The organism is Micromonospora sp. B006, from assembly GCF_003408515.1.
Taxonomy (GTDB): domain Bacteria; phylum Actinomycetota; class Actinomycetes; order Mycobacteriales; family Micromonosporaceae; genus Micromonospora; species Micromonospora echinospora_A.
Genome location: NZ_CP030865.1, coordinates 1 through 55,270 on the forward strand (window position 1 = coordinate 1; position 55,270 = coordinate 55,270).

The window sequence follows — 55,270 nt, forward strand, 5'->3', positions numbered from 1 at the left end:
TTCACTGATGTTGCCAAGGTCGTCAGGGTGTCGCCGGTTGATGGCGTGGGGTCCGCGCTGTTAGCGTGCCCGATTGCGGTCGACGTCGGGGGTCCGGGGTTTGTCGCCGATCGGCAAGACCGGACACGCTGTTGAATCGTTCGGCACGGTGAACCCGCTTCAGCGCCTCCGCGAATCGAGGGGGGCAGGTCCGACCCGCGTCCGGTGGGCGGTCACAATCGGTCGGTACACAGGCTGTGGATAACTTGTGGATGACGACCGGTCAGCCGTCCGGGCGGGCGTGAGGAGCAGGCGAGGGGGTGGCACGACGGTGACCGGAGCGACCGACCTGGCCGCGGTGTGGACGGCGACCACCGACGAACTCGCCGACGAGATCATCTCCGCGCAGCAACGGGCGTACCTCCGGCTCACCCGGCTGCGGGCGATCGTCGAGGACACCGCGTTGCTCTCCGTTCCGGACGCCTTCACCCGGGACGTGATCGAGTCGCGGCTGCGCCCGGCCATCACCGAGGCGCTGAGCCGCCGGCTCGGACGGCCGATACAGGTGGCCGTCACCGTACGGGTCACCGAGGACTCCGGAGCACGCCCGGCCGGCACTGTCTACCGCAGCAGCCCGGAACCGCTCCCCGAGCACGACGGCGCGGCCCCGCTGCCCGGCTTCGACCAGCCCGGCCCGCCCACTGCCAACCCGCCCTTCCCGTCGCCTCGCCCGGAGCCCGGCTATGCCGAGTCCGGGTACGCCGAGTCCGGCTACCCCGAGCCTGGGTACGCCGACTCCGGCTACGCGGATCCCCGCACGGAGCAGCAGGCGGACGAACCGGCGCCGCGGCAGCGAACCGCGGACGGCGGCCGCCCTCATCTGATCCCGTCCGGGCGGGACGCGCAGGACACGCTCTTCAGCGCCGCGTTCGCCGAGCCGCTGCGCGCCGCGCCCGAGCGCCGCGCCTTCGACGAGCGCCGGGTCGAGCCCTCCGCCCCTGACTCCGGGGGGTACGAGCCCCGCTACCGGGAGAGCCCCGGCCCCGCCGATCCCGCGCCGATGCGCGGCCTGCCCCGCGACGGCGCCACTGACAGCGGCCCCGGTCGTGGTGGCCCCGGCCGTGGCGGTGCCGACCACCACCGCCCGGGCGGCCAGGCCGACCGCCGGCTGCCGGGCGGTACGGAGAGCGGCGGCAACCGGCTCAACCCGAAGTACATGTTCGAGACGTTCGTCATCGGCTCGTCCAACCGGTTCGCGCACGCGGCGAGCGTGGCGGTGGCCGAGTCGCCAGCCAAGGCGTACAACCCGCTGTTCATCTACGGCAGCTCGGGACTGGGCAAGACCCACCTGCTGCACGCCATCGGGCACTACGCGACGACGCTCGGCAACGCCCGCTCGGTCCGGTACGTCTCGACCGAGGAATTCACGAACGACTTCATCAACTCGCTGCGCGACGACAAGACGAGCGCGTTCCAGCGCCGCTACCGGGACGTGGACATCCTCCTGATCGACGACATCCAGTTCCTGGAGAACCGGGAACGGACGCAGGAGGAGTTCTTCCACACCTTCAACACGCTGCACAACGCCAACAAGCAGATCGTCATCACCTCGGACCGCTCGCCGAAGCAGCTCGCGACGCTCGAGGACCGGCTGCGTACGCGCTTCGAGTGGGGCCTGCTCGCCGACATCCAGCCGCCGGACCTGGAGACGCGGATCGCGATCCTGCAGAAGAAGGCGGCCCAGGAGCGGCTGTACGCGCCGCCGGACGTGCTGGAGTTCATCGCGTCCCGGGTGTCGAACTCGATCCGCGAACTGGAGGGGGCGCTGATCCGCGTCACTGCCTTCGCCAGCCTCACCCGCTCCTCGGTCGAGCTGTCGCTGGCCGAGGAGGTGCTGCGGGACTTCATCCCGGACGGCGCCGGGCCGGAGATCACCGCGGACCAGATCATGGTGTCCACCGCCGACTACTTCGGGGTGAGCCTGGAGGACCTGCGCGGCCACTCCCGGTCCCGGGTGCTCGTCAACGCCCGCCAGGTGGCCATGTACCTGTGCCGTGAGCTGACCGACCTGTCGCTGCCCCGCATCGGGCAGGCGTTCGGCGGCCGGGACCACACCACCGTGATGCACGCGGACCGCAAGATCCGCCAGCAGATGGCGGAGCGGCGCTCGCTCTACAACCAGATCGCCGAGCTGACCAACCGCATCAAGCAGACCACCTGACCCCTGCTCCCGCGCTGCCCTCCCCGTCCGCCGCCCCCGCGGCCCCGGTGGCCCCGGCGGTGATCAAGGAGTTTGTGTCGGGGAGACACGTCATTCCTGCCGCAAACCCCTTGGTCAACAAGGCGGGCTGCCGCGCGGATGTGGCCGGCCTCGGGACGGGGCGGTGCGCGCTGGGCGGTGGATCCGTTATGGCTTCTGCCATAGATGCTCCCTCGCTTCGTCCTACTGCCGGGCAGGAGTCAAACAACCCAAGCACCTCGCCCAGCGTTTACGCGGACATCACCGCAGATCTTGGAAGCTTTAGGCCCTCATAGGGGCCCTCTCCTTCCAAGATCTCTCAGAAGCCATGGCCTGGCCTTCCCCCGAGCCGCCCTGGCCCCCACCGCCTGCTCCGGCCCTCTCGCCCTCCGCCCTCATACCTCCCGCCGCCGAACTTCCCGTCGATCATGAGGTTAACGGCGACAAGCCGGACGCCAACTGCCGCCAACTTCATGGTCAACACGCGCAGGGCGGGGAGCGGGGCGATGTGCACCCGCTCCAGGTGGTGCAGCAGCGACGGACCCTCGTACCACGGCACGCGAGCGGGCGCGGGCGCGAGCCCTGGAAGGGCGAGCCGGCTGTCGCGAGCGAGGGCGGGGAGTCGGGCGGCGCGCAGCGACAGCACCAACGGCGGGTAGAGCGCGGTCCGGTAGAAGCGGCTGCCGCCGCGGAAGGGTCGCTCTCGACGTGATGAAGGTGACCACAGGACGACGACAGGCAGGCTGACGGCAAGCCGACAGCACCGATTCGTTGACCCTCGACCCGGTGAAGGGCCCAGGATCGGTGCTGTGTTCGTCCACAGCTCGTACCCGTTGTCCACAGCCCCTGTGTCACAGGCGGTGGACAAACACCGTCCGCACCCGGCCGGTTACCCACAGACTGTGGACAACTCCTGGGGACGACGCTGTGGACGCCTGGGGATGACGATCACGTTGTCCCCAGACGACGGGCCGCCTGTGGGCGGGCTGTTGAAGGTTCTGGGGATGACGACGTCCGACGCTGTCGGCGCTGTCCACAGCGCTGGGGAGAAAACCGGTGGATTACCGGTGGACAACCGGTGGACAGCCGTGGAAAACCCGGCGGCTGGCGAGGGCTGTGGACCGGGACACGAGTTGTACCCCTGGTTCTCCACAGCAAAAACACCGGTGGATAACGTGTCTGACCTGCGCCTTCGCGAGTTCTCCACAGTTTGCACAGGTGCGATGAAGACGATGAGTTATCTCTTCTAAACAACAAAAACCAATCATCACCGTTGGACTTCCTGTGGATCGGGCCGGAGCGCTGCCGTCGGCAGTCACCCCGGCACCTGGATCCACGGGGTCGGGCGCACAGCCGATGCCCACGCGCCCTAAGGTGCGATGGGTACCCGCACGGTCGGGCGGGACGGGTGGCAGCGGTCGGCATGAGAGAGTTGTCGCTGACGTCGACGCGGAGGCATTGATGAAGTTCCGAGTGGAGCGCGACGCGCTCGCCGAGGCGGTCGCGTGGACCGCCAAGAGCCTGCCCAACCGGCCCTCCGTACCGGTGCTGGCCGGGGTGATGCTCCGGGTGACCGACGGCAACCTCCAGGTCTCCGGCTTCGACTACGAGGTCTCCAGCCAGGTGACCGTCGAGGTGCAGGGTGACGCGGACGGCGCGGCCCTGGTCTCCGGCCGGCTGCTCGCCGAAATCACCAAGGCTCTGCCGGCCAAGCCGGTGGACATCGCCGCCGTCGGCGCCCACCTCGAACTGGTCTGCGGCAGCGCCCGCTTCACGCTGCCCACCATGCCGGTGGAGGACTACCCCACGCTGCCGGACATGCCGGAGAGCGCGGGCACCGTGGACGCCGCCGCCTTCGCCGCCGCCGTGGCCCAGGTGGCGGTTGCCGCCGGCCGCGACGAGACGCTGCCGATGATGACCGGTGTACGCATCGAGCTGACCGGCAGCACGCTGGCCATGCTGGCGACCGACCGCTACCGCCTCGCGCTGCGCGAGATGGAGTGGAACCCCGACGACCCGGAGATCAGCCTCAACGCGCTGGTGCCGGCCCGCACGCTGCACGACACCGCCAAGGCGCTCGGCCCGCTCGGCGGCCACGTCACCATGGCGCTCTCCTCCGGCGGCGCCGGCGAGGGCATGATCGGCTTCTCCGGCGGCACTCGCCGGACCACCAGCCGCCTGCTCGACGGCGCCAACTACCCGCCGGTGCGCTCGCTGTTCCCGGCCGACCACAACGCCGAGGCCCGCATCGCCGTCGCCACGCTCATCGAGGTGGTCAAGCGGGTCGCTCTCGTCGCCGAGCGCACCACTCCCGTCCTGCTCAGCTTCAGCGCCGACGGCCTCGTGGTGGAGGCAGGCGGCACCGAGGAGGCGCGCGCCAGCGAGGCGATGGAGGCCACCTTCACCGGTGAGCCGCTCACCATCGGCTTCAACCCGCAGTACCTCATCGACGGCCTGGCAAACCTGGGCGCCCAGCACGCCCTGCTCCGGTTCGTCGACGCGTTCAAGCCCGCGGTCATTTCCCCGGCCGGCGAGGATGGCGAGGTCATCCCGGGGTACCGGTACCTCATCATGCCGATCCGCGTGTCCCGCTGATCGCAGGCAGCACGACCCTGACGTACGGAGGTAGGAGCAGATGCAGCTCGGCCTGGTAGGACTCGGCCGGATGGGCGGCAACATGCGGGAGCGGCTGCGCGCCGCCGGGCACGAGGTGGTCGGCTTCGACCACAACCCGGACATCAGCGACGCCGCGAGCCTGACCCAGCTGGCCGAGAAGCTCCAGTCGCCCCGCGCGGTGTGGGTCATGGTTCCCGCCGGCGTCACCGACGCCACCATCGACGAGCTCGCCGAGGTGCTCGGCGAGGGCGACATCATCATCGACGGCGGCAACTCCCGGTTCAGCGACGACGCGCCGCGCGCCGAGCGGCTCAACGAGCAGGGCATCGGCTACATCGACGTCGGCGTCTCCGGCGGCGTCTGGGGCCGGCAGAACGGGTACGGGCTGATGGTCGGCGGCGCGCAGGAGCACGTCGAGCGCCTGATGCCGATCTTCGAAGCGCTCAAGCCCGCTGGCGAGTTCGGCTTCGTGCACGCCGGCCCGGTCGGCGCCGGCCACTACGCCAAGATGGTGCACAACGGCATCGAGTACGGCCTGATGCACGCCTATGCCGAGGGCTACGAGCTGCTGACCGCCTCCGAGCTGGTCACGAACGTCCCCGGCGTGTTCAAGTCGTGGCGCGAGGGCACCGTGGTCCGGTCCTGGCTGCTCGACCTGCTGGACCGGGCGCTGGACGAGGACCCGGAGCTGGCCGAGCTGAGCGGCTACACCGAGGACACCGGCGAGGGCCGCTGGACGGTCGACGAGGCGGTACGGCTCGCCGTGCCGCTCAACGTCATCACCGCGTCGCTGTTCGCCCGGTTCGCCTCCCGGCAGGACGACTCGCCCGCCATGAAGGCCGTCGCCGCGCTGCGCCAGCAGTTCGGCGGCCACGCCGTCCACAAGCGCTGACCGGTATCCACAGCCTGTGTACGTCCGCCGGCTCGAACTGGTCGACTTCCGCTCCTACGAGCGCGTCGGCGTCGACCTGGAGCCGGGTCCGAACGTGCTCGTCGGCGCCAACGGCGTCGGCAAGACGAACCTGGTCGAGGCGCTCGGTTACGTGGCGACCCTGGACTCGCACCGGGTCGCCACCGACGCCCCGCTGGTCCGGGTGGGCGCCTCCTCTGCGGTGATCCGCTGCGCCGTGGTGCACGAGGGCCGGGAACTGCTCGTCGAGCTGGAGATCGTCCCGGGCAAGGCCAACCGGGCACGCCTCGGCCGGTCTCCGGCCCGGCGCGCCCGGGACGTCCTCGGCGCGCTGCGCCTGGTGCTGTTCGCGCCGGAGGACCTGGAACTGGTCCGCGGCGACCCCTCGGAACGTCGCCGTTACCTGGACGACCTGCTGGTCACCCGTCAGCCCCGCTACGCCGGGGTACGCGCCGACTACGAGCGGGTGGTCAAGCAACGCAACGCGCTGCTGCGTACCTCGTACCTGGCTCGCAAGACCGGTGGTTCGCGCGGCGGCGACCTGTCGACGTTGGCCGTGTGGGACGCGCATCTGGCCCAGCACGGGGCGGAACTGCTCGCCGGGCGCCTGGAGCTGGTGGCGGCGCTCACCCCGCACGTCGCGAAGGCGTACGACGCGGTGGCCGCCGGCCGCGGCGCGGCTGGCGTCGCGTACCGGCCCTCGGTCGAGCTGCCCGAGCCCGGTTCCGACCGGGCGGCGCTGGCGGAGGCGTTGGCGGCCGCGCTGACCGCGAACCGCGCCGCCGAGATCGAGCGCGGCACGACGCTCGTCGGCCCGCACCGCGACGACCTGGCGCTGACGCTCGGCCCGCTGCCCGCCAAGGGGTACGCGAGCCACGGCGAGTCGTGGTCCTACGCGCTGGCGCTGCGGCTGGCCGGGTACGACCTGTTGCGCGCCGACGGGATCGAGCCGGTGCTGGTGCTCGACGACGTCTTCGCCGAGCTGGACACCGGCCGGCGGGAACGGCTGGCCGAGCTGGTGGGCGGCGCGAACCAGCTGCTCGTCACCTGCGCGGTGGACGACGACGTGCCGGCGACCCTGCGCGGCACCCGGTACGCGGTGGGCGACGGGACGGTGCGACGTGTCTGATGACGAGGTGCAGCTCCCGCCCGCGCGGCTCGGGCCGGGACGCGACGCGCGTACCCCGGGAAAGCCCGCGGACGGTGAGCCGGGCGCGAACGTGCCGGATGGCGCGGCCGGGCCGGAACTGGCCCGGGCGGTGCTGGACGCGGCGAAGGCCCGGCGTCAGGCGGCGGCTCCCCGGCGGCGCGGCGCGGTACGCGGCGACGGCGAGAAGCGGCTGCGCGGCTACTCCGGTCCGGGGCCGGACCCGCGCGACCCGCAGCCGCTCGGCGCGGTGCTGGACAAGCTGGTCAAGGCGCGGGGCTGGCAGCAGCCGGCGGCCGAGGCGACGGTGTTCGGCGCGTGGGAGAAGGTGGTCGGCGCGGAGGTCGCCCAGCACAGCCGCCCGGTGAAGCTGGAGGACGGCGAGCTGACCGTGGAGGCCCGCTCGACGGCCTGGGCGACGCAGTTGCGCCTGCTGGCGGGCTCGCTGTTGAAGCAGATCGCCCGCGAGGTCGGCCACAACGTGGTGCGCAAGTTGCACATCCACGGCCCGGCCGCGCCGTCGTGGGCGCGCGGCCCCCGGCGGGTACGCGGGCGCGGGCCCCGCGACACCTACGGCTGACCGTCGCCTCCCGAGCGCCGGGCCTCCCGCCGGGCGCGCTTGAGCTCACGCTGCTCGCGGCTCCACTGCTTGCGGCGCTCCAGGTCCTGCTTCCACGCCTCGCGGGCCAGCCGGGAGCCGCCCTGCACCGCGCCCTGGACCTGGGAGGGGCCGGCGAGGTTGCGGAACACCCAGCCCAACAGGCGGCCGCCCTTGCCGGAGGCGTCGCCCACCTGCTCGTCGTCGCTCATCCGCCGCCCTCTCCCTGCTTGGTGTACAAACAATTGGTACACCAATCGTTGCTACGCTCGCAACGACGACGAGGAGGACGAGGGTGAGCGACCCGATCGAGGAGGACCCCCTGGCGTTGGAGCAGCAGGTCTGCTTCGCGCTCTCCGTCGCCGCCCGCGGCGTGGTCGCCGTCTACCGTCCGCTGCTGGAGCCGATGGGGCTCACCCACCCGCAGTACCTGGTCATGCTGGCGCTCTGGCAGCACGCGCCGCTGTCGGTCCGGGACCTGAGCCGGCTGCTCCAGCTCGACCCGGGCACGCTGTCACCGCTGCTGAAGCGGCTGGAGGCGGCCGGCTACGTGCGGCGGGAACGGGACGCCGCCGACGAGCGCAGCCTGGCCGTCACGCTCACCGCCGCCGGACAGGCGCTCCGGGCACAGGCCGAGCGGATTCCGCCGGCCATCGTGCAGCGGCTCGGCCTGCCGCTGGCCGACCTGCGGCACCTGCACACGGCGCTGACCGAGGTGATCGCAGCGGCCAACCGGGCCGCCGCTGTCGGCGCGGCGCCCGATCAGGCGTCAGGGCCCGGTCAGGCGTCGGCGTCCGGTCAGGCGTCGGCGTAGACCGCGAAGCCGCGCTCCGCGCAGCGCCGGTAGAAGGCCGCGAGCACGCTCAGCTCGGCGCAGGTGAAGTTCCACTGCGGCGGGTCGCCGCTCTCGTCGCGCAGCCGGTCCAGCCGGCTGTCCAGCCAGCGGAGCTGCTGCTCGGCGAGCCGTCCGTCGCCCAGCAGCGCGCGCAGCACCTCGCTGACCGACTCGAACGTGACCGGCTCGCCGTACGGCCGGTGCCGGGCGATGAACTTCTCCACGCCCTCGGCGATCCAGGAGCAGCCGTCCGGGTCGATCACCGGGTCCTCGTCCTCGGCCGAGTTCTCCGTGGCGTAGAGCACATTTTCCAGCCCGAGGATCAGGTCGACCAGTTCGGTGTACGCGGTCGCCCGTACCGTGCCGGTCTTGGCGATCAACTCGGCGAGCGCGGCGGTCGGCGCGGAGATCCGGGGCATGTCCACGATCTCGCCGAAGTCCACGAACTCGGCCGGCGCGACCGGGTCGTAGAAGCGGCCGGTCCGCGGCCAGTGCACCGCGACGTTGTCCAGCCCCATCGGGCGTCACCTCTCACCAAGCGTTTTCGGGCCTTCTCCGACGATCGTCCCGGTTCCGGGCGCAAAAGATCAAGACCGCAACGGCAGCGCCGCAAAAGCTACGGCACGCCGGGCCCGGCCGCGACCCCCGGTCGGGGCAGCGGCCGATCACCGGTCGGATGACGGTCGTGGCTCACGGTGGCCGGTGGCGCGGCAGTGCCCCGTTGGCGTGTAGGGGGAGTCGCGGGAGGCGCGGTTCGTCCGGCTACGGCATTCTCAGCCGCCTCGGAGAGGGTGCCGAGTGGCGGTTTGGTCGGCTCCGCACAGTAAGATTGGGAGCGAGACGAAAGACCCGAGACGGAGCGACGGGCAGGGGCCTCCGGGCCCTCGATCATAGTCCCGCCTCGGGTCCGAGCCGATCGCGATCCGCGGGCAACCGCGGCGCCCGGCGTACACGATCCGTGCCTGGCGACCCCAGGGGCGGTCCGTGCGCGCCGACGTCGCGTCCTGTCCGCCGAACCCGCGCCCCGCGCCCACGCGCGGCCGGTGCGAGAAAGTGGCCGAGCGTGGCAGCGGAGGACAACAAGAAGTACGGTGCCGAGTCCATCACCGTTCTCGAGGGCCTGGAGGCGGTCCGGAAGCGGCCCGGTATGTACATCGGGTCCACCGGCGAGCGCGGTCTGCACCACCTGGTGTGGGAGGTCGTCGACAACGCGGTGGACGAGGCGCTGGCCGGGCACTGCGACACCATCGACGTGGTGCTGCTGGCCGACGGCGGCGTCCGGGTGACCGACAACGGCCGTGGCTTCCCGGTCGACCTGCACCCCAAGCTGAAGAAGCCGGGTGTCGAGGTCGCCCTGACCGTGCTGCACGCGGGCGGCAAGTTCGACGGCAAGGCGTACGCGGTCTCCGGCGGCCTGCACGGCGTGGGCGTCTCCGTGGTCAACGCGCTCTCCACCAGGATGGCCGTGGAGATCCACAAGGACGGCTTCGTCTGGCGGCAGCGCTACGACCACTCCAAGCCGACCCCGCTGGAGAAGGGTGAGACGACCGACCGGACCGGTTCGGCGGTCTCCTTCTGGCCCGACCCCGACGTGTTCGAGACCGTCGACTTCGACTTCCAGACGATCTACCGCCGCCTGCAGGAGATGGCCTTCCTCACCCGGGGGCTCACCATCCACCTGCTCGACGAGCGGGTGCCGGAGGACGAGGAGGGCAAGACCCGCGAGGTCACCTTCCGGTACGACGGCGGCATCGCCGACTTCGTCCGGCACCTCAACGCCTCGAAGAACCCGATCCACAAGACGGTGGTCGAGTTCGGCGCCGAGGAGACGGGCATGTCGGTCGAGATCGCCATGCAGTGGAACGAGTCGTACGGCGAGTCGGTCTACACGTTCGCCAACAACATCAACACCCACGAGGGCGGCACCCACGAGGAGGGCTTCCGGGCCGCGCTGACGAGCGTCGTCAACCGCTACGGCGCCGAGAAGAAGCTGCTCAAGGGCGACGAGCGGCTCTCCGGCGAGGACATCCGCGAGGGCCTGGCCGCGATCATCTCGGTCAAGCTCACCGACCCGCAGTTCGAGGGCCAAACCAAGACCAAGCTGGGCAACACCCCGGTCAAGGGCTTCGTGCAGCGCGTCTGCAACGAGTCGCTGGTCGACTGGTTCGACCGCAACCCGGCCGAGGCGAAGATCATCATCCAGAAGGCCTCCCAGGCGGCCCGGGCCCGCATCGCCGCCCAGCAGGCGCGCAAGCTCGCCCGGCGCAAGTCGCTGCTGGAGTCCGGCTCGATGCCCGGCAAGCTGGCCGACTGCCAGTCCACCGACCCGCGCGAGTCCGAGGTCTTCATCGTCGAGGGCGACTCGGCCGGCGGCTCGGCCAAGCAGGGCCGCGACCCGCGTACGCAGGCGATCCTGCCGATCCGCGGCAAGATCCTCAACGTGGAGAAGGCCCGCATCGACCGGGTGCTGAAGAACAACGAGGTGCAGGCGCTGATCACCGCGCTCGGCACCGGCATCCACGACGACTTCGACATCGAGAAGCTGCGCTATCACAAGATCGTGCTGATGGCCGACGCCGACGTCGACGGCCAGCACATCCAGACGCTGCTGCTCACGCTGCTGTTCCGGTTCATGCGGCCGCTCGTGGAGCTGGGGCACGTCTACCTGGCCGCCCCGCCGCTCTACAAGATCAAGTGGAACAAGAAGGGCGACGACGCCCAGTACGCGTACTCGGACCGGGAGCGCGACGGGCTGATCGCCCTGCGCCAGCAGAAGAAGCCCAACGCCCGCCCGGACGACATCCAGCGGTTCAAGGGTCTCGGTGAGATGAACTACCCCGAGCTGTGGGAGACCACGATGAACCCGGGGACGCGCACGCTGCGGCGGGTCACGCTCGACGACGCCGCAACCGCGGACGAGCTGTTCAGCGTCCTGATGGGTGAGGACGTCGAGGCACGCCGGTCGTTCATCCAGCGCAACGCCAAGGACGTGCGGTTCCTGGACATCTGACGGACGCGCCGGGCCGGCCGGAGATCCACCGGCCGGCCCGGGAGTCCACAGAGTTATCCACAGCCTGAACGCTTTCCACAGCCGTTATCCACAGCGAGACCACGACTGAAGAGTCTGATAAGGGTTAACAGTGACCGATACTCCCGAGTCCACCCCGAACGAGCCGGAGACCCCGGAGACACTGGCCGCGGTCGTCCAGCACGACCGGATCGAGCCGGTCGGCCTCGAGGTCGAGATGCAGCGCTCGTACCTCGACTACGCGATGAGCGTCATCGTCGGGCGGGCCCTGCCGGACGTCCGGGACGGGCTCAAGCCGGTCCACCGCAAGATCCTCTACGCCATGTTCGACTCCGGCTACCGGCCGGACCGCGGGTACGTGAAGTGCTCCCGCGTCGTCGGTGACGTGATGGGCCAGTTCCACCCGCACGGCGACTCCGCCATCTACGACGCGCTGGTCCGGATGGCGCAGCCGTGGTCGCTGCGCTACCCGCTGGTCGACGGCAACGGCAACTTCGGCTCGCCCGGCAACGATCCGGCTGCCGCCATGAGGTACTGCGTCACGGCAGATGTCCGGGTTCGTACCGTTGACGGCACCGTCCGGATCGGCGACATCGTGCCGGACGCCGCGCCGAGCAGCGAGACCGACGTCGACCTCAAGGTCCGCGACCGCAACGGCGACCTGGTCCGCGCCTCCAGGTTCTTCCACTCCGGTGAGCACCCGACGCTGCGGTTGCGCACCCGCGAGGGGTACGAACTGACGGGCACCCACAACCACCCGGTGCTCTGCCTGGTGAACGTGGCCGGCGTGCCGACTCTGCTCTGGAAGCTGCTCGCCGAGATCGCCCCGGGCGACCGGGTGGTCCTCCAGCGCACGGTGCCGGACGAGATCGGCTACCCGATGCTGGAGCACGTCGAGGCGGCCGTGCTCGCCGGGGCGTTCGTCTCCGAGGGCTGGGTGTCGGAGAACCGGGCGGGCTTCAACAACGTGGACCGGGAGTTCTTCGTCCGGGTCCTCACCGCCTACGACCTCGCGGTCGGCGGCCCTCGGTACGTCGCCGAGCGGGTCGTCGCCTCCGGCAGCACGCTGCACGAGCTCGACGTACAGGATCTCACCGCGCTCCGGGCGAGCGTGCTCGGCGAAATGGTGGGGGCGCGGAGCGCCGACAAGTTCGTGCCGGAGTTCGTCTGGCGCGGACCGGCCGCGGTCAAGCGGGCCTTCCTCCAGGCGCTGTTCGAGGGCGACGGTTCGTCGTCGCTGCTGCCCCGCCACACGATCCAGGTCTCCTACTCGACCCGCAGTGAGCGGCTGGCCCGCGAGGTGCAGCAGCTGCTGCTGGAGTTCGGCGTGGTCAGCCGGCAGTGCCGGTACGACAACGGCGAGATCAAGGTTGTCGTCACCAACCGGCGGGACGCGCGGATCTTCGCCGCCCACGTTGGCTTCCTCGGCCGCAAGCAGGCCAAGCTGGAATCCGAGCTGGCCCAGGTCCCGGCGAGCAGCACCGCGCTCTCCGGCGATCACGTGCCCTTCGTCGGCGACTTCGTCCGCGAGCACGGCGCGAGCCGCTGGACCGAGCGCGACTGGCTGCGCCGGCACAACGTGGACCGGATCGAGCGCTGGGAGCGGGACCGCGACGAGATCGCGGCCCGGATCACCGAGCCGGGCATCCTCGACGTGGTCGAGCCGCTGGTCGACGGGCGCTTCTACTACGCCCAGGTGACCGAGATCACCGACGCCGGTGTGCGGCCGGTCTACAGCATCCGGGTGGACACCGAGGACCACTCGTTCGTCTCCGACGGCTTCGTCAGCCACAACACGGAGTGCAAGCTCGACCCGCTGGCGATGGAGATGCTGCGGGACATCGACGAGGACACCGTCGACCTGCAGGACAACTACGACGGCCGGGCCAAGGAGCCCACCATCCTGCCGTCGCGGATCCCGAACCTGCTCGTCAACGGTTCCGAGGGCATCGCGGTCGGCATGGCCACCAAGATCCCGCCGCACAACCTGCGGGAGATCGGCGCGGCGGTCCAGTGGTGCCTGGAGAACCCGGAGACCGACGAGGCGACCACGCTGGAAGCCCTGCTGGAGATCGTCAAGGGTCCGGACTTCCCGACCCACGGCCTGATCGTCGGCCAGGCGGGCATCCAGGACGCGTACCGGACCGGGCGTGGCTCGATCCGGATGCGCGCCGTGGTCGAGGTCGAGGAGGACAAGCGCGGCCGGCCGGCGCTCGTGGTCAGCGAGCTGCCGTACCAGGTCAACCCGGACAACCTCGCCGAGCGCATCGCCGAGCTGATCAAGGAGGGCAAGCTCGCCGGCATCGCCGACATCCGCGACGAGTCCTCCGGGCGTACCGGCATGCGGATCGTGCTCGTCCTCAAGCGCGACGCGGTCGCCAAGGTGGTGCTGAACAACCTCTACAAGCACACCCAGCTCCAGGAGACGTTCGGCGCCAACATGCTGGCGCTCGTCGACGGCGTGCCGCGCACGCTCAACCTGGCCCAGTTCCTCCGCTACTACGTCGAGCACCAGATCGAGGTGATCCGGCGGCGGACCGCGTTCCGGCTGCGCAAGGCCGAGGAGCGGGCGCACATCCTGCGCGGTCTGTCCAAGGCGCTGGACGCGCTGGACGAGGTCATCGCCCTGATCCGGCGTTCGCCCACTGTGGAGGACGCCCGGCAGGGTCTGATCCGGCTGCTGGAGATCGACGAGGTCCAGGCGACGGCGATCCTGGACATGCAGCTGCGCCGGCTGGCCGCCCTGGAGCGGCAGCGCATCCTGGACGACCTGGCGAAGCTCGAACTGGAGATCGCCGACCTCAAGGACATCCTGGCCAAGCCGGAGCGGCAGCGGCGGATCGTCTCGGAGGAGCTGGGCGAGATCGTCGCGAAGTGGGGCGACGACCGGCGTACGAAGATCGTCCCGTTCGACGGCGAGGTCTCGATGGAGGACCTCATCGCCCGCGAGGACGTGGTCGTGACGATCACCCGCACCGGGTACGCGAAGCGGACCAAGGTCGACCTCTACCGGTCGCAGCGGCGCGGCGGCAAGGGCGTCAGCGGGGCGACGCTCCGCCAGGACGACATTGTCAGCCACTTCTTCGTATGCTCTACCCACGACTGGATCCTGTTCTTCACGAACAAGGGCCGGGTCTACCGGGCGAAGGCGTACGAGCTTCCCGAGGCCAGTAGGGTGGCCAAGGGCCAGCACGTGGCCAACCTGCTCGCGTTCCAGCCCGACGAGCAGATCGCGCAGATCATTGAAATCCCGAACTACCAGGTGGCGCCCTACCTGGTACTGGCCACGAAGAACGGCCTGGTGAAGAAGACGCGGCTTGAGGAGTTCGACTCCAACCGTTCCGGCGGCATCATCGCGATCAACCTGCGCGATGAGGACGAACTGGTCGGTGCGGTCCTTGCCGCTCCGGAGGACGACCTGTTGCTGGTGTCGAAGAACGCCCAGGCCATCCGCTTCAACGCCACCGACGAGGCGCTGCGTCCGATGGGCCGCGCCACCTCCGGCGTGATCGGCATGCGCTTCAGCGGCGAGGACGAGTTGCTCGCCGTCGAGGTGGTCCGGGAGGGTCTGGACGTTCTGGTCGCGACGAACGGGGGTTACGCGAAACGTACCCCGATCGAGGAATACCCGGTCCAGGGCCGGGGAGGTAAGGGCGTGCTGACCGCGAAGATCACCGAGCGACGCGGTGGCCTGGTCGGCGCGGTCGTGATCGATCCGGAGGACGAGCTGTTCGCCATCACGAGCAACGGCGGCGTCATCCGGACTCCGGTGAAGCCTGTACGCCGTACGCGTGACCGGAACACAATGGGGGTCAAGCTGATGGACCTCCCGGACGGCGTGACTATCGTGGCGATTGCTCGCAATGCCGACGAGCCTGACGAACAGGACTAGTTGATGACGGAGACACAGGCGAAGTCGGGGAACAAGGGGACCTCGGCCACTCCGGTCGAGGAGGAGGCCGCGCAGGGCGGTACACCAGCGACCGGCCGCGCGGCTGTGGGCCGGGCCACGGTTCCCGCCGACGCGCCTGCCCCGAAGTTCACCCGGGCCCCCGGCATGACGCCGCCTCCGGACAAGCCGTCCGAGGACTCGGGTTCCCGGGACTCGTCGGCCGAGACCAAGGTCGACGCGCCGACGTCGGCGAACGGTCTGGCCGCGCCGGCCGCCAAGCCCGCGAACGCCACGAGCGCGCAGCCGATGAAGACGCCGTCGGCGGCCGCCGGCCGGGCCTCTGCCGGGACGACCGGCACGCAGCCGCGCATCGGCGGCGGCCTGGGCACCGCGCCGAAGGCATCGCCCGACGGCGCCCGCCCGACCACAGGCGGCGCCACCGGCCAGTCCCGGCCCGCGAACGGCGGGGGCCTGCCACCGGGCATCAGCGGCGCGGCGGCTGTCGGCGCCGCGCGTGTGGGTGAGGCGGTACGCGCCGCGCGTACCTCGGTCAGCTCGGCAGCGTCCCGCGGGCCGCGACGGGCCCGGCTGAACCTGAAGCGGATCGACCCCTGGTCCGTGATGAAGTTCGCGTTCGCGGTGTCCGTGGTGCTCTTCATCGTGGTCGTCGTGGCGACCTCGGTGCTCTACCTCGCGCTGGACGCGATGGGCGTGTTCAAAAGCGTCAACGACAGCCTGACCGACCTGGTGAACGCGGGCGGCGGCCAGGGCGGCGGCGGCTTCCGGATCACCGCCAAGGGCGTGATCCTGACGTCGGCGCTGATCGGCCTGGTCAACGTCGTGCTGTTCACCGCGCTGGCCACGCTCAGCGCGTTCGTCTACAACGTCTGCGCCGACCTGGTCGGCGGGATCGAGCTGACGCTCGCCGAGCGGGACTGATCCACTCGACGCCGGGGCACCGCGTAAAGCGGTCGCCCCGGCGTCGTGCGTCCGGGTAGGTTCGGGGTGGCACGGGTGCTTCCGCCACGGACCCCCGATTTGGGCGCGGTGGAGGCGATGGGTTAACCTTGCTCGTCGCTACGCGGGGCTATAGCTCAGTCGGTTAGAGCGCAGAGCTGATAACTCTGAGGTCGCTGGTTCGATTCCAGCTAGCCCCACCGCACATCGTCCGACGGCAGTCGAGCACGAGGGGTCAAGCACATGTTCAAGAAGCTCCTGATCCTGGCCGGCATCGTCGGTGTGGCAGCCGTCGTGGCCAAGAAGGTCAAGGCGTCGAACGACGAGCGCGCCCTGTGGCACGAGGCGACCACCGCGCCCGACCTGCGCTGAGCGCCGACACGGGGCCCTAGCTCAACTGGCAGAGCACTGCCTTTGCAAGGCAGGGGTTAGGGGTTCGAGTCCCCTGGGCTCCACCAGCACTTTCCCCGGTTGATCTCGGTCCCGAGTACAGCCATTCGTACAGCCAAGCGGTCACGCCGTGCCCTCCTCGCCGAGGACCCGGTCGATGGCCGAGGCAGCCTGACGAGCCCGCGCCGGCAGGACGTGCCCATAGGTGTCAGCCGTCATCCGGATCGTGGAGTGCCCGAGCAGCTCCATCACCGTGCGCAACTCCTCGCCCTGGTCGAGCAGGAACGTGGCGAATGCATGGCGCAGGTCGTGCAGGTGCAGCCAGTCCAGCCGGGCCGCAGCGCGGAGCTGCTCGAAGCGCCGGTTGACGTTCCGTGGTTCCATGGTGTGCCGATGGTGCTGGCGAAGACCAGGTCCAGATCCGACCACACCTCCCCGGCCGCGAGCCGTTCCTTGGCCTAGCGCACGCGTTGTGCTTCCAACGCCCGGACGGCCAGAGCAAACAGCTCCGCCAGCCTTCCTGGCACTGAGAGGGCAAGGCGGTGTCTTTCATCGACGTGACCACGGCCTATCGCTACCCTCTGCTCATGGACAACGTGCGGGTGTCTGATCGTGACCGAGAGGCAGCCGTGGTGCGGCTCGGTGCCGCTGCCGGCGAGGGGCGATTGACTCTGGTGGAGTTTGAGGACCGGTCAGAACAGGCCTACGTGGCGAAGACCTACGGCGAACTGGACGCCCTGGTCGCTGACCTGCCGTCCGTGGCACACGATCACAAGGCCACGGGCCTCAATCACGCGGGCTTGGTCCTGTCCCTCTTGGCGCTGGCCGGCGGTGTGGTCTGGATGCCGTTGTTTCCGCACCTGGACTTCGGCGCCCTCTCCGGAGCTGCCGGTGTCGTATTCGGCTTGCTCGGGTTGCGTGCGAATTCCCAACTTCTCTGCCGTGCGCTGGCATTCCTGGGACTCGTCGGCGGCGCAGTAGGCATTGCACTGCAAATCGTATGGATCATCTTCCAAGTGGTGGATAGCTGACCGTACCGCGATAGCGGTGGATTCGTCCTGCTGGCGAGTCATCCGCTGGGGACGACGGGCTGGTCACCGGCGGGCACGAGAGGTGATCAAGCCCGGCAGCCACGAGCCGGCGTTTCGGGCATCACGACCGGTTGAGCACGCGCTCTTCCAAACTGACGGTGTCCCTGCGTGCGGGAACTTAGAAGGACGGTTGGACTGTGTTCCACCAGCCGACAATCCGGTTTGCAACGGAGTCGAGGTCATACCGCGCAGCATCTAGGCCGAAGTGGTCTCCCAGTTCGTGTCGCAGGAACGCCCGGATCTCCGTCTGGCCGGCACCGGCACGCAGCCTGTCCAAGAGTGGTCCGTGCATGCAGTCGTACTCGTCCGGCGCAATCTCCGCCACTCCGATCGGATCCCACTCGTTGAGGACGTTTCGCAAGCTCAGTTGAATGTCGGCCCAGTCCATCCGTTGATTCTGACGGTCTGTGTAGCTGTACAGCCCTGGTTGATCTCGGTCCCGAGTACAGCCTCGTCGACTATGAACACGCCTCAGGCCGGGAACGGACGGTTGGCGCGTGCGTCGGTGAGGACGGCGGTCCACCAGGCCAGCTCAGCCAGCGCACTGGACAGCGCCTTGTTCGTGCCGTCGGCGGGTGAGAAGCGGTTGCCGTCGTCCAGGGCCTCCCACGGGGCAGCCAGTCCGAGGCAGCGTCGCGTGGTGACCATGTTCAGTTCGGCCAGTACGCCGCGCAGGTGTTCGATCGCCGCGTACCCGCCCTGGACTCCGTAGGCGACGACGGTGGCGGGCTTGAGCATCCAGGCGGCGTAGTGCCAGTCGATCAGCCGCTTCAGCGATGCGGGGTAGGAGTGGTTGTACTCCGGGGTGACGAACACGAACGCCTCGGCGGCCTCGATCCGGTCGGCAACCTCGGTCTTCGGTCCGCCGCCGGGAGAAAGCTGGGCGTCGTCGGGCAACGTGATCTCGGCGAGGTCGATCAGGTCGACGTGCACGCCGCTGCTCTGCTGGAGCGCGGCGACGACCCATTCGGCGACGGTCGGGCTCATCCGCCCGTCGCGAAGGCTTGAGGCGATCACCGCGATTCGCGTCGTGGCCGGCGCGGCGGTGGTGGAGTGGCGATTCGCGTGTGCTGTCGGAGCGGTCATGTCCACCACGCTGCGGGTTGAACATATGTTGAAGTCAAGCCGGATCGACGCGCATCGTCGGGGGAAGCAACCCCTCGTGGGCGTACGGTGAGGACATGACGCTCACGAGCCCGCGCCTGGCATACGCCACCGTCAGCGATGTCGCCGCCGACAGTGGAGTGGCGCCCTCGGCGGTGCGGTTCTACGAGAAGCACGGCGTGATCAACGCGGTGCGGACCGCGGGCAACCAGCGCCGGTTCGACGAGTCCGCTGCCTGCCGCATCCATGTCGCCAAGCTCGCCCAGCGGGTCGGGTTGACGGTGCGCGAGATCGCCGAACTGTTCTCCGCGCTTCCCGCCGACCCGGGACCCGAGGATTGGGGCCGGGTCGCCGAGCGCATCGTCACCGAGGCCGAGCAGCGCGTGGCCGACCTGAAGGCCCGGCTCGAATTGCTCGGTTCGGGCGCCAGGCTCTGCGAGCTGGGGGCGGCACTGGACTCCTGACGCCGCCGGCAGGCGCCACCCTTGACTTCACCATATGTTGAAGGTCGAGGCTGCCGGTATGAACACTCGACCAGCCGCACCAGCCCCGGCCCAAGCCCTCGCCGAGTGGCTCGCCACAACTCCGGCCGGCCTGCGGCCGGACCTGATCGCCGATGCCGCCGCCGAGGCGGCAATCGTGGGTCTCGGCGTGAGCACCCGCGAGGCGCACGAGGTGCTCGACTTCGTCACCGACGCCACCTGGCTCCTGGTCGAGCGCGGATTCACGACGATCGCCGTGCTGGACAATCAGCGCGTCGCCGATCTCTACGACAGGTACGTGTCCGGTCAGGACGTCGACATCGACCGCGCGCTCGCCCAAGCGTGGGGACCGTGGCAGGTCGGCGAGATGCGCGATGCGCTGGTCTGGTTGCGTGAGCACAACCGGGCCCGGCCGGAAGCACCGGTCCGGATCATCGGCGTCGCCGGCGCACGTGTCCTGTCCGCGGATTACCCCCGCATCATCGACCTGCTCGCGCCCATCGACGGGAGCACCGCTGCGAGAGTCGAAGCGCTCCTTGACGTCATCCGTGTTGCCCACAGCAGCGGCGAACACGTGCTGCGAGCCCGTGGCACCCACCCGGGCACCCCGTTCGTGGAACTGGCACGCGCCGCACGGGCCGACGCGGCCGAACTGCCGCCCGGCGACGGGCGGGACGCCGCGCTGGAACTCCTCGACGCCGTGGTGGATTTCCACGCACGCGCGATCGACGTCGGACACGACATGGCCCGGGAGGAACACGCCGCCGCCGGTCGGCTCCTGGACCACCATCGACGTACCGGGGAACGGATCGTGCTGTGGGAGGGCAGCACCCACGTCGCCGCGCATCCCAGTGCCATGCTCGGCTCCCGCCTGCGAGCCGAGTTGGGAGATCGGTACGTCGCCGTGCACATCGCCGTCGGCAGCGGCCAGATCGCGAGGGCCACCATCCCCGAACCACGCCCGGACTCCATCGAGGCCCAACTCGCCGGCGCCCACGGCGAGCGCACCCTCGACCTGCGTACGCCGTCGTCGGCCGTGACCGCAGGGGAGCTGGACCGTTCCTGGCCCACCCGGATCATCTCCGGCCTGTACGACCCCGCCGAGGACGCCGAGCACTACGTCGAGCTGCCGTCGCTCCGCCAGAGCTTCGACGCGCTGGTCTACATCCCCGCTATCACTCCCGCTCGGCCGGCGTGACGCGCTCAGCGCCTCGTCTCGTACCTGCTCAGGGTTACGCCGCCGGAAAACGTCCGCGTCTCCACCAGGTCGAGCTTCGACCAGCCGTCCAGCGCACCGAAGAACGGTTTGCCGTCGCCCACGAGGACCGGGTGGGTGACGATCTCGTACTCGTCGATCAGCCCGGCCCGCATGGCTGCCCTTGCGAGCGTTGCGCCGCCGACCCTCATCGGGCCGCCGTCCTCGGCCTTGAGCCGGGTGATCTCAGCGATCGCGTCGCCGGTGAACAGGCGGGCGTTCCAGTCGACCTTGTCGATCGTGGAGGAGAACACCACCTTCGGCGTGTCCCGCCAGTTCCGGGCGAACTCGATCTGCGCCGGCGTGGCGCCCGGCTGCTGGTCGCCGGTCGGCCAGTAGCCGCTCATGTTCTCCCACAGGCGGCGCCCGTACAGGAACAGGCTGATCGCCCGCTCCTGATCGAGCCACCACTGGAACAGTTCGTCGCTCGGTTCGCCCCAGCCGATGTCGTCGCCGGGCGCGGACACGTAGCCGTCCACTGTCAGGTTCATGCCGTAGATCAGTTTCCGCACTGCGCATGCCTCCGTCGGTCGGTCCCGTAACACCAGACCAGCCGGGCGACGGGAACTGATCGGTGCACACCGCAGGTCAGTCGTGGCGGTGGCGCACGATGTAGTCGATGTGGCGGATGGTGTCCCGCCGGTCGTGTTCGCTGATCGAGTCCCACAGGTCCGCCAGCCAGTAGAGCGATACGGACAGCATCCACGCCCATCCGCGTACCCAGGTCGCCTCGTCGAACCCGAGCGCCTCACGGTAGGCGGCTCGCGCGCGGGCGTCGAACAGGCTCCAGCCGGGTCGCATCTCGACGGCCGGATCGCCGCGGCCGAGACCGCCGAAGTCGATCACCCCGGTGAGCCTGCCCCGGTCGACCAGCAGGTTGCCCGCCAGGAGATCAGCGTGCAGCCACACCGGCGGTCCGGGCCACTCGTCCGCCGTCATCGCCTCGTCCCACGCCGCGGTCACGGCCCGGCCGTCGATCCGGTCGCCCAGCGCCGCGATCGACCGGCGGGTCAGTTCGTCGCGCTGCACCAGGGGTACGCCGCGTTGGATCCCCTCTATGACCGGCCCGTCCATCGGGTCGATCGCGATCATCGCCCGTACGAAGCTGGCGAGGTCGACAGCGAGGTCGACGTGGTCCTGCCCGGCTTGCGGGTTGTCCCCGTTGAGCCACGGGACGACGGTCCACGGCCACTGATAGTCCCCGCCCGGTCGGCCCACAGCGACCGGCACCGGCACGGGCACCGGGAGATGGGGGGCGAGCCGCGGCAGCCAGGTCGCGTCGGTAGCCACCTGGTCGACCGCCCACGGCGCCCGTGGCAGCCGTGCCGTCAGGGAATCGCCCAGCCGGAACAGCGCGTTGTCGGTGCCGTTCAGCGGCTGCGGCACGATCGGCAGGTCCGACCATTCGGGGAACTGCTCGCCGATCAGGGCGCGTACCTGCTCCACGGTGACGACGATCTCTCCAGGGCGCATCGGCGCGACCGTAGGACCCGCCGGATCACCCGGTCAATCGAATTCGGCGCTCCAACGTGACCCTGATCATGAACCGATCGGTACAGAACCCTGCTACGGTTGGCTCAGAACCGAGCGGTACAAAATATGCACCGGGATCCGCTCGGCCACGGCCGGCCCGTGCACACGGTCCGGCACCAGCAGATGGGAACGAACGATCATGAGCGCCACTGCCACCAACACCGCAACGGGCATGTCCACTCAGGAAGTCCGCGACTTCTACCTGCGGTACGTCGACCTGGCGAACAAGCGTGAGTTCGACCGCATGGCCGACTTCGCCCACGAAGAGGTGATCATGAACGGCACGCCGGTCCGGATGGCGGACATGGTGGCCGAGTTCTACAAGCACGTCGAGGCGGTGCCGGATCTCCACTGGGAGATCCAGGATGTCGTCGTCGAGGGCGACCGGATCGCCGCCCGCCTCGTCGACACCGGCACGCCCGTCAAGGAGTGGAACGGCCTGGCCCCTACCGGCGCCTCGATCTCGTTCGTCGAGACCGCCTTCTACCGGCTCCAGGACGGCAAGTTCAAGTACATGTCGTACCTGATGGACACCGACTCGGTGCGGCGGCAGCTCGCCGGCTGACGGGGGAATCCGGAAAACGCGGCGCGCCCAGCCCGATGAGGCATCGAGTTGGGCGCGCCCAGGGAACTATGCGACGAAGCGGGAACGACGCCGGCGTCCGATGACGTAGCTCGCGCCACCGAGGAGCAGCAGCGCCCCGCCGATGCCGGCCACGGTCGCGGTGTCGGCACCGGTCACCGGCAGCCCGCCGCCCTCGCCACCACCGGGCGCGCCCACGCTGGCGGAGGGGGTGACGGGCGGAACGACTGTCGACGTGGCGCTGGGCGTCGCGGTCGGCGTGGTAGTGGGCTGAGACGGCGTCGGAGTCGCCGTCGGCTGGGACGCGCAGTCGAGCGCACGAGCCTCGTACAGGCCGTTGTTCAGGTAGGCGAGGTAGGCCTCGACGGACGGGCTGTCGAGCACCTTCTGCGCGGCGGCCAGCACGTTGGGGCCGGCGCCCGTCATCGTCTGGCCGATCGAGACGCGCAGAGCCGTCGCCCAGCGATTCGGCAGGTTCTTGAGATATGCGCGAAGGTCGTCCGAGGTGCCCTTCAGTCGCTCCTCGATCTCGCCCGGCAGAACGGGCAACGATTCGGCCTGCGCCTCGGCCAGCAGCCGGTACGCCAGCAGCCGCAGTTCGGAAACGGTGGCCGTGTCCAGGTCGATGGTGACAAGCTCGCGGAAATCCTTGTACACCTTGCGTTCGACCGTCTGGCAGGACTCGTTGAGCCCGGGCGCTGCGGTCTGCGCCACCGCAGGCGCCGCCGGAATCACAAAGGCCAGCGCCACCAGGGCACCGGCCGGAATCTTCCATTGCATGTGGACTTTCCTCCCCGTGTAGATCAAAACATGGAGATGTTACCGGCGTCTGTCCGAAACGCAAGGGGCATTGATGTGGTCCGGGCATGGGCGGAATTGCGCTAACGGCGCAGTCGATCAACCGCCTCTTTTATCGCCGCGACCCGGCTCACCAGCGGGCCGGCCGGCACGTCGGCGAGGTCGAATCCGGCCTCGCGATAGGTCAGCTCGTGGATTCGCTCGAAGACGAGTGATTCCTCGAACGTGATCCGGCGAGCGGCCGTCGCCTCGACGAAACCCTGATGGCGTACGAAGAAAACGGTCCGCTCGTGGTGGCGATTCGCCGTCATGCCCTCGATTTCGTCGAGCAGCGCGGGCGGTGCGGCCAGCCCCAGATAGCGGCACAGCGCCAGCGTGCAGACGGGCGAACGGTCGTGGAAGACGACCTCGCCGGTGTTCGCCGCGGCCCGGCGACGGCGCTCCCGCTGGAGGTCCAGCACCCGGTCGGCGAAGCCCGGCTCACGCCACGGCTCCGGTCGTCCGAGCGCCTGGTGAAGCGCGATCACGTCGGTCGCGGCCTCCTCCACGACGGGATATCCGTCGATCTCCAGGTGCCGGAGGATGGCTGTCTTACCGGAGCCGGGGGCGCCGGTGAGGATGTATCCGGGCATGACGTCCTCCGACTCGCGAGCAATGCGCTTGATAGGCAAGCCGTCGCTTGCCTATGGTGGGTGACGTGGGCGATCTGTACCAGGCGCTGGCCGACCACACCCGCCGCCTGATCCTCGACGAGCTGACCGAGCGCGACGGTCAGACCCTGTTCGAGATCTGCGGGCGGCTGGCCACGAAACACCAGGTCGGTTCGTCCCGGCAGGCGATCTCCCAGCACCTCGACGTCCTGGAGGCCGCCGGCCTGGTCGTCACGCGGCGGCAGGGTCGCTACAAGTTCCACCACCTCGACACCCGGCCGCTGCGGGCCGTCACCGAGCGATGGCTCAGGTCCGCCGCACCCACTCAGGAGAACCCATGAGAATCAACCTCACCAGCGTGTACGTCGACGACCAGGACAAGGCCCTGCGCTTCTACACCGAGGTGCTGGGCTTCGTGCCGAAGACCGACGTGCCGACCGGGGAGTACCGCTGGCTCACTGTGGTCTCGCCGGACGCCCCGGACGGCGTGGAGCTGCTGCTGGAACCCGACGCCCACCCGGCCGCCAAGGCGTTCAAGGAGGCGCTCGCGGCTGACGGCATTCCGCTGACGCAGTTCGCGGTGGACGACGTGGCCGCCGAGCACGAACGGCTGCGCAGCCTCGGCGTGCTGTTCACCCAGGAGCCGGTCGACATGGGCCCGGTGACCACAGCGGTGTTCGACGACACCTGCGGCAACCTGATCCAGATCGCACAGTACCGGTAGTGGGGCGCTGACTCCGCGCGGAATTGCTGGACACGATCGGTCACCCTGGCGGCATGACGGTGTGGCAGCGCCCGTACTCGCTGGACCTGACCACCTCCGGCTCCATGGTCGTGGGGGGTATCGCGGTCGGCTACTTCGTGCTCATCGTGTTCGGGGTCCGCAGCGGCAGGCTCCTGGAACGGGAGGCGGTGGTCCTCGGAGTGTGGAACGCCGGCGTCCTCGCCGTCGCGGTCCGCCGCGCGATGCTCGGCGTCTGGGTGAGCCCTGTCGGCGTCCGTTCCCGCTCGCTGCTCCGCACGACCACGGTGCCGTGGGCGTCGGTCGTGGAGATCCACAGCGGTACGGGTTCGATAGTGGGCCTGGACATGGGACGCGACGCGATCGTCATCGAGCGGACCGACGGCGACCCGGTGCAGACGCCGATCCAGTCCGGCGCCATCGTCCGGCCGTTCCGCCTGGAGCTGTTCCGGCTGGTCACCTGGCCGGAGCACTACGACGAGATCCTCGCGACCCTGCGGGAGTGCCACCGCAACGCCCGGCCGCCGGAGCAGCGCGCGGCGGCGAACCCGGCGCCGGATCCGGTCCGCGCCGACCGTCCGGACCGGACCCGGCCACCCGCGTCGGCCGCCGGGCGGCGGCGTGACATCCACGCGCTGACCCGGCAGTACGAGCGCGGGGTGCTGACCGACGCCGAGTACGCGGCCGAGTTGGCGCGGCTGCGGGGTGACGAGTAGGCGTCAGCCGAGCCGGTCGAGCAGTTCGCGGCTGCGGCTCACCACCAGCGCGGTCGCCTCGGCGTCGTACGAGGGCAGCGAGCTGTCGGTGAACAGGTGCCGGTCGCCGGGGTAGACGTACAGCTCGCCGCGTTCGGGGCCGACGATCGACACCAGTTCGCGGGCGGCGTCCACGTCGCCTTCCAGCCCGAAGAACGGGTCCCCCTCCATGCCGTGCACCTGTACCGCCACGCCGTCGGGCCAGGGGCCGATCGCCCACTCACCGGTGACCGGCAGACAGGCTTCGTAGAGCAGGGCGGCCCGGGCGCCGGGCCGGGTCTGGGCGAGCCGCTGGGCGATGGCGGCGCCCCAGGAGACACCCGCGTGGACGAGACCGGCCGGCAGGTCGGCGACGACAGCGTCGGCGCGCTGGTCGAGGACGTCCCCGCCGATGCGCTTGACCAGCGCGGAGCCGTCCTCGATGGTGGCCGGCCGTTCGCCGTCGAATAAGTCCGGGGTGTGCACGGTGTGCCCACCGGCGCGCAGGGAGTCGGCGAGGGCGCGTACGCCGTCGGTGAGCCCTTGAATGTGGTGGAAGAGCACGATCTCGGCCATCACTACACTCCTGAGTTGTCAGACCAGAGTTGTCGAACGAACCAGAATCTTAGAACGGTCGAGAAATGTCGGTCAATCAGCGGATCCCGGACTACGACCTCGAGGACCTGCTCGTGGTCACCGCCCCGGAGCAGTTGCGCGCGCTCGCCGACCCGCTGCGGAGCACGCTCCTGGAGCTGCTTCTGGAACGCGCCGCCACTGTGAACGAGCTGGCCCGCGCGGTCGACCGGCCGAAGAGCAGCGTCGCGTACCACGTGAACCAACTGGTGGACGCCGGGCTGCTGCGCGTGGTGCGGACCCGCCGGGTACGCGCCATCGAGGAGCGGTTCTACGGGCGTGTCGCCCGCACCTTCTACGTCGGCGCGCTCACCCGGGCAGAGGACAAGCAGGTGGTGTCCCGGATCAACGGGCTCGCCGAGGCAGCCGCCGAAGCGGCAGCCGCACACGCCGCCGACGAACTGCGGTGCACGCTCGTGCACGCGCGCATCCCGATCGAGGACGTCCGCGAGTTCTGGGCGGAGGTGCAGGCGCTGGCCCGGCGGTTCGCGCAGATCCCCCGGGCCGGGGACCAGGTGTACGGCTTCGCCGCCGGCCTCTACCCCACGGACGCGCCCACGCTCCCGGACACGGACCCCGCCCCGTCGACGGGGTCTTGCCGGGGCACCGAAGCGGGCAGGCTAGCGTCGGAAGCGTGAGCACCGGATCCCCGCGCGTCCTGCCGGCCGAGCGCGGCATCGACGAGGCCGCCGCCGTTCTGCGCGCCGGCGGTCTGGTCGCCTTCCCCACCGAAACCGTCTACGGGCTCGGCGCCAACGCGCTCGACGCGCGGGCGGCGGCGCGGATCTTCGAGGCCAAGGCGCGGCCCAGCTTCGACCCGCTGATCAGCCACCTGGCCGACGCCGCCGATCTGACCGCACTGGTGGGCGAGGTGCCAGCGGCGGTGGCCGAGCTGGCGAAGCGGTTCTGGCCTGGCCCGCTCACCCTGATCGTGGACCGGCCGCAGATCATCCCGCCGATCGTCACCTCCGGCCTGGACACCATGGCGGTACGCGTACCGGACGAGCCGTCCGCGCGGGCGCTGATCGCGGCGGCGGGCGTGCCGGTGGCCGCACCGAGCGCCAACCGGTTCGGCCAGCTCAGCCCCACCCGGGCCGAGCACGTGGTGGCCGGGCTGGGCGGGGCGGTGGACGTGGTGCTCGACGGCGGGCCCACCCGGTGCGGGATCGAGTCGACGATCGTGGACGCCCGGGGCGAGCGGCCGGTGGTGCTGCGGCTGGGCGCGCTGCCGATCGAGGCGCTGGTCGAGGCGGTCGGCCCGGTCGAGGTGCGCCAGGGCAGCTCCGGCCAGCCGGTCGCGCCCGGGACGCTGGCCGCGCACTACGCCCCGCGTACCCCGTTGCGGTTGGGCGCGGCGGCCGAGCCCGGCGGCGGCCGGCGGGGATTCCTGGCCTTCCGGGAGCCACCGGCGGACGGCGACTGGACGGCCGTGGAGGTGCTGTCGCCGGACGGTGACGTGACAGCGGCGGCGGCGCGCCTGTTCGACGCGCTGCACCGGCTCGACGCGGCCGGGGTGACGGAGATCGTCGCCGAGCCGGTGCCGGACACCGGCGTGGGCCGCGCGATAAACGACCGGCTGCGCCGCGCCGCCGCCACCTGGCACTAGAACTATTCCGCGTCGGGACGTCCATGCGAGCCGGGCTGCGGCATGCGGTCCACCAGCTTGGTGAGCGTGCCGTTGGCGAACGTCGCGCCGAGCGCCGAGCCGGTGGCGATGGCCCAGCCGACGGGTCCCATCGGGGTGCAGCCGAAGAACTGGCTGACACCAGGCGTCTGCACCACCACGACCAGCGCGCCCACCGACGCGGCGGTGGCGGCGAGCACGCTGGGGCTGGTGCCGCCGGCCAGCACGGTCTGGCCGAGCTGCGTGCCGATCAGGGACGCCAGCGCGACGGTGCCGGCCCGCCGCCGGGTGCCGGTCCACCTGGCGATCGTCCAGCCGGCCGTCGCGCCGAGCGTGGTCGACGCCGCGCGCAGCCCGATCTCCCGGGTCATGGTGACGCCCAGCGAGGAGTCCGGACCCTCGCGCAGCAGGTGGTCGGCGCGGTCGTCGGCCGGCGGGCGTACCGCGATGGCGAGCGCCGGCGCGAGGTCGGTGAGCAGGTTGACCAGCAGCAGTTGCCGGCCGTTCAGGGCGGACCGGCCGGTCGCGGCGGCGGTCAGGACGCTGAACGCGATCTCGCCGAGGTTGCCGCCGACCAGGATGCTGAGCGCGTGCCGCACGGACGACCACATGGCCCGTCCCTCGACCAGCGTGGCGATGATCGTCTCCAGCCGGTCGTCGGTGACCACCAGATCGGCGGCGGCACGGGCGGCGGGTGTGCCACGTTGACCGAGCGCGATGCCGACGTCGGCGAGCCGGATCGCCGGGGCGTCGTTGGCGCCGTCACCAGTCATCGCGACGGTCCGGTCCTGGCGCTGCAACGCCTGGATGATCCGTACCTTGTGGGCGGGCGTGCAGCGCGCCACCACGTCGGTGGCCATCAGGCGCTCGGCGAGCGCGGCGTCGTCGAGCCGGTCCAGGTCGGTGGCGGTGACCACGCGCTGCCCGCCGTCGTCCGGGCTGATGGCGGCGGCGATGGCCTCGGCCGTGGCCGGATGGTCGCCGGTGATCATGACGGTGTGCACGCCCGCCGCCCGGATCCGGGCCACCGCCGGCCGGGCGCTGTCCCGCACCCCGTCGGCCAGCGTCAGGAAACCCACGAAGACCAACCCGTCGACCTGTTCGTCGCTGACCTGCTCGGTGGAGACCGGGCACTCGGCAACGGCGAGGACACGGTGCCCGGCGCCGGCCCGTCCGGCCAGCATGGCCTGCACCTCCTCGCGTCCGGCCGCGTCCAGCGGCCGGTCCCCCTCGGCGGTACGCCGGGACGCGCAGCGCGGCAGCACCGACTCGGGTGCGCCCTTGACGCTGAGCAGCAGCCCGTCGGCGGCGCGGCCGACAGCGGCGCTGTAGCCCCGGGACGGCTCGAACGGCAGTCCGGCCGTGGCGGTCCAGTCCGCCGCGCCGGTCCGCTCGACCACCCCGGCGGCGTTCGCGCCGCGGCGTACCGCCCGGTCGGTCTGCTGCGGCAACTCTTCCGGGTCGGCGGCGGACGGGGTGGCCCGCAACGCGGCGGCGAGCGTCATCCGCAACGCGTCGTCGAGCTGGTCCACCGGGGCGTACCTGTCGTCGCCCGCGCCGACCCCGGCCAGCAGCAGCTTGCCCTCGGTCAGCGTGCCGGTCTTGTCGAAGCAGAGCACGTCGACGCGGCCCAGCGCCTCGATCGTCCGCGGGTTGCGGACCAGGGCGCCGTGCTCGGCCAGCCGCCGCGCCGCCGCCAACTGCGCGGCGCTGACCAGGAACGGCAGCCCCTCCGGCACCGACGCGACGGCCAGGTTCGCGGCGGTCGCCGCCGTCTCGGCCAGGGGTACGCCCCGAAGCAGCCCCGCACCTGCGACCGCGATCGCCGAGGCGGCCGCCAGCGGTACGGCGCTGCTGGTCAGCTTGCCCAGTCGCGCCTCCACACCGCTGGCGGGCGGGGCCTCCCGGGCCATGGCGAGGCTCCGCCCGGCCTCGGTCTCCGCGCCGGTGGCGACCACCACAGCGGTGCCGTGGCCGGCGGCGACAGTGGTGCCCTCGAAGAGCATCGAGTGCCGTTCGGCGATGGCCGCCGCGACCACCGGGTCGGGGTTCTTCGCCACCGGCAGCGACTCACCGGTCAGGGACGACTCGTCCGCCTCCAGCCCGTCGCTCGTCAGCACCCGGCAGTCGGCCGGTACGGCGTCCCCCGAGCTGATCGTGATCACGTCGCCGCGTACCAGCTCCTCGGCGGGCACCACCCGTTCCGCGCCGTCGCGCAGCACCCGGGCGGTGATCGCCGAGCGGGACAGCAACTCGGCCAGCGACCGTTCGGTGTTGCGCTGGTGCACCGCGCCGACCAGCGCGGAACCGCCCACCACGCCGCCGACCAGTGCGGCGTCGACAAGCGAACCGAACGCGGCGGAGAGCACCGCCCCGGCGGCCAGCACCGGGGTGAGCGGGTTGGACAACTCCTCGACGAACGAGCGGAGCAACCCGGCCGGACCGTGGTCGTCCCCGACCTCGACGCGCCGCCGCCGGGTCGCCTCGCCCTCGGTCAGCCCGGACGGATCGGTGTCGAGCTGGTCGAGGACGGTCTCCACCGGCATGAGATGCCACGCGCTGAGCGCGGGCGTCGGAGCGCCGGCGCGGTCCGGCAGGCGGTGCGCCCGGAACACGCCGTGCGCGAACGCGGCAGCAGCGGCGCCGTTCACGGCGGCGAGCGTCGGGCGGGGCAGGCGCCGGCGGTCGGCGGTGAACGCGCCGAGCGCGCCGAGCCCGGTGCCGGCCATGGCGATCCGGATGTTCTGCTCGGTCATCCGGCGGGCCACCCCGGCGGCGGCGACGAGCAGGGCCGGCACTCGCAGGTCGTCGCCGACCAGCAGGTGCGCGCCCCACGGGGGCAGGTCGTCCGGGCCGTACACGCCGAGGCCGCAGTCCGACGCGGCGAGCGCCGACCGCTCGCCGGAGACCACCATCACCACCGCGCCCTCGCGTTGCAGGTCGTGCACCGCGTCGGCGAGCCGGGGGCCACCCGGGACGAGCAGGTCGGCGAAGTCGTACCGGCCGTCGTCGGCGCCCGCCACGACGAGCCGCAGGCCCGCCTGCCGGGCGGCCGACGCGAGCGCGTCCACCCCCGGCGCGGGTTCCGGCTCGACCCGCAGTACGGCGGCGAGCCGGCCGTTCTCGGCCAGCCCGAGCAGCTGACCACCGTCGGCGCGCAGCCGCGCGCTGTCCGCGGTGTCCCCGGGATCGTCGGCGCCGAGACGGTCCAGCGGGCCGATCCGCCAGCCGTCGGCGGCGCGTACCGCGTCCGGCTCGGACGGGTCGAACAGCGCGAACGCCCGGCCGGCGACCTGACCCGTGTCCGCGCCGGCCAGCGGCGCCAGGTCGGCCAGCACGCCCCGGTCCGAGCCGAGCACCGCCGCGTCCAGCACCACCGTGTCGATCCGGTCCAGTTCACGCAGCACGCTGCGGTCCATTGCGATCACGCCGCGCCGGGCGAGCATCCGGCCCAGCTGTGCGCCGTACCCTTCGCGGCCGGAGCCGGGCGCCTTCGGTAGCGAGGAGAGCGCCAGCGCGGCGGCCCGCTTGGGTCCCAGCACCGGCAGCGCCGCCGCCCCGGCTACCGCACCGGCGGGAAGCATCCGCTTGGCGTAGCGCTCCGGCTGCCCGTCCGGCACCGGGCACGGCCGCTCACCGTCCGGCACCCGGGCCACCGCCCGCTCCGGATCACCGGTCAGGTGCGGCTCGGCCCGCCGCCACGCGGCCAGTTGAGCGGCGCCCTCGCCCCACTGCACCACGCGCTGCGCGCCGTCCAGCACGATCCCGGCCCAGCCGCCGGTCAGACCCTGCACCACCGCCTCGGCCAGCGGGAACAGCACCTCGGCGCGGGGGTCGGCGCGGATGCCGAGCCCGGCCAGCGCGTGCAGCTTCGGGTGCAGGTCGACAGCGCCCAGCAGACCGGCGACCTCGGCCGGAACGGGGGTGAGCGGCAGGACCCGGGTGGCGGCGGAGATGCCCAGCCCGAGCACGTCGGACAGCAGCGCGCCGAACGTCCGGGCGGTGCGCGGGCCGTCCTCGGGCGGCTGCGGCGGCTCGATCTCCGGGTCCGGCTCGTACGGGCAGGTCCGCTCGACTCGGGCCACCGTGGCGATCAGGTCGCGCAGTCTCGGCGCCGGTTCCCCGGTGGCCACCACCACCCGGCCGGACGGCGCGTTCACCCGCGCCCAGTCCACCCCCGGCATCGACTCCAGCGCCGCCTCCACCTGCCGGGCCAGCCGGTCGCCGCCGTCCTGGCAGACGCCGTGCACCTCGATGTGGTGGCGGTTGTCCTGGGACCACACCCGGCGGCTGGTCAGCCCGGTGAGCCGGGCCAGCCGGGCAGCGGCCGTACCCACGCTTCCCGCGACCTCGGTGACCTTGGTGGGCACGGCGTCGGTGGGCAGGGCCGACCCGACGGTACGCGCGACGCGCGCGGCAGCCTCCGGCACGACCGTCGGGGACAGCAGGAGGCCGGCGAAGCGTCCCAGCGCCATCTAGCCTCCCGGTCTCGTCCCGGCGGCCCGACTTCCCGGCGCGGCGTCCGTTATGCCACCCGGACGGTAGAAGTTCGCGCTCCCGTCGGTCCCGCCGGACGAGACGGGGACCACAGTTGACCTCAACCCGGGGTGAGGTCCGAGGCTGTGACCCATGACCAGCACCACCGCCGTCCCGGCTGATCCACCCGTCGACCTGTGGTCGCCGCGCCTGCGGGCGATGACGGTGGGCAGCGTCGCCCTGGTGTCCCTGCTCGCCTTCGAGGCGCTCGCGGTGGGCACCGCCATGCCGACAGTGGCCCGCGCCCTGGACGGGCTCGGCCTGTACGCGCTGGCGTTCGGCGGCTCGTTCGCCTCCGGCGTGGTGGCGATGGTCGCCTCCGGCATCTGGTGCGACGCGCGCGGGCCGCGGCCGGCGATGTGGCACGGCGTCGCGTGGTTCGTCGCCGGGCTGGTGGTGGCCGGCTCCGCGACGACCATGGAGGTGCTGGTCGTCGGGCGGGTGGTGCAGGGCTTCGGCTCCGGACTGGTCTCGGTGGCGCTCTACGTGGTGGTCGGTCAGGCGTACCCGGAGCAGTTGCGGCGGCGGATCTTCGCCGCGTTCGCCGCGGCCTGGGTGGTGCCGTCGCTGGTCGGCCCGGCGCTGGCCGGCCTGATCGTGGAACACCTGGGCTGGCGATGGGTGTTCCTCGCGGTACCGGCGGTGGCCATTCCGGCGGCGCTGCTGATCCAGCCGGGGTTGAAGGCGCTGGCCGGCACCGTGCCGACCCGGCCACCCGCGGGCGCGCTGGCCCGCATCGGCTGGGCCTGCGGGGCGGGGGCGAGCGCCGCACTGCTGCACTACGGGGGGCAGCAGCGCGGCGTGCTCGCCGCCGCCCTGATCGGGACGGCGCTGGCCGGGCTGTTCGCCTGCGCGCCGCGTCTGCTGCCGTCCGGGTTCCTGCGCGCGGCACGTGGCCTGCCGACGGTGATCGGCCTGCGCGCGCTGGCCTCGGCGGCGTTCGTCGCGGCCGAGGTGGTGATCCCGCTGATGCTGTCGCGGGAGCGCGGGTTCTCGCCCACCGGCGCCGGGCTGGTGCTGACGGTCGGGGCGCTGTCCTGGTCGGTGGGCTCGTGGATCCAGGGCCGGATCGGCTCACCCCGCTCGGCCGCCAGCCTGCCCCGGGCGGGCCTGACCTGCATCGCGCTCGGCACGGCGGGCGTCGCGTCGGCGCTGCTGCCCGGGCTGCCGGTGCTGCCGGCGGTGTTCTCCTGGGCCGTGGCCGGGCTCGGCATGGGCCTGCTCTACCCGTCGTTGTCGGTGCTCACCCTGGCGCAGTCCGCCCCGGCCGAACAGGGCCGCAACAGTTCGGCGCTGCAACTGGGCGACTCGCTCGCCGCGGCCACCGTGCTGGCGTTGACCGGCGCGGTCCTGGCCGCCGGGTCGTCACCCGGCCCGGCCAGCTACGCGACCACACTGGCCGTGGCAGCGGGCTGCGGCCTGCTCGGCCTGGCGCTTGCCGGCCGCGTGGTGCCTCGCCCGGCGGGCTGAGGTGTCGCCGCCCCGGCCCTCTGCCCCGGCCCTCCGCCCCCGCCCTCCGCCCCGCCTCTGCTGGTTGATCAAGGAGTTTGGGTCAGGCGACGGGCCGTGATCCGACACAAACTCCTTGGTCGACATCGATGGGGGGCGGAAGGCCGGGGTGGAGCGATCCGGGTCGGGAGGGCCGTCGGGTGGCGCAGGATCGGGTGGAGTGCCGTCGAGCGGGTCGCTGTCACGATCCGGGTCGGCGTCCCGTCCCACCGTGGAGCCGCGGTGTGGCGGCTGCACGCGGTTGGAAGGAGTGGCGATGCGGGTGCTGGTGACCGGGGCGACCGGACGGCTCGGGCGGGTGGTGGTGCCCCGGCTGCGGGACGAGGGCTTCACGCTCCGGGCGACCAGCCGTCGACCCCGTACCGGAGACGGGGTCGAGTGGGTGAGCGCCGACCTGTCCACCGGCGCCGGGCTGGCGGAGGCGGTCGCCGGGGTGGACGCGGTGCTGCACCTGGCGTCGTCGCCGCAGCGGCGTACCCACGAGGTCGACGTGCTCGGCACCCGCCGGCTGACAGTGGCCGCCGACCACGCCGGGGTGCGCCACCTGGTGTACGTCTCGATCGTCGGCGTCGACCGGGTGCCGATCGCCTACTACCGGCACAAGCTCGCGGCCGAACAGGTGGTGGCCGCCGGGTCGGTGCCGTGGAGCGTGCTGCGCGCGACCCAGTTCCCGGAGTTCCTGGCGGAGCTGCTGAAGGGCGCGAGCCGCCTCGGCCCGGTGATCGGGGACCGGGCGGTACTCGCCCAGCCGGTCGACCCGATCGACGTGGCGGACCGGCTGGCGGTGATGTTGCTCGCCGGGCCGTCGCATCGGGTCGAGGACTTCGCCGGGCCGGAGGTGCTGCGCTTCGACGAGGCGGTCCGCACGTGGCTCGCGGCCCGGCGGGTGCGCCGGCCGCTGCTGCCGGTCCGGATTCCCGGCCGGCTCGGGCGGGAGCTGCGCGGGGGTGGACTCACCACGACCGCCACGCCGACCGGCACCCGGACCTGGGCCGACTACCTCGCGGACACGTACGGGGGAGCCGGCGGAAGATGAGATCCGGTCGGATCCGCACCGGCCTATGGTGACCGCATGCTGGTCTTCGTCGCCACAGTCCTCCTCTACGTCTTCGGTTTCGTCTTCCTCTACGGCGTGATCCGGGTCGGGGTCCGGCACGGCATCGAGGACGCCGAGGCGAACCGTCCCGAGGTGCTGCGCCGCCGGCAGCTCACCACCGCCGAGAACCGGGACTTCGCGCAGGAGAACGCGTTCCTCAGCAATCCCAACTGAGGGGCGGAGGCGGGGCCCGGAGGGTCGATCCGCGGGGCGGGTGCGAGGATCGCGGCATGATGGGGACGCTGAAGACGGAGCCGGCCCGGGCACGGCTCGACCTGCTGGCCCCGCCGGTCGCCGCGGCGCTGCAGGAGTGGCCGGCCGGGGCCCCGGTGGACGTGGACGACGTGCTCGTCGCCCCGATCGACGCCGACCTGGCCGACACCGCTGCGTTCTGTGAGGCGTACCAGGTGGGACTGGCGGAGTCGGCCAACTGCGTCGTGGTCGCCGGCAAGCGTGGCGGCGAGACCCGGTACGCGGCCTGCGTCGTGCTGGCCACCACCCGCGCCGATGTGAACGGTGTGGTCCGCAAGCTGCTCGACGTGCGCAAGGCGAGCTTCGCGCCGATGGCCGAGGCGGTCGAGTTGAGCGGAATGGAGTACGGCGGCATCACGCCGATCGGGCTGCCGGCGGACTGGCCGATCCTCGTCGACTCGCGGGTGATCGCCACCCCGCACGTGATCATCGGATCGGGCGTACGGCACAGCAAGATCGCCCTGCCCGGGCCGGCGCTCGGCGCGCTGCCCGGGGCGAGGGTGGTGGAGGACCTGGCCAAGCCGGCCTAGGTCCTCATCTGCATCGATCTTGTTCCACGTGAAACATCAGGCTGCCGCTTCGCGCTGCGCCACCTCGCGCAACGCGGCGAGCAGCGTCTCCGGCTCCTGCGCGCCGGTGACCGCGTACTTTCCGGCCAGCACGAACGTCGGCACGCTGGAGACGCCGAGCTGGTGCGCGTCGCTCAGGTCGGCCGCGACCTCTCGGCGGCCGAGGTTCGACTCCAGGTACTGCCGCGCCTCGGTCTCGTCCAGACCGGCCTCGCCGGCCAGCGTGACGAGCGCGTCGATCGATCCGACGTCGACGCCGTCGTGGAAGTGCGCCCGGTAGAGCCGCTCGACCATCTCGGCGGAGCGGCCGCGCTCGGTGGCGAAACGCACCAGCCGGTGCGCGTCGAACGTGTTCGCCGCCACCGCCCGGTCGAACCGCAGGTCGAGGCCCGCGCCCGCGGCGACGCCCGTGACGTGCGCGGCCATCCCCTCGGCCTTGTCCCGCCCGCCGAACTTGTCGCCCAGCGCCTCCAGCAGCGGCTTCGGCTCGGTGACCGGCGTCGGGTCGAGCTGGAACGGCCGGAACCGGACCGTCACGTCGCCGTCGTACGCCTCCAGGGCCTGTTCGAGTCGGCGCTTGCCGATCCAGCACCAGGGGCAGACCACGTCGGCGTAGATCTCGATGTCCATGACCAGCGACAACCCGCCGGTCAGGCGATCTGTTCCCGGACCTGGCGCTTGAGCCGGGCCAGGATGGCGGTGCCGCCGCGTACCCGCAGCGGGCTGATCGCCTGGGCCAGGCCCATCCGCTGGTAGAGGTCATCCGGTACGGCCAGCACCTCCTCAGCGCTCGCCCCGGCCAGCCCTTCGGCGAGGATGCCGGCGAACGCGCGGGTGGTGGGCGCCTCCGGCGGGCAGTCGAAGACAGTGCTCACCGTCTTGTCCGCGTTCACCTCGGCACGCAGGAAGAACGCGGTCTGACACTCGGGGACCTGCTCCAGTTCGGCCCGGTCCACCCCCTCGGGCAGGGGCGGGATCACGTCGGCGAACTCCAGCAGCATTTCCAGCACGACGTCGCGCGGTGCGGCGGCGAACTCGTCCACGATCTCGGCCAGCTTGGTCGGCATCTCGGGCATGAGTCGAGGCTATCCGCCGCCGCGCGCCGTCACGCGACGGCGGTGGCGGTGCCCCGCCTCACGCGAGCGGGGCACCGCCCTCACGCGTTCGGCGCGGCTTCGCTGATGTCGCTGAGCGCCGACTGGGGGTCGAGCTGCATGGCGAGGTCACCGAGGGAGACGATGCCGACGAGCTTGCGGTCGTTGTCGCAGACCAGCACGCGCCGGATGTTGCGCTCGCGCATCAGCGCCGCAGCCTCGTTCGCCGTGCAGTGCTGCTCGATCATGACCACCTCACGGGTGATGATCGAGCCGATCGTGGTGGTGCCCGGGTCGGCGCGTTCGGCCACCGCCCGCACCACGATGTCGCGGTCGGTCAGCATGCCGGCGAGCGTGGCGCCGTCGGTCACCACCACGTCGCCGATGTCCGACTCCTTCATCACCCGGGCCGCCTCGTCCAGCGGGGTTTCTGCCGGGAGGTAGATCACCTGCCTGGTCATCACGTCACTGACGCGGTACATGAGAGCCTCCGAACACTTCGGTCGATCCGTCTGCGGTACCCGGTGCCGCGTTCGCTACACCCCGTTGTGGCGCGTCGCGCCCACCTCGTCGCGCAGACGCTCCACGATGTCCTCCACCGGCACCTCGGTCCGCTCGCCGCTGGCCCGGTCGCGCAGCTCCACGTACCCGTCGGCCAGGCGGCGGCCGACCACGACGGCGCGCGGGACGCCGATCAGCTCGGCGTCGGTGAACTTCACCCCGGCGGAGACGTGGGTGCGGTCGTCGACGAGCACGCGCAGGCCGGCGGCGGCGAGGCGCCCGCCGAGGTCGAGCGCCGCGTCGAGCTGCGGCCCCTTCCCGGCGGCGACCAGGTGTACGTCGCACGGCGCGACCGCAGCGGGCCAGACCAGCCCTCGGTCGTCGTGGTGCTGCTCGGCCACCGCGGCGACCGCCCGGGACACGCCGATGCCGTAGCAGCCCATCGTGGGCCGGACCGGCTTGCCCTCCGGGCCGAGGACGTCGACCGCGAACGCGTCGGTATACCGGCGTCCGAGCTGGAAGATGTGCCCGACCTCGATGCCCCGCCGGATGGTCAGCTCACCGGCGTCGCAGGCCGGGCAGGGGTCACCGGGGCGTACCTCGGCCGCTTCGATCGTGCCGTCCGGTACGAAGTCGCGCCCGCACACCACGTCGGTGGCGTGCCGGCCCGGCTCGTTCGCGCCGGTCAGCCAGGCGGTGCCGGGCACCACGCGGGGGTCGACCAGATAGCGGATGCCGTGCTTAGCCAGGATCTGCGGCCCGATGTAGCCGCGGACCAGCTCCGGGTGGGCGTCCCAGTCCTCGAAGACCGCCACGGTGGCCGGGGCCAGCACCGCCTCGACCCGCTTGAGGTCCACCTCGCGGTCACCGGGCAGACCGATCACCAGCGGTTCGGCCCGCTCGGCGGCGGGCCGGCGGACGCTGAGGACCACGTTCTTCAACGTGTCGGCAGCGGTCCAGCCGGTGCGCCCGCTCAGCTTCCGGGCCTCGGCCAGCTCGACCAGAGCAGCGATGGTCGGCGTCTCCGGGGTGTCGTGCGCCTCGGCGGGCGGGTGCGCGTCCGGGTCACCGGCGGCCGGGGCGCGGGTCACCACCGCCTCGGTGTTCGCCGCGTAGTCGCAGGCGGTGCAGCCGACGAACGTGTCCTCACCGACCGGTGTGGCGGCCAGGAACTCCTCCGACGCGGACCCACCCATCGCGCCGGACATCGCGTGGACAGTGGTGAAGTCCAGCCCGAGCCGGGTGAACACGCGCTCGTAGGCGGCCCGGTGCCGGTCGTACGCCGCCTGGAGCCCGGTGTCGTCCAGGTCGAACGAGTAGGCGTCCTTCATCAGGAACTCGCGCCCACGCAGCAGACCGGCCCGGGGACGGGCCTCGTCGCGGAACTTCGTCTGGATCTGGAACAGCGTCACCGGGAAGTCCCGATACGAGGTGAACAGGTCCTTCACCAGCAGCGCGGCCAACTCCTCGTGGGTCGGCGCGAGCAGGTGGTCGGCGCCCTTGCGGTCGGCGAGCGTGAAGATGTCGTCCCCGTACTCGGTCCACCGCCCGCTGGTCCGGTACGGCTCGGCCGGGAGCAGCGCCGGGAAGTGCACCTCCTGGTCGCCGATCGCGGTCATCTCGTCCCGCACGATCGCGGTGATCCGGTCCAGCACGAGCTTGCCCAGCGGCAGCCAGGTGTAGCCGCCCGGCGCGGCCCGGCGGACGTATCCGGCGCGTAGCAGCAGCCGGTGGCTCGGCACCTCCGCGTCGGCCGGGTCCTCGCGCAGGGTCCGGAGCAGCAGGGTCGACATGCGCAGCAGCATTGCCGCAGCCTATGGCGCGAGCGGAGGGCCGGGCGACCCCTTTCGGTGTCCGTGCGGACCGATCGTCGCCGGCTCGGCGAGGTGGCGGCATCGACACCAGTCGGATGCCGCCACCCCGCCGAGATGGTGCGGACGGGACAGTAAATGTCGCGGGTGCCGGGTAGGAATGCGGCATGGCTGAGCGACCGCTGATGAAGCTGACGACAACGGTGCTGGACGCGCCGTCCGCAGAGGACCTGGCCGCGTTCTACGAGCGGCTGCTCGGCTGGACCCGGCGCGAGAAGGAACCCGATTGGGTCCTCCTCGCCCCGCCGGAGGGCGGCCACTGGCTGGCGTTCCAGGACGAGCCGGCCTACGTGCGGCCGGTGTGGCCGGCCGGTCCCGGCGACCAGCAGATGTCGGTCCACCTGGACATCAAGGTCGACGACCTGGAGGCGGCCGTGGCGTACGCGGTGTCGGTCGGCGCGACGCTGCCCGACTTCCAGCCGCAGGACGACGTCCGGGTGCTCCTCGACCCGGCCGGTCACCCGTTCTGCTTCTACCTCTCATGACGGGTGCCACCGCGTCGGCACGCGCGACCAGCCAGTACGCGACGACGACCGATAACCTGACCGCTCGCATGGCGCTGCACTCGTACGGCACGAACCCGCAGAGCTGGTTCGCGTGGCTCGGCGAGCGGCTGCCGCTGGGCGGGGACGTGTTGGAGGTCGGGGCCGGCACCGGCGAGCTGTGGCACCGCGTGAGCCATCGTGGCCGGCTCACCCTCACCGACTTCTCGCCCGCCATGTGCGAGCGGCTGCGCGAGGTGCCCGATGCCCGGGTGCTGCGCTGCGACGCCACGCACCTGCCGTTCCGTGCCGGCGTCACGGACGCGGTGATCGCCAACTGCATGCTCTACCACCTGGACGACCCGGACGCCGCGCTGCGCGAGTTCGCGCGGGTGCTACGTCCCGGCGGGCGACTCGCCGTCGCCGTGAACGGCCGCGACCACCTGGTCGAGCTGGACGCGCTCGGCCCGGCGATCGGGCGCCCCGGCCTGGCGGTCGGATTGCACCAGAACGACGTCACCGCCGAGACCACACCGGCCCGGGTCGCCGCCCACTTCACCGACGTGACAGTCGAGCGCTACCCGGACGAGCTGGCGGTGCCCGCCGCGGAGCCGATCCTGGCGTACATCACCAGCATGATCGGGCCGCTCACCGCCGCGCAGGAGTCGGCCGGGCGTGCGGCGGTCGAGGCTCGCATCGACGCCGAAGGGGCCTTCCGGGTGCGCAAGCACACGGTGCTGATCAGCGCGACGCGCGGCCCCAACCGACCCGGACGAAGGCACGCCAGGCGTCGGGCGTGAAGGTGAGCACCGGTCCGGCCGGGTCCTTGCTGTCCCGCACCCCGACCACCCCGGCCAGGTTGTCCGCCACCTCGACGCAGTCGCCCTGGGTGCCGCTGCGGGTGGACTTCCGCCAGATCGCTCCGGTCAGCTCCATGAGGTCATCACGTCCTTCATCAGCTCGACCGACTGCCGGCGCGGTAGTGCCTCGCTGCGGACACTCTCCCATCTGGACAGCAGGATAGCCACGTCCTCGTCCTTGTCGATCACGACGCCGCCGAGTTGGTTCTCCAGATGCCCCACCCAGCCGCCGTCCGCTGCCCGTGCGAGCGCGAATGGTCCGACCAGGCCGACGTGCATGGTGACCGAGGTCGGCACGATGTGGATGCCGATGTGCGGGTGCTCGGCGCACTCGATGAGGTGCGCGATCTGCTCGGCCATGAGCCCGCGGTAGCCCTCGTCGGCGCGGCGCAGGACGGACTCCTCGATCACGGCGATGTACCTCGGGCGGCCCGGGTCGGAGAGGATCGACTGCCGGTCCAGCCGCACTCCGAGGCGCCGCTCCACCTCGTCATCGGTGATCAGGTCATCTGTGCGGATCATCGCGCGGGCGTAGTTCTCGGTCTGGAGCAGTCCGGGCACCAGGGTCGGCTGGTAGGTGCGCAACTGCTGCGCCTGGCGTTCGCCTTCCAGCCAGGGGCGGAACCAGCTCGGCTGGCCGTCGCGCTCGGCGAGCTTGAGCAGCGACATCAACAGCCCGCCGGTGCCCAGCACCTCGTCGGCCCGGGCGAGGAAGAACCGGTCGAGCGGCCGGTGGCCCAGCTCGACGGCCGACACCTGGGAGCCGGAGAAGTGCACCAGCCTCCCGAACTCCTCCTGGCTCAGCTCGGCCCGCAGCCGAAGCCGCCGCATTTGCGCGCGGATCAGCTCGGCGGTCGGCTCGTTCTCCACATGCTCTCCTCAGACTGCGGCCGGTCTCCCGGCCTCTCCCCGGACCGGCAGCGACGACTTCCGAGCGTAGTGGCGTCCTCAGCAGACTGTCACGCATGAACCTTCCCGTACCCCGGCTCGGGCCGTACCCCGATCGGCCGCGCCCCTACCCGCCGGACCACCCGGCCCACCTGCCGATCCGGCCGCTCTGGCTCTGCCGCGCCTGCGGCGCGCCGTGGCCCTGCGCGCAGGCGCGCCTGCTGCTCAAGGTCGAGTACGCGGACCACCCCGTCGACCTGGCCGTCTACCTGTCCGGGCTCTACCACGAGGCCACCCACGACCTGTTCCGTCTCAACCCGCACGACGGACCGACCCCGCGCGAGCTGTTCGAGAGGTTCGTCGGCTGGGGCCCGTACCGGCGGGGCATCACCGATACGATGCCCGCGACATGACAGCGCCCGGGGACTTCGACCTGACGGTGGACGAGTTGCGCGAGGTGGCGCGGTACGCGGTCCGGCACGCGGAGGACGTCCTCCCGGTCTACGAGCGGGCGGTTCCGGACGACCCGCGTCCCCGCGCGGCGATCGACGCCGCTTGGACGTTCGCGCGCGGTGCCGCCCGGACGAAACTCCAGCGGGTCACGTCCCTCGACGCGCACCGGGCCGCCCGGTCCGCGCCCACCGAGTCCGCGCGCCTGGCCGCCCGGGCCGCCGGTGACGCCGCCGCGGCCGCGTACCTGCACCCGATCGCGAAGGCCACCCAGGTCGGCCACATCCTTCGGGCCGCCGCGAACGCCGCGCGCGTCGCCGAACTGGAAGCCGGCGACGACGAGACCGTCGGGCAGGCGATGCTGGACCGGTACCGGCAGCTCGCCACGCCCGTACTCGTCGACGTGCTCCGCCGCTATCCGCCGCTGACCGGCGGCGGCAGCCGTGTCGCCCGGCTCATGAGCACACTGGACCACGACCTGCGCCACCGCGAGGCCGCGTCGTGATCCTGCCGAAGGTCCGCGATCCCCGGTTCACCACGATCCGCCGGGGCGGGACGCTCACCGACGAGCACCACCACCTGCTGGCGCTCTGGGCCGCCACCTGCGCCGAGCACGTCCTCGGCCTGTTCGAGGCGGTCCGGCCGGACGACAGCCGTCCGCGCGAGGCGATCGTGTACGCCCGGGCCTGGGTGCGGGGCGAGGCCAGGATGATGGAGGCGCGCGCGGCCGGGGGTCACGCCATGGGTGCGGCCCGGGACCTGCGCGGGGCGGCCCGCAACGCCGCGTACGCCGCCGGTCAGGCCGCCGTCGTGGCCCACGTCGCCGCGCACGAAATCGGCGCCGCCGCATACGCGATCAAGGCGGTACGCGCGGCGGCGCCCGCCGGTCTCGGCGAGGCGGCCGGGCGTGCCGAGTGCCGGTGGCAGCGCGACCAGCTCCCGGCCGAGATCCGCGAGCTGGTCCTGGACGACCAGCGGCTGCGCAACGACATCTGCTGGTCGGTCTTCGACTGCTGACGCCGGCCGGGTCCTGTCGGGAAAGTGCCACGGGCGGCGGCAACCATGGCGTGGGCGGGTGGCGTCTCGGAAGGCGTCACGCTGGTGCACCACCTGACCCCAAGGACCGGCTCGTGTGGATCTTCTCCTGACTGAGTTCGACCTGTTCGTGCGAACTCGTACGCCCGCGCTGCTGCGCTCCGCCTACCTGCTGACCGGCGACCAGCATCTGGCCGAGGACCTCGTCCAGTCCGCCCTGGCCCGTACGCACCGTGCCTGGAACCGGTTGCACGAGACCGGCAACGCGGAGGCGTACACCCGGAAGGTCATGTACCACCTGCAGGTCTCCTGGTGGCGACGCCGCCGGGTGGCCGAGTCGATGCCGGGCGACATGCCCGAGCCGCGCGGAGGCGACTCGGCCCTCGACCACGCCCAGCAGACCACGCTCCGGCTGACCCTCCGGGCCGCGCTGGCCCGGCTCTCCCCCAAACAGCGGGCCGTGCTGGTTCTGCGGTTCTTCGAGGACCGCACCGAAACCGAGGCCGCCGAGCTGCTCGGTGTGACAGTCGGCACCGTCAAGAGCCAGACCTCGAAGGCGCTGACGAAGCTGCGCAGCGTGGCACCGGAGCTCGCCGAGCTGTACGTCACGGAAGGAACCGCCCGATGAACCAGGACCGACTGCGTCTCGACCTGGCCGACCTGGCCGAGGAGGTCACCCCGGTCGACCTGCGGGACCGGGCACTGCGTACCTCGCGGCGGCTCGGCATCCAGCGGGCCGCCGCCACCTCCGCCGCCGTGCTGGTGGTGCTGGCCGCCGCGACCGGAACGGCACTGGCGATCCGGCCGAACAGTCAGACGCCCGTGCCGGCCGGGCCGTCGGCCACCGTCACCGCCCCGCCGGTCGAGCCCACCCCGACCCCGTCCGTCGAGCCGTCGAGCACGCCGTCGGCCGGGTCCAGCGAAACCACCGGCGAGGGGCCGGACGGTGACGCGACCTTCGGGCGGCTCGTCTACGGCCCGTCCGACCTGGCGAACGCCCCGTCCCCGACGAGCACCGTCCGGCTTCAGTCCTGGCGACCGGGCGACAATCCGGTCCGCCTGCTCGGGCTCCCGTACGGGCCGGCGCAGGTGAACGTCTCGGTGTCACCCGACGGAAAGAGGGTCGCCTGGGTCGAGACGACCGGTGCGGTGTGGGTGTCGGCCCTCGACGGGTCGGGGCGGCGCAAGCTCCGGGACGGCGTCGACGACATCTGCTGGTCACCCGTCTGGCTGCCGAACTCGCAGCAGCTCGTCGTGCGTCTGAACGCTGCCGGCAGCGACCCGGCCACCGGCGTGCTCGACGTCTCCTCCGGGAAGTTCACCAGGGTGACGGGCCTCGACGGCTGTCACGCCGTGTTCGCGGCGGACGGGACACTGGCGTTCGCCGACGGCTCCGACGGCACGATCGTCCTCACCGATCGGAACGGCAGGAACCGACGGACGGTGCCGGGCCTGGGCGCCAAGGGCAGCCGGTACGTCTCCTTCGACCTGTCCAGTCTCTCCCCCGACGGACGGCGGCTCGCGCTCCTGCGGATCGACCGGAACGGCACGTACGGGGACGCCGCACGGGAGCTTCTCGTCAACGCCGTGCTCGACACCCGGACCGGCAAGGAGGTGTCGCTGCCGCTGGAGGGACGTCAACTGCGGCAGGTCTTCTTCCAGCCGGACGGGTCGATGATGGTCCGGGTCCGCAGCGGTGACCGCTACGTGGTGGTACTGGTGGACGCGACCGGCAGAAAGATCACCGAGCGGACGGAGCCCGCGGCTCTGCGGGACATGCAGATCGTCGGCGCGCTCGGCTGAGGTGACTCGTCGGGGCGGACCACGCAGCGGTGGCCCGCCCCGACGGCGTTCAACGCAGGACGGTGATCGCCGCGTCCGCGGTCACGTGCTTCCACGGCACCAGCACCACAGTGCCGTCGCGCTCCAGCACCTTCGCGTCGCTGCCCTCGGTGCCGGCCGACAGTGGCGCCTCGGCCACCACGCTCACCTTCCCGGTGGCCGGATCGATCCGGACCAGCCGCGGAGCGAGATCCCGCCGGTCGCCCACCTCCCACGCCAGCAGGCCCTGCTCGTCGAGGCGGACGAGTTCCACCTCGCCGTCGGTGTGCCCGGCCGACACCCAGCGTCGCTTGCCGGTGGCCAGGTCGATCGCCACCACCTGGTTGGCCTGGCGCATCTTGCCGCCGACGTTCGTCGCCTCGGTGGGCAGGTAGAGCGTGTCCGCGTCGGCCAGGTACGGCCGGATCTCCGGCCCGCTGACCGTGTTGGAGCGGTTGATCGGGAGGTCGCTGAACCGCGTACCGTCGACGGGGTTGCCGAACGTGGCCCGCGCCTTGCCGGCGGCGTCGCGTGCGACGAACGTCTCGCTGACCAGGCCGGGCAGGCTGACCAGCGGGTCGACGCTCAGCACCCCGGCGCTCTGCTGCGCGGCGGGCAGTTTCTGCTGCCAGCGTGGCTTGCCGGTGGCCGGGTCCAGGCCGAGCAGCGCGCCCTGGTCGCCGTCACAGCGCGCGGTGACCACCGCCTGGTCCCCGGCGGCCTGCGCGTCGGTCAGGCGGCAGTCACGGCCGGGCAGCAGCCGGTCGGCGTCGGTCTGCCACAGCCGCTTGCCGTCGGCCAGCGAGTAGCCGAGGACGCTCTCGCCGCTGCGGACGACCACCTGCCCGGCGGCCACCGACAGGTCGGGGGCGACGGTCTCGGACCGGCCCGCCCGGCGTTCGACAGGGAACGTCACCCGCCACGTCTGCGTGCCACCGGCCGCGTCGAACCCGACGAGCGTGTCGCACGAGTCGGCCGGACCGAGCGCCACCACACCCCGCCCTTCGGCGAGGGTCTGCGCGGCCGCGCACAGCGAGGCCGCCTGCGGCGCGGGCACGCCCCACGCCTGGCCGCCGTCGCCGAGCCGGTAGGCGATGATCCCGTCCGGCTGGGCCCGGACCACCGCGTCGCCGACCAGCCAGGCGCCGAACATGTCCTGCCCGTCGTACGTCTTCAGCCCGTTGCGCTGCAACTCCGGGAAGTCGAGCACCCACGCGGTACGCAGCTTCTTCCCGTCGTCGTCACCGCCGCCGACCAGCCGGGACACGCCGTAGGCGGTGCCGGCCGCGACCGCGAGCACGGCCACCAGGCCACCGGCCACCAGCAACGCCACGCGCCCGCGCCGCTTCGGCGCCGCCGGCGGCGCACCCCCCGGGCCCGGGCGGCCCACCGGCGGGTACGCGGGCGGCGGGTACTGCTGGTGCTGATACGTCATCGGTCGTCTCCCGTTTCCGTCAGCCCGCCAGTTCGCGGACGTAGTCGGCCCAGCCGGCCTGGAACTCGTCGAGCGACACGCCGAGCACGTCCCGGGCGGCGCGGTCGGTCGGGGTGCCGGCGTAGACCGCCTCGACGAAGCGGAACAGCTTCGGTTCGCCGTGCTTCTCGGCGAGGTGGTCCATCGCGGTGTGCCCGAGCCAGTAGTGAAAGGTCAGCAGGCCGCTCTTCTCCCAGTCGCCGTTGCTGGGCAGCGTGCCGTTCCAGCCGTTGCGGACCAACTGCAGGGCCTGCGCCGTGCGGTCGCTGGCGGACAGCGGGCGGCCGTGGAAGGCGATGTACTCGGCGAAGCCCTCGACCACCCACTGGTCGAGCTTGCTGAACTCGTCCACGGCGGCCGGGTCGGTGCGGGGCGTCATCAGCGAGTGCGCGATCTCGTGCCGCAACACCATGTGGGCGTCCTTGTCGCCGCCGGAGCGGGTGAAGTAACGATCTCTGGTGTCCACCACGATGCGGGTGCCGCCGATCGTGGTCTTGCCGTCCTTGCGCTCGGCCGCGACCATGCCCACCGAGTAGCCCGCCTCGGTGGCCTTCTCGGTGCCGATCCGGTAGAGCGAGGTCATCTCTTCCTTGCCGGCGGCGAGCGTGACGACGAACTTGTCCGACACCGGCTCGGGCGGCGCGTTGGCCCGCCACACGGCCAGGTTGCTCGTCACCGACTTGTCGACGGCCGGGGCGTACCGCTTCGCCACGTCGGCCCGGGCCGCGTCGGTGATGATCAGGGCGAACGGGGTCCGCTCGACATGGATCTCCTGCCACTTGTCCCACGGCCCGGGGTAGTAGACGGTCTTCGAGTCGCCGTTGCCGCCGGCCGGCGCGCCGGTCACCGCGGTGACCCGGATCGGCGCGTCCTTGCCGTCGCGGACGACCGTCCAGCGGTACCACTCGGCGACCGGCGCCATGTCGAAGCCGTCCAGTTGGTGCACGAAGGAGACGTCGAGCTGGAACGTGACGCCCTGCCCGAAGGCGTCGCTGACGCGGCCCTGCTTGTCGATCGTCTCGTAGCGGGCCACCGACAGCGGCAACTTGCCCAGGTTGCGGAACAGCTGGGTCTGCCCGGCGATCAGCTCCTTGCGGGCCGGGTCGAACGCGGCCAGGTAGCCGTCCAGGTCCTTCGCCGCCAGCGCCTGGCTGTGCCGGTCGAGCAGGGCGGTCAGCTCGGCGTCCGTGACGGTGACGCCGTTCGCGCCGGCTGCGGCCTTCGGTGCCGGGCCGTCCTCGTCGTCGCCGCGCAGGCTCAGCCCGACGCCCACCGCCGTGCCGGCGCAGACCGCCAGCGCGAGCGCGCCCGCCGCGAGCCCGATCCAGAGCCCACGGCGGGACTTCGGCGCCGGGGGCGGCGGCCCCCACGGCACCGGCTGCGCGGGCGGCAGTGGTGCGCCGTACCGGGGGTCGGCGTTGCCGGGCGGCGGCCAACCTGCCGCCGGTGGGTGCCCCTGCGTCATGTGGTTCCTCACTCGTGCCGGGTGCGGGACCAGCCGGACGGTTCCGCCCGGCGGGATGACGGCAAACATCATCCCCGGTCCGGACGACGGATTCTGCCCCGCCCGGACGTGTCGGGGCTTTTGTCCCCGGGGTGGCTGTCGCGCACAGGACGTCGAGACATCCGCCACGTCCGGCGTCCAGGGCCAGCGGGACCGGTCCGTGCGGTGACAGACTGTGCGACGCACTTCTGCCGGGACGTCTGAGGGAGGCGCCGTGCGCTGGCGCAGCTACGTGGCGGTGGGCGACAGCTTCACCGAGGGCATGGACGACGCGTATCCGGACGGCAGCTATCGAGGCTGGGCCGATCTGGTCGCCACCCGTCTGGCTGTCGAGGCCGGGCCCGACTTCGGCTATGCCAACCTGGCCATCCGCGGTCGGCTGTTCCCGAACGTGGTGGCCGAGCAGGTGCCGTCCGCGTTGGCCATGAAGCCCGACCTGATCAGCTTCGCGGCCGGCGGCAACGACGTGCTGCGCCGCAGCTTCGACCCGGACGCCTTCGTCCCCCGCTTCGACGCGGTCGTGCAGCGGCTGCGGTCCGTCGGCAGCGACGTGGTGCTGTTCCGGTTCGCCGACGTGATGTCCCGGCTGCCCGGCCAGCGGATGATGGCCCCGCGCGTGGCGCTGCTCAACCGGGTGGTCGGCGAGGTGGCCGAGCGGCACGGCGCGATCCTGGTCGACCTGTACGCCGACGACACCTACCTCAACCCGCTGCTCTGGAGCACCGACCGGATTCACCTCTCCGCGGAGGGCCACCGCCGGGTCGCCGCGCAGGTGCTCACCGCGCTCGGCGTCGGCTGCGACGAGGAGTGGCTGCTGGTGCCGCCGCACCCGGCGCCCAGTCCGTGGCTGGCCGCGCGCGCCGCCGACCTGCGCTGGGCCGGTAAGCACCTGGCACCGTGGATCAGGCGCCGGTTGACCGGGCGCTCGTCCGGCGACTTCATCACCGCGAAGCGTCCGGTGCTCAGGCCGGTCGACTTCGACTGAGCGTGCGTACCGTCCACGCCGCCGACCTGCTGCGGCTGACACCCGACGACCCACCCCGAGCCGGGTGGGCGGTCGTGGTCGCCGGTGACCGGGTCGAGGCGATCGTGCCGACGGACGAGCTCCCCGGCGCGTACCCCGGGGTGCGGGTGCGGCGGTGGGCCGGAACGCTCGGGCCGGCGCTCGTGCACGACGGCCCGCTGCCTCCGGCGCCCACGCCACGCGAGCGGGTGCACGCGCTGTTCCGGCTCGGCGTCGCCGCGGTGGTCGAGGAGCACGTGGCCGATCCGGCGCTGCGGGCCGCCGCCGCCCGCAACGACGTGGCGGTGCTGCCCGGCGTGCGGCCGCCCGCGCTGGTGGCCGGCGGGCGGGCCGACCTCGCCGTGTTCGGCCCGGACGGCTCCTGCCTGGCCACAGTGGTCGCCGGGCGCCTGGTGCACCGCCGCGCCTGATCCCCGCCGGACGGCTGGACCTTCACCGCCCGATCGTCCGATGTGTCCGGTCATCCGCTTATCGGGATCGCCCGATGTCCGCCCCACTGGATAGCATCCGCTGCCCCCGTCGATCGAGCACGGGGTGAAATCGGGGAAAGGTGGATGAGGGATGACCCTCATGCCTGACAGAAATCCACGTCGAACCGGCCGGCGAAGCGTGCTCGCCGCCGCGCTGTCGATAGTGGTCGCGGCCGGATCGGTGGTCGCCACCGCGGCGCCGGCAGCCGCGTACGACATGCGCTACGAGACGAACACCTCGTGGGCCTGGACCGACTCGCACTCGCCCACCACGATCAACATCGACCGGCCCGGCGACGTGCCGGTCGGCACCTGGAAGGACGAGAAGGGCCGCCCGCACACCTCGCGCGCCTACTTCACGTTCGACATCTCCCGTTACCGGGGAGCGGACATCCAGTCGGCCGTCCTCGACGTGAAGGAGACGGCGGGCGGCGACTGCACCAGACGTCCCGTGGTGGAGCTGCGGCGTACCGCCGCCTACACCGCCCGGTCGAGCTGGCGGAATCCCCCGGCCGACCTGGGGCTGGTCGACAGCCGCCAGCTCACCGACCAGACCGTCTGCCCGGCACCCCGGGTGGAGTTCGACGCGATCGACGGTCTGCGCCAGGCGCTCGCCGAGGGCCGGTCGACGCTGACCCTCTCGCTGCGGCTGCCCGCCGACGCCGAGCGGGACCCGGCACTGGCACGGAAGTACGCCACCAAGGTGGGCATCTCGATCGACTACAACTTCCGCCCCGGCGTGCCGACCGACCTGCGGAGCGAGACCGGCACGGCGTGCACCACCACCGAGCCGTACCAGGTGATCCGCTACCCCGTCCCATCCGGAGTGGTGCACGACCGGGACCGCAACGACGGCGGCGGCACGGACCAGCTCACCGTCTCCTTCGCGGCCTGGCCGGTCGACCAGCCGGAGGCGCGGATCGAGCAGACGGACTACGCGCGCGACGGCGAGCGGGCCGTCGGCCGCTACGACACCATGTATCCGTCGCCGTTCGAGCACGACCGGACGTATGCCTGGCAGATGCGGGCGGCGGACAGCCGGGCCACCGGCGAGTGGAGCCCGGTCTGCTACTTCCGCCTCGACGCCCAGGGGCCGGTCACGCCGCCCGTCGTGACGTCGGCCGACTTCCCGGACGACGGCGCGTGGCACCCGGCTCTGCCCGGCGAGTTCACCTTCACCGCCAACGGCGCGGCCGACGTGGTGCGGTACGGCTACTCGCTGGACTCCGGCGTCGAGAAGACGATCGACGCGGACCGGACGGGCGGTACGGCCACCGTCACGCTCACCCCGGACAGCGGCCCGAGCACCCTGCGGGTGTGGAGCCTCGACGCGGTCGGCAACCGCTCGGCGACCACCGAGTACACGTTCCTCGCCAAGGACGTGGCGCCGGTCGTCGAGGGACGGCTGAGCGAGATCGGGGTGCCTGCCACGTTCCAGTTGCGTCCGCAGATGGACGGCGTGGTGCGCTACCGCTACGCCCTCGACGGCGACCTCGAGCAGACGGTGGACGCCGCGGCGGACGGCTCGGCCGCGATCACCGTCACCGCGACCCGGGGCGGCTCCCGCACCCTGACCGTCACCAGCGTCACGGCCGGCGGCGTGGAGGCCACCAGCAGCCGGCAGTTCAACCTGCCGACCGCGCCGAAGGTCTCGGCCACCGTCTACCTGCCCGTCCCCAGCGGAGGGCAGGGTATTCCGGGCGTCTTCACCTTCACCCCCCGCCTGCCCGACACGGTCAGCTACCGCTACCAGTTCACCGGCGAGGACCAGAAGGTGGTGGCCGCGCAGGCCGACGGCACCGCGTCGGTCACCTGGGCGCCGACCGAGGCGGGCGTGGTCAACCTGGTCGTGCGGAGCGTGAGCCGGGACGGCACCGAGTCGGAGGCGGCGACCTTGTCCTTCCGGGTGCGGGACCTGCGCCCCGCCGTCACCGCTGACCCGTACCGGACGGACGTGCCCACCGGCGGTCCGGGCCAGCCGGGCGAGTTCCGGTTCACGTCGCAACTCACCACGACGGTGGCCTTCCTCTACCGGTTCGACGACGGCGTCGAGCAGCGCGTCGAGACGGGTAACCGGGCGACGGTGAGCTGGACGCCCACGGAGGGCGGGACGCACACGCTCACTGTCGTCGGGGTCACCGCGGACGGCACCCGCTCCCCCGAGCAGGTCTGGACGTTCCTGGTGAACGACGAGCCGCAGGTCCAGTCGGCGAAGTAGCCGCACAGCAGCAGCGGCCCGACCGCACCGGCCCCACCACCTTTCCGAGGTGGTGGGGCCGGTGTCACATCCGTGGCCCCGGATCCGGCGTACCTTGGGGATCATGCCTGTGCCGAGCGATCCGCATCCTGATCTCCAGTCGTACGCCGACCCGCAGCGCCTGGTCACCACCGAATGGCTGGCCGAGCACCTGGGCGACGAAGGGCTCGTGGTCGTCGAGTCCGACGAGGACGTGCTCCTCTACGACACCGGCCACATCCCCGGCGCCGTCAAGGTCGACTGGCACACCGAACTCAACGACCAGGTCACCCGCGACTACCTGGACGCCGCGAGCTTCGCCGAGATGTGCGCGGCAAAGGGCATCGGGCGGGACGACACGGTCGTCTTCTACGGCGACAACTTCAACTGGTGGGCCGCGTACGCCCTCTGGGTCTTCTCCCTCTTCGGTCACCCGGACGTCCGGCTGCTCGACGGTGGCCGGCAGAAGTGGGTCGCCGAGGGACGGGAGCTGACCCGGGACAAGGTGAGCCGGCCCCGCGCCTCGTATCCGGTGCCGGAGCGCGACGACGCGCCGATCCGCGCGTACCGGGAGCAGGTCATGGCGCACGTGGAGGCGGGGCGGCCGCTGGTGGACGTGCGTTCGCCCGGTGAGTACACCGGCGAGATGCTGCACATGCCGGACTACCCGCAGGAGGGCGCGCTGCGTGGCGGGCACATCCCGGGCGCGGTGAGCAAGCCGTGGAAGTCCGCCGCGAACGACGACGGCACGTTCAAGTCCGCCGACGAGCTGCGCGCGATCTACGCCGACCAGCTCGGGCTGAGCCCGTCCGACGACGTGGTGGCGTACTGCCGGATCGGCGAGCGGTCCAGCCACACCTGGTTCGTATTGCACCACCTGCTCGGCTTCCCGCAGGTGCGCAACTACGACGGCTCGTGGACCGAGTGGGGCAACCTGGTGCGGGCCCCCGTCGTGAAGGGCGACCAGCCCGGCGGCCTGACCCGCTGAGCGTCCCGGCCGGTCCCGCCGTGCCGACGGTGGGACCGGCCGGTCAGCGGGCGGCGATCGACAGGCTGCCGGGCACGTTGCCCGCCACCCGGTCGACAGCGCCGGTCTCGGGTCGCCACCGGGCCAGACCGGCGTCGTAGCGGAACAGCAGTTCGCCGTCGGCGGTCCAGCCGTACACCTCGCAGCACCCCTTGGCTCGGCCCTCCCGGCCCAGGTCGAGCAGGCGGGTCACCGCGCCGGTGCGGGCGTCCAGCACCGCCACGCCCTCGGCGCCACTCATCGTGCCGGCGGGGCCCACGGTGGTGGTCCATCCGGCCTGGCCGATCCGGTCGCCGCGCTGCCAGCCCCGCCCGTAGATCTCGTCCAGGCGGTAGCCGGGTGGAAGCTGCCCGGTGGTCACCGGCCGCCGCTCCGGGGTGCCGCCGGAGGCGGGGAACCGGCGTACGGCCAGGCCGCCGTCCCCGGACCAGCCGCCCACGGTGAGCAGGTCGCCGGGCCGGTCCGGCTCGGGTACGACGAGCGTCCACGGGTCGACAGTCAGCTTCCGCGCCGCTCCGGTGCGCCGGTCCAGCTCGTACGCGGTGTCGTTGTCCCCGACGATCAGCCGGTCACCGGCCCAGACCACGTGCTCCAGGTAGCCCGCGAGCGGATAGCGGCGGACCTCGACGTCGGTCAGGTCGACCACCACCACCTCGCCGGTCTGCGCGAACGCGGCGGTCCGGCCGTCCGGCGACAGGCTGCCCGGCTTGAGGGCCGTCGCCTCGTTGCCCCCGGCGTCGCGGGTGGGCGCGAGCGTGACCACGTCGAGTTCCCGGACGATGCCGTCGTCACCCAGCACCCGGACCGGGCCCGCTTCGCCGGTGGCCGGGTCGACCGGCTGGTACAGCGCCAGTGCCCGGCTCACCGGGCGGGCGGAGAGGGCGGCGCGGACCCGGTCGCCGAGCCGGCCGAGCGGGTCGCCCGCCTCGCCGAGCCGGTCCGGGGGCCGCTGCACGACCGGCGCGTTCGGGGTGGAGGTCACGGCCGGGCGGGGCGGTGCCGCGGGGGGCGGCCCGGAGCGGTGCAGGAGCGCCGTCGTACCGCCGCCGACCAGGACCACGGCGACGGCGGCGGCCGCGGCGGCGCGGCGGGCACGACGGACCCGGCCGGCCCGTTCCCATCCGGCGGCGGCCGGCCGGCTCGGGCGGATCTCCTCGGTGGACCGGGTCAGCAGCCGGGTCAGCTCCGTCTCGTTCACGGGTTCACCTCCCTTCCGGCGGCCAGGCCGTCGGCGGATCCACCGGGTGCGGGCACCACGTCGCGCAGCCGGCGCAGCGCGTCGTGGCACTGGCTCTTGACGGTGCCGACGGTGACGCCGAGCGCCTCGGCGGTGGCGACCTCGGTCAGGTCCTCGAAGTAGCGCAGCACCACGACGGCCCGCTGGCGTGGCGGCAGCCGGTCCAGCGCGGCGCGCACGGTGAGCCGCAACGCGGGGTCGCCGTCCGCGTCCGGCCGGTCCGGCGGGTACGCGCTGAGCCACTCCCGCCGCCGGCGCCGCCACCAGGAGACGGCGTCGCGGTAGAGGATGGCGCGCACGTACGCGGCCGGATCGCCGTCGCGCACCGACGGCCAGCGCAGCGCCAGCTTGAGCAGCGCGTCCTGGAGCAGGTCCTCGGCCTGGTGCCGGTTGCCGCAGATCAGGTACGCGGCGCGCAGCAGCCGGTGCTGGTGCGACTCGACGAAGGCGAGGTAGTCCGCCCGCCCGTCGTCCGCGTCACGCCCCATCCGGCTCCTCCTCCGTCACCGGCCAGACGCGCGGGACGGGGGCAAAGGTTGGGTCAGGTAGCGCTGAATCGTCGGGCCGACCCAGGCGGTCAGTTCCTCCGGGTCGAGGTCCACCACGGGTGGCAGCCGGACGACGTACCGGGTGAGGGCGAGTCCGAGGATCTGGCTGGCCACCAGACCGGCCCGTCGCTCGGCGGTCGCCGGGTCGGCGCTCGACCGGGCCACGGCGGTGGCGAGCTGGCCGGCGAAGATGCCGCGCATCCGGTCGGCCGCACCGGGGTTGGTGGCGGCGGCCCGGAGCAGCGCGACGAGTGTCCCGTCCGCCTCCCAGCGGCGTACGAAGTGCCGGATCAGCGTCTCGCCGAGCCGGTCCGGCGGCACCTCGGCCAGGTCGGGCAGGCGCAGGTCGAACTCGGCCGCCGCGGCGAAGAGTCCCTCCTTGCTGCCGTAGTAGCGCATCACCATCGACGGGTCGATGTGGGCGTCGGCGGCGATGGCCCGGATGGTGGCCCGGTCGTAGCCGTCGGCGGCGAAGCGTTCCCGGGCGGCTCGCAGGATGGCCGCCCGGGTGGCGTCCGAGCGGCGGGTGCGGGTGGCGGGTTCGGTCACGTCCACGACTGTAGGCCAACACGTGTTGACATCGGTTCTACAGTGAAGTCAACACATGTTGGCAAACAGTTGTTGACCTGAGTCCGGAGGTGGAAGCGATGCTCCCCGAACGCACCGACGTCCTCGTGGTGGGCGGCGGGCCGACCGGCCTGGCGGTGGCCGTGACGCTGGCCGGGCACGGGGTTGCCGCGGCTGTCGTCGACCGGCTCGCCGAGCCGCCCGTCACGTCCCGCGCCGCCGTCGTGCACGCCGGCACCCTCGAAGTGCTGGACCGGATCGGGGTCGCCGCGCCGCTGGCCGCCCGAGGGCTGCGCTCGGCCCGGTTCAGCGTCCGCGACCGGGACCGGGTGCTGCTCACCGTCCCCTTCGACCGGTTGCCGTCGCGCTACCCGTACGCGCTGCTCATCTCGCAGGCCG

57 protein-coding genes and 2 tRNA genes (1 of these 59 cut by a window edge) are annotated in these 55,270 nt (G+C 72.0%); 37 read left to right on the forward strand and 22 right to left on the reverse strand.

Going from position 1 to position 55,270, the window contains the following annotated elements:
* Positions 1-310: 310 nt before the first annotated feature.
* The 5 genes from dnaA to MicB006_RS00030 all read left to right on the forward strand — a co-directional run bounded on the left by dnaA (position 311) and on the right by MicB006_RS00030 (position 7,471).
* Positions 311-2,200, forward strand: coding sequence for a chromosomal replication initiator protein DnaA (dnaA, locus tag MicB006_RS00005; RefSeq protein ID WP_116502989.1), 1,890 nt, complete (start codon positions 311-313; stop codon positions 2,198-2,200).
* Positions 2,201-3,679: 1,479 nt separating this feature from the next.
* Complete coding sequence (gene dnaN, locus MicB006_RS00015) at positions 3,680-4,813, forward strand: DNA polymerase III subunit beta (protein WP_116502993.1); 1,134 nt, start codon at positions 3,680-3,682, stop codon at positions 4,811-4,813.
* A 40-nt stretch (positions 4,814-4,853) separates the two neighbouring features.
* Entirely contained in the window at positions 4,854-5,726 is an 873-nt protein-coding gene (gene gnd / locus MicB006_RS00020) for a phosphogluconate dehydrogenase (NAD(+)-dependent, decarboxylating) (protein WP_116502995.1), read from the forward strand.
* A 16-nt stretch (positions 5,727-5,742) separates the two neighbouring features.
* Positions 5,743-6,873: a DNA replication/repair protein RecF gene (recF, locus tag MicB006_RS00025; RefSeq protein ID WP_116502997.1), complete on the forward strand. Its 1,131-nt coding sequence runs from the start codon at positions 5,743-5,745 to the stop codon at positions 6,871-6,873.
* A complete protein-coding gene (locus MicB006_RS00030; protein WP_116502999.1) occupies positions 6,866-7,471 on the forward strand; it encodes a DUF721 domain-containing protein in 606 nt (201 codons plus the stop codon). The genes recF and MicB006_RS00030 overlap by 8 nt, the downstream gene beginning before the upstream one ends.
* Here MicB006_RS00030 and MicB006_RS00035 read toward each other — a convergent pair.
* The gene (locus MicB006_RS00035; protein ID WP_073831169.1) at positions 7,462-7,701 is read right to left on the reverse strand and encodes a hypothetical protein; all 240 of its coding nucleotides are present in this window, start codon (positions 7,699-7,701) and stop codon (positions 7,462-7,464) included. The genes MicB006_RS00030 and MicB006_RS00035 overlap by 10 nt on opposite strands.
* An 83-nt stretch (positions 7,702-7,784) precedes the next feature.
* Between MicB006_RS00035 and MicB006_RS00040 the strand changes: the two genes are divergently transcribed.
* Positions 7,785-8,303 carry a MarR family winged helix-turn-helix transcriptional regulator gene (locus tag MicB006_RS00040; RefSeq protein WP_116503001.1) on the forward strand — a complete coding sequence of 173 codons (519 nt, stop codon included), beginning with the start codon at positions 7,785-7,787 and terminating at the stop codon, positions 8,301-8,303.
* Here MicB006_RS00040 and MicB006_RS00045 read toward each other — a convergent pair.
* A complete protein-coding gene (locus MicB006_RS00045) occupies positions 8,288-8,842 on the reverse strand; it encodes a hypothetical protein (RefSeq protein ID WP_116503003.1) in 555 nt (184 codons plus the stop codon). The two genes, MicB006_RS00040 and MicB006_RS00045, sit on opposite strands and share 16 nt — an antisense overlap.
* A 545-nt stretch (positions 8,843-9,387) precedes the next feature.
* Here MicB006_RS00045 and gyrB point away from each other — a divergent pair.
* From gyrB to MicB006_RS00070, 6 genes are all read left to right on the forward strand, one after another.
* Complete coding sequence (gyrB, locus tag MicB006_RS00050; RefSeq protein ID WP_073831172.1) at positions 9,388-11,334, forward strand: DNA topoisomerase (ATP-hydrolyzing) subunit B; 1,947 nt, start codon at positions 9,388-9,390, stop codon at positions 11,332-11,334.
* A gap of 130 nt (positions 11,335-11,464) precedes the next feature.
* Positions 11,465-15,244, forward strand: coding sequence for an intein-containing DNA gyrase subunit A (gyrA, locus tag MicB006_RS00055; RefSeq protein WP_116503005.1), 3,780 nt, complete (start codon positions 11,465-11,467; stop codon positions 15,242-15,244).
* Between the two features lie 3 nt (positions 15,245-15,247).
* The gene (locus MicB006_RS00060; protein WP_116503007.1) at positions 15,248-16,183 is read left to right on the forward strand and encodes a DUF3566 domain-containing protein; all 936 of its coding nucleotides are present in this window, start codon (positions 15,248-15,250) and stop codon (positions 16,181-16,183) included.
* A 144-nt stretch (positions 16,184-16,327) separates the two neighbouring features.
* Positions 16,328-16,401, forward strand: a tRNA-Ile gene (locus tag MicB006_RS00065).
* Positions 16,402-16,444: 43 nt separating this feature from the next.
* Entirely contained in the window at positions 16,445-16,573 is a 129-nt protein-coding gene (locus MicB006_RS32145; protein WP_013283222.1) for a DLW-39 family protein, read from the forward strand.
* Between the two features lie 10 nt (positions 16,574-16,583).
* A tRNA-Ala gene (locus MicB006_RS00070) sits at positions 16,584-16,659 on the forward strand.
* 55 nt (positions 16,660-16,714) lie between these two features.
* Here MicB006_RS00070 and MicB006_RS00075 read toward each other — a convergent pair.
* Entirely contained in the window at positions 16,715-16,975 is a 261-nt protein-coding gene (locus MicB006_RS00075; RefSeq protein ID WP_255419515.1) for a tyrosine-type recombinase/integrase, read from the reverse strand.
* A gap of 203 nt (positions 16,976-17,178) precedes the next feature.
* Between MicB006_RS00075 and MicB006_RS00080 the strand changes: the two genes are divergently transcribed.
* On the forward strand, positions 17,179-17,622 hold the full coding sequence (locus MicB006_RS00080; protein ID WP_225980592.1) for a DUF1707 domain-containing protein: 444 nt from the start codon (positions 17,179-17,181) through the stop codon (positions 17,620-17,622).
* Between the two features lie 178 nt (positions 17,623-17,800).
* Here the strand turns inward: MicB006_RS00080 and MicB006_RS00085 are convergent, their stop codons facing one another.
* Positions 17,801-18,070: a hypothetical protein gene (locus MicB006_RS00085; protein ID WP_116503009.1), complete on the reverse strand. Its 270-nt coding sequence runs from the start codon at positions 18,068-18,070 to the stop codon at positions 17,801-17,803.
* A gap of 83 nt (positions 18,071-18,153) precedes the next feature.
* Entirely contained in the window at positions 18,154-18,768 is a 615-nt protein-coding gene (locus MicB006_RS00090; protein ID WP_116511021.1) for an NADPH-dependent FMN reductase, read from the reverse strand.
* A 95-nt stretch (positions 18,769-18,863) separates the two neighbouring features.
* Between MicB006_RS00090 and MicB006_RS00095 the strand changes: the two genes are divergently transcribed.
* Complete coding sequence (locus tag MicB006_RS00095; protein ID WP_116503011.1) at positions 18,864-19,250, forward strand: MerR family transcriptional regulator; 387 nt, start codon at positions 18,864-18,866, stop codon at positions 19,248-19,250.
* A gap of 58 nt (positions 19,251-19,308) precedes the next feature.
* The gene (locus MicB006_RS00100) at positions 19,309-20,466 is read left to right on the forward strand and encodes an erythromycin esterase family protein (protein WP_161565901.1); all 1,158 of its coding nucleotides are present in this window, start codon (positions 19,309-19,311) and stop codon (positions 20,464-20,466) included.
* A gap of 5 nt (positions 20,467-20,471) precedes the next feature.
* On the opposite strand, the gene MicB006_RS00105 is transcribed toward MicB006_RS00100, so the two are convergent.
* Together MicB006_RS00105 and MicB006_RS00110 are read right to left on the reverse strand one after the other, a co-directional pair.
* Positions 20,472-21,035 (reverse strand): dihydrofolate reductase family protein, encoded by a 564-nt coding sequence (locus tag MicB006_RS00105; RefSeq protein WP_116503015.1) that lies wholly within the window; start codon positions 21,033-21,035, stop codon positions 20,472-20,474.
* A gap of 76 nt (positions 21,036-21,111) precedes the next feature.
* Positions 21,112-21,996, reverse strand: a complete 885-nt coding sequence (locus tag MicB006_RS00110; protein WP_116503017.1) for an aminoglycoside phosphotransferase family protein — start codon at positions 21,994-21,996, stop codon at positions 21,112-21,114.
* A 232-nt stretch (positions 21,997-22,228) separates the two neighbouring features.
* On the opposite strand from MicB006_RS00110, the gene MicB006_RS00115 reads away from it, so the two are divergent.
* Complete coding sequence (locus tag MicB006_RS00115) at positions 22,229-22,621, forward strand: ester cyclase (protein ID WP_116503019.1); 393 nt, start codon at positions 22,229-22,231, stop codon at positions 22,619-22,621.
* 66 nt (positions 22,622-22,687) lie between these two features.
* Here the strand turns inward: MicB006_RS00115 and MicB006_RS00120 are convergent, their stop codons facing one another.
* Positions 22,688-23,419 carry an LPXTG cell wall anchor domain-containing protein gene (locus tag MicB006_RS00120; RefSeq protein ID WP_116503021.1) on the reverse strand — a complete coding sequence of 244 codons (732 nt, stop codon included), beginning with the start codon at positions 23,417-23,419 and terminating at the stop codon, positions 22,688-22,690.
* 101 nt (positions 23,420-23,520) lie between these two features.
* Positions 23,521-24,069, reverse strand: coding sequence for an AAA family ATPase (locus tag MicB006_RS00125; protein ID WP_116503023.1), 549 nt, complete (start codon positions 24,067-24,069; stop codon positions 23,521-23,523).
* A 53-nt stretch (positions 24,070-24,122) separates the two neighbouring features.
* On the opposite strand from MicB006_RS00125, the gene MicB006_RS00130 reads away from it, so the two are divergent.
* The 3 genes from MicB006_RS00130 to MicB006_RS00140 are packed head-to-tail and all read left to right on the forward strand — an operon-like array spanning position 24,123 to position 25,545.
* Positions 24,123-24,428, forward strand: coding sequence for a helix-turn-helix transcriptional regulator (locus tag MicB006_RS00130; protein ID WP_116503025.1), 306 nt, complete (start codon positions 24,123-24,125; stop codon positions 24,426-24,428).
* On the forward strand, positions 24,425-24,811 hold the full coding sequence (locus MicB006_RS00135) for a VOC family protein (RefSeq protein WP_116503026.1): 387 nt from the start codon (positions 24,425-24,427) through the stop codon (positions 24,809-24,811). Before MicB006_RS00130 ends, MicB006_RS00135 begins: the two co-directional genes overlap by 4 nt.
* A 53-nt stretch (positions 24,812-24,864) precedes the next feature.
* Positions 24,865-25,545, forward strand: coding sequence for a PH domain-containing protein (locus tag MicB006_RS00140; RefSeq protein WP_116503028.1), 681 nt, complete (start codon positions 24,865-24,867; stop codon positions 25,543-25,545).
* A gap of 3 nt (positions 25,546-25,548) precedes the next feature.
* Here MicB006_RS00140 and MicB006_RS00145 read toward each other — a convergent pair whose 3' ends face one another.
* On the reverse strand, positions 25,549-26,139 hold the full coding sequence (locus MicB006_RS00145; protein ID WP_116503030.1) for a dienelactone hydrolase family protein: 591 nt from the start codon (positions 26,137-26,139) through the stop codon (positions 25,549-25,551).
* Between the two features lie 65 nt (positions 26,140-26,204).
* Here MicB006_RS00145 and MicB006_RS00150 point away from each other — a divergent pair, with 65 nt between their 5' ends.
* Together MicB006_RS00150 and MicB006_RS00155 are read left to right on the forward strand one after the other, a co-directional pair.
* On the forward strand, positions 26,205-26,834 hold the full coding sequence (locus MicB006_RS00150; RefSeq protein WP_116503032.1) for a helix-turn-helix domain-containing protein: 630 nt from the start codon (positions 26,205-26,207) through the stop codon (positions 26,832-26,834).
* A gap of 20 nt (positions 26,835-26,854) precedes the next feature.
* Positions 26,855-27,802 carry an L-threonylcarbamoyladenylate synthase gene (locus tag MicB006_RS00155; protein WP_116511023.1) on the forward strand — a complete coding sequence of 316 codons (948 nt, stop codon included), beginning with the start codon at positions 26,855-26,857 and terminating at the stop codon, positions 27,800-27,802.
* 2 nt (positions 27,803-27,804) lie between these two features.
* Here the strand turns inward: MicB006_RS00155 and MicB006_RS00160 are convergent, their stop codons facing one another.
* The gene (locus tag MicB006_RS00160; RefSeq protein ID WP_116503034.1) at positions 27,805-32,295 is read right to left on the reverse strand and encodes an HAD-IC family P-type ATPase; all 4,491 of its coding nucleotides are present in this window, start codon (positions 32,293-32,295) and stop codon (positions 27,805-27,807) included.
* Positions 32,296-32,449: 154 nt separating this feature from the next.
* Between MicB006_RS00160 and MicB006_RS00165 the strand changes: the two genes are divergently transcribed.
* The 4 genes from MicB006_RS00165 to MicB006_RS00180 all read left to right on the forward strand — a co-directional run bounded on the left by MicB006_RS00165 (position 32,450) and on the right by MicB006_RS00180 (position 35,743).
* Positions 32,450-33,826: an MFS transporter gene (locus MicB006_RS00165; protein ID WP_116503036.1), complete on the forward strand. Its 1,377-nt coding sequence runs from the start codon at positions 32,450-32,452 to the stop codon at positions 33,824-33,826.
* A gap of 295 nt (positions 33,827-34,121) precedes the next feature.
* Complete coding sequence (locus MicB006_RS00170; RefSeq protein ID WP_116503038.1) at positions 34,122-34,901, forward strand: SDR family oxidoreductase; 780 nt, start codon at positions 34,122-34,124, stop codon at positions 34,899-34,901.
* A gap of 36 nt (positions 34,902-34,937) precedes the next feature.
* The gene (locus MicB006_RS00175) at positions 34,938-35,135 is read left to right on the forward strand and encodes a hypothetical protein (RefSeq protein ID WP_043327658.1); all 198 of its coding nucleotides are present in this window, start codon (positions 34,938-34,940) and stop codon (positions 35,133-35,135) included.
* A 59-nt stretch (positions 35,136-35,194) separates the two neighbouring features.
* Positions 35,195-35,743 carry a YbaK/EbsC family protein gene (locus tag MicB006_RS00180; protein WP_073827094.1) on the forward strand — a complete coding sequence of 183 codons (549 nt, stop codon included), beginning with the start codon at positions 35,195-35,197 and terminating at the stop codon, positions 35,741-35,743.
* Positions 35,744-35,779: 36 nt separating this feature from the next.
* On the opposite strand, the gene MicB006_RS00185 is transcribed toward MicB006_RS00180, so the two are convergent.
* The 4 genes from MicB006_RS00185 to MicB006_RS00200 form a co-directional block, all read right to left on the reverse strand.
* On the reverse strand, positions 35,780-36,412 hold the full coding sequence (locus MicB006_RS00185; RefSeq protein ID WP_073826987.1) for a DsbA family protein: 633 nt from the start codon (positions 36,410-36,412) through the stop codon (positions 35,780-35,782).
* Positions 36,413-36,432: 20 nt separating this feature from the next.
* Positions 36,433-36,858: a SufE family protein gene (locus MicB006_RS00190; protein WP_073826986.1), complete on the reverse strand. Its 426-nt coding sequence runs from the start codon at positions 36,856-36,858 to the stop codon at positions 36,433-36,435.
* An 80-nt stretch (positions 36,859-36,938) separates the two neighbouring features.
* Entirely contained in the window at positions 36,939-37,358 is a 420-nt protein-coding gene (locus tag MicB006_RS00195; RefSeq protein WP_116503040.1) for a CBS domain-containing protein, read from the reverse strand.
* 54 nt (positions 37,359-37,412) lie between these two features.
* A complete protein-coding gene (locus tag MicB006_RS00200; RefSeq protein ID WP_116503042.1) occupies positions 37,413-39,182 on the reverse strand; it encodes a proline--tRNA ligase in 1,770 nt (589 codons plus the stop codon).
* 173 nt (positions 39,183-39,355) lie between these two features.
* Between MicB006_RS00200 and MicB006_RS00205 the strand changes: the two genes are divergently transcribed.
* Together MicB006_RS00205 and MicB006_RS00210 are read left to right on the forward strand one after the other, a co-directional pair.
* Positions 39,356-39,733, forward strand: a complete 378-nt coding sequence (locus MicB006_RS00205; RefSeq protein WP_116503043.1) for a VOC family protein — start codon at positions 39,356-39,358, stop codon at positions 39,731-39,733.
* Positions 39,734-39,801: 68 nt separating this feature from the next.
* Entirely contained in the window at positions 39,802-40,530 is a 729-nt protein-coding gene (locus MicB006_RS00210) for a class I SAM-dependent methyltransferase (RefSeq protein WP_305021789.1), read from the forward strand.
* On the opposite strand, the gene MicB006_RS00215 is transcribed toward MicB006_RS00210, so the two are convergent.
* Both MicB006_RS00215 and MicB006_RS00220 read right to left on the reverse strand, forming a co-directional pair.
* Entirely contained in the window at positions 40,472-40,666 is a 195-nt protein-coding gene (locus tag MicB006_RS00215) for a DUF397 domain-containing protein (RefSeq protein ID WP_073826981.1), read from the reverse strand. The two genes, MicB006_RS00210 and MicB006_RS00215, sit on opposite strands and share 59 nt — an antisense overlap.
* A complete protein-coding gene (locus MicB006_RS00220; protein WP_116503047.1) occupies positions 40,657-41,460 on the reverse strand; it encodes a helix-turn-helix transcriptional regulator in 804 nt (267 codons plus the stop codon). The genes MicB006_RS00215 and MicB006_RS00220 overlap by 10 nt, the downstream gene beginning before the upstream one ends.
* Positions 41,461-41,555: 95 nt before the next feature.
* Here MicB006_RS00220 and MicB006_RS00225 point away from each other — a divergent pair, with 95 nt between their 5' ends.
* The 5 genes from MicB006_RS00225 (at position 41,556) to MicB006_RS00245 (ending at position 44,766) form a co-directional block, all read left to right on the forward strand.
* Positions 41,556-41,891, forward strand: coding sequence for a hypothetical protein (locus tag MicB006_RS00225; RefSeq protein ID WP_116503049.1), 336 nt, complete (start codon positions 41,556-41,558; stop codon positions 41,889-41,891).
* Positions 41,888-42,433, forward strand: coding sequence for a putative immunity protein (locus tag MicB006_RS00230; protein WP_116503051.1), 546 nt, complete (start codon positions 41,888-41,890; stop codon positions 42,431-42,433). Before MicB006_RS00225 ends, MicB006_RS00230 begins: the two co-directional genes overlap by 4 nt.
* Entirely contained in the window at positions 42,430-42,945 is a 516-nt protein-coding gene (locus MicB006_RS00235; RefSeq protein WP_116503053.1) for a putative immunity protein, read from the forward strand. The genes MicB006_RS00230 and MicB006_RS00235 overlap by 4 nt, the downstream gene beginning before the upstream one ends.
* Positions 42,946-43,060: 115 nt before the next feature.
* Positions 43,061-43,591, forward strand: coding sequence for a SigE family RNA polymerase sigma factor (locus MicB006_RS00240; protein ID WP_116503055.1), 531 nt, complete (start codon positions 43,061-43,063; stop codon positions 43,589-43,591).
* The gene (locus tag MicB006_RS00245; protein WP_116503057.1) at positions 43,588-44,766 is read left to right on the forward strand and encodes a hypothetical protein; all 1,179 of its coding nucleotides are present in this window, start codon (positions 43,588-43,590) and stop codon (positions 44,764-44,766) included. The genes MicB006_RS00240 and MicB006_RS00245 overlap by 4 nt, the downstream gene beginning before the upstream one ends.
* Positions 44,767-44,815: 49 nt before the next feature.
* Here MicB006_RS00245 and MicB006_RS00250 read toward each other — a convergent pair whose 3' ends face one another.
* Together MicB006_RS00250 and MicB006_RS00255 are read right to left on the reverse strand one after the other, a co-directional pair.
* Entirely contained in the window at positions 44,816-46,219 is a 1,404-nt protein-coding gene (locus MicB006_RS00250; RefSeq protein WP_116503059.1) for a PQQ-like beta-propeller repeat protein, read from the reverse strand.
* Between the two features lie 19 nt (positions 46,220-46,238).
* Positions 46,239-47,723 (reverse strand): hypothetical protein, encoded by a 1,485-nt coding sequence (locus tag MicB006_RS00255; protein ID WP_116503061.1) that lies wholly within the window; start codon positions 47,721-47,723, stop codon positions 46,239-46,241.
* 253 nt (positions 47,724-47,976) lie between these two features.
* Here MicB006_RS00255 and MicB006_RS00260 point away from each other — a divergent pair, with 253 nt between their 5' ends.
* From MicB006_RS00260 to MicB006_RS00275, 4 genes are all read left to right on the forward strand, one after another.
* The gene (locus MicB006_RS00260; RefSeq protein WP_073826972.1) at positions 47,977-48,747 is read left to right on the forward strand and encodes an SGNH/GDSL hydrolase family protein; all 771 of its coding nucleotides are present in this window, start codon (positions 47,977-47,979) and stop codon (positions 48,745-48,747) included.
* Between the two features lie 2 nt (positions 48,748-48,749).
* A complete protein-coding gene (locus MicB006_RS00265) occupies positions 48,750-49,196 on the forward strand; it encodes a hypothetical protein (protein ID WP_073826971.1) in 447 nt (148 codons plus the stop codon).
* Positions 49,197-49,356: 160 nt separating this feature from the next.
* Positions 49,357-51,474 (forward strand): hypothetical protein, encoded by a 2,118-nt coding sequence (locus MicB006_RS00270; RefSeq protein WP_152037807.1) that lies wholly within the window; start codon positions 49,357-49,359, stop codon positions 51,472-51,474.
* Between the two features lie 103 nt (positions 51,475-51,577).
* Complete coding sequence (locus MicB006_RS00275) at positions 51,578-52,480, forward strand: sulfurtransferase (protein WP_116503064.1); 903 nt, start codon at positions 51,578-51,580, stop codon at positions 52,478-52,480.
* Positions 52,481-52,523: 43 nt separating this feature from the next.
* Here MicB006_RS00275 and MicB006_RS00280 read toward each other — a convergent pair whose 3' ends face one another.
* The 3 genes from MicB006_RS00280 to MicB006_RS00290 are packed head-to-tail and all read right to left on the reverse strand — an operon-like array spanning position 52,524 to position 54,859.
* Positions 52,524-53,717, reverse strand: a complete 1,194-nt coding sequence (locus MicB006_RS00280) for a hypothetical protein (protein WP_116503066.1) — start codon at positions 53,715-53,717, stop codon at positions 52,524-52,526.
* Entirely contained in the window at positions 53,714-54,244 is a 531-nt protein-coding gene (locus MicB006_RS00285) for a SigE family RNA polymerase sigma factor (protein ID WP_116503068.1), read from the reverse strand. The genes MicB006_RS00280 and MicB006_RS00285 overlap by 4 nt, the downstream gene beginning before the upstream one ends.
* 15 nt (positions 54,245-54,259) lie before the next feature.
* A complete protein-coding gene (locus MicB006_RS00290; RefSeq protein ID WP_116503070.1) occupies positions 54,260-54,859 on the reverse strand; it encodes a TetR family transcriptional regulator in 600 nt (199 codons plus the stop codon).
* 92 nt (positions 54,860-54,951) lie between these two features.
* On the opposite strand from MicB006_RS00290, the gene MicB006_RS00295 reads away from it, so the two are divergent.
* Positions 54,952-55,270 carry the 5' portion of an FAD-dependent monooxygenase gene (locus MicB006_RS00295; protein ID WP_116503072.1) on the forward strand. It continues 821 nt past the right edge of the window, so the window shows 319 of its 1,140 coding nt (coding positions 1-319); its start codon is at positions 54,952-54,954; its stop codon lies off the right edge, out of view.

Bases quoted from the DNA above. Each gene is read 5' to 3' on its own strand.
- MicB006_RS00195 (WP_116503040.1), bottom strand. From the start codon at position 37,358: ATGTACCGCGTCAGTGACGTGATGACCAGGCAGGTGATCTACCTCCCG.
- MicB006_RS00200 (WP_116503042.1), bottom strand. From the start codon at position 39,182: ATGCTGCTGCGCATGTCGACCCTGCTGCTCCGGACCCTGCGCGAGGAC.
- MicB006_RS00135 (WP_116503026.1), top strand. From the start codon at position 24,425: ATGAGAATCAACCTCACCAGCGTGTACGTCGACGACCAGGACAAGGCC.
- MicB006_RS00035 (WP_073831169.1), bottom strand. From the start codon at position 7,701: ATGAGCGACGACGAGCAGGTGGGCGACGCCTCCGGCAAGGGCGGCCGC.
- MicB006_RS00095 (WP_116503011.1), top strand. From the start codon at position 18,864: ATGACGCTCACGAGCCCGCGCCTGGCATACGCCACCGTCAGCGATGTC.
- MicB006_RS00190 (WP_073826986.1), bottom strand. From the start codon at position 36,858: ATGCCCGAGATGCCGACCAAGCTGGCCGAGATCGTGGACGAGTTCGCC.
- MicB006_RS00250 (WP_116503059.1), bottom strand. From the start codon at position 46,219: ATGACGTATCAGCACCAGCAGTACCCGCCGCCCGCGTACCCGCCGGTG.
- MicB006_RS00075 (WP_255419515.1), bottom strand. From the start codon at position 16,975: ATGGAACCACGGAACGTCAACCGGCGCTTCGAGCAGCTCCGCGCTGCG.
- MicB006_RS00245 (WP_116503057.1), top strand. From the start codon at position 43,588: ATGAACCAGGACCGACTGCGTCTCGACCTGGCCGACCTGGCCGAGGAG.
- MicB006_RS00125 (WP_116503023.1), bottom strand. From the start codon at position 24,069: ATGCCCGGATACATCCTCACCGGCGCCCCCGGCTCCGGTAAGACAGCC.
- MicB006_RS00255 (WP_116503061.1), bottom strand. From the start codon at position 47,723: ATGACGCAGGGGCACCCACCGGCGGCAGGTTGGCCGCCGCCCGGCAAC.
- MicB006_RS00185 (WP_073826987.1), bottom strand. From the start codon at position 36,412: ATGGACATCGAGATCTACGCCGACGTGGTCTGCCCCTGGTGCTGGATC.
- MicB006_RS00150 (WP_116503032.1), top strand. From the start codon at position 26,205: ATGTCGGTCAATCAGCGGATCCCGGACTACGACCTCGAGGACCTGCTC.
- MicB006_RS00130 (WP_116503025.1), top strand. From the start codon at position 24,123: ATGGTGGGTGACGTGGGCGATCTGTACCAGGCGCTGGCCGACCACACC.
- MicB006_RS00120 (WP_116503021.1), bottom strand. From the start codon at position 23,419: ATGCAATGGAAGATTCCGGCCGGTGCCCTGGTGGCGCTGGCCTTTGTG.
- gnd (WP_116502995.1), top strand. From the start codon at position 4,854: ATGCAGCTCGGCCTGGTAGGACTCGGCCGGATGGGCGGCAACATGCGG.
- MicB006_RS00230 (WP_116503051.1), top strand. From the start codon at position 41,888: ATGACAGCGCCCGGGGACTTCGACCTGACGGTGGACGAGTTGCGCGAG.
- MicB006_RS00175 (WP_043327658.1), top strand. From the start codon at position 34,938: ATGCTGGTCTTCGTCGCCACAGTCCTCCTCTACGTCTTCGGTTTCGTC.
- MicB006_RS00060 (WP_116503007.1), top strand. From the start codon at position 15,248: ATGACGGAGACACAGGCGAAGTCGGGGAACAAGGGGACCTCGGCCACT.
- MicB006_RS00180 (WP_073827094.1), top strand. From the start codon at position 35,195: ATGGGGACGCTGAAGACGGAGCCGGCCCGGGCACGGCTCGACCTGCTG.
- MicB006_RS32145 (WP_013283222.1), top strand. From the start codon at position 16,445: ATGTTCAAGAAGCTCCTGATCCTGGCCGGCATCGTCGGTGTGGCAGCC.
- MicB006_RS00225 (WP_116503049.1), top strand. From the start codon at position 41,556: ATGAACCTTCCCGTACCCCGGCTCGGGCCGTACCCCGATCGGCCGCGC.
- MicB006_RS00090 (WP_116511021.1), bottom strand. From the start codon at position 18,768: ATGACCGCTCCGACAGCACACGCGAATCGCCACTCCACCACCGCCGCG.
- MicB006_RS00145 (WP_116503030.1), bottom strand. From the start codon at position 26,139: ATGGCCGAGATCGTGCTCTTCCACCACATTCAAGGGCTCACCGACGGC.
- MicB006_RS00045 (WP_116503003.1), bottom strand. From the start codon at position 8,842: ATGGGGCTGGACAACGTCGCGGTGCACTGGCCGCGGACCGGCCGCTTC.
- MicB006_RS00285 (WP_116503068.1), bottom strand. From the start codon at position 54,244: ATGGGGCGTGACGCGGACGACGGGCGGGCGGACTACCTCGCCTTCGTC.
- MicB006_RS00210 (WP_305021789.1), top strand. From the start codon at position 39,802: ATGGCGCTGCACTCGTACGGCACGAACCCGCAGAGCTGGTTCGCGTGG.
- MicB006_RS00170 (WP_116503038.1), top strand. From the start codon at position 34,122: ATGCGGGTGCTGGTGACCGGGGCGACCGGACGGCTCGGGCGGGTGGTG.
- dnaN (WP_116502993.1), top strand. From the start codon at position 3,680: ATGAAGTTCCGAGTGGAGCGCGACGCGCTCGCCGAGGCGGTCGCGTGG.
- MicB006_RS00215 (WP_073826981.1), bottom strand. From the start codon at position 40,666: ATGGAGCTGACCGGAGCGATCTGGCGGAAGTCCACCCGCAGCGGCACC.
- MicB006_RS00140 (WP_116503028.1), top strand. From the start codon at position 24,865: ATGACGGTGTGGCAGCGCCCGTACTCGCTGGACCTGACCACCTCCGGC.
- MicB006_RS00275 (WP_116503064.1), top strand. From the start codon at position 51,578: ATGCCTGTGCCGAGCGATCCGCATCCTGATCTCCAGTCGTACGCCGAC.
- MicB006_RS00270 (WP_152037807.1), top strand. From the start codon at position 49,357: ATGCCTGACAGAAATCCACGTCGAACCGGCCGGCGAAGCGTGCTCGCC.
- MicB006_RS00165 (WP_116503036.1), top strand. From the start codon at position 32,450: ATGACCAGCACCACCGCCGTCCCGGCTGATCCACCCGTCGACCTGTGG.
- MicB006_RS00085 (WP_116503009.1), bottom strand. From the start codon at position 18,070: ATGGACTGGGCCGACATTCAACTGAGCTTGCGAAACGTCCTCAACGAG.
- MicB006_RS00080 (WP_225980592.1), top strand. From the start codon at position 17,179: ATGGACAACGTGCGGGTGTCTGATCGTGACCGAGAGGCAGCCGTGGTG.
- MicB006_RS00110 (WP_116503017.1), bottom strand. From the start codon at position 21,996: ATGCGCCCTGGAGAGATCGTCGTCACCGTGGAGCAGGTACGCGCCCTG.
- MicB006_RS00100 (WP_161565901.1), top strand. From the start codon at position 19,309: ATGAACACTCGACCAGCCGCACCAGCCCCGGCCCAAGCCCTCGCCGAG.
- MicB006_RS00160 (WP_116503034.1), bottom strand. From the start codon at position 32,295: ATGGCGCTGGGACGCTTCGCCGGCCTCCTGCTGTCCCCGACGGTCGTG.
- MicB006_RS00115 (WP_116503019.1), top strand. From the start codon at position 22,229: ATGTCCACTCAGGAAGTCCGCGACTTCTACCTGCGGTACGTCGACCTG.
- MicB006_RS00205 (WP_116503043.1), top strand. From the start codon at position 39,356: ATGGCTGAGCGACCGCTGATGAAGCTGACGACAACGGTGCTGGACGCG.